The 57,352-nt window shown below is 65.3% G+C and carries 51 protein-coding genes and 1 tRNA gene (2 of these 52 only partly in view); 23 read left to right on the top strand and 29 right to left on the bottom strand.

Features of this window, described 5'->3' with window-relative positions; all coding sequences use genetic code 11:
- Positions 1–1,014 carry the 3' portion of a phosphoenolpyruvate carboxylase gene (ppc, locus tag HHL15_RS13615; protein ID WP_169146333.1) on the top strand. The gene continues 1,749 nt to the left of window position 1, outside the view, so only the last 1,014 of its 2,763 coding nucleotides appear in the window; its start codon lies beyond the left edge, outside the window; it ends in the stop codon at positions 1,012–1,014.
- 91 nt (positions 1,015–1,105) lie between these two features.
- A complete protein-coding gene (ppk2, locus tag HHL15_RS13620) occupies positions 1,106–2,044 on the top strand; it encodes a polyphosphate kinase 2 (RefSeq protein WP_169146334.1) in 939 nt (312 codons plus the stop codon).
- 18 nt (positions 2,045–2,062) lie between these two features.
- Here ppk2 and HHL15_RS13625 read toward each other — a convergent pair whose 3' ends face one another.
- The 3 genes from HHL15_RS13625 to HHL15_RS13635 all read right to left on the bottom strand — a co-directional run bounded on the left by HHL15_RS13625 (position 2,063) and on the right by HHL15_RS13635 (position 6,154).
- The gene (locus HHL15_RS13625; RefSeq protein WP_235943398.1) at positions 2,063–4,210 is read right to left on the bottom strand and encodes a YgiQ family radical SAM protein; all 2,148 of its coding nucleotides are present in this window, start codon (positions 4,208–4,210) and stop codon (positions 2,063–2,065) included.
- 154 nt (positions 4,211–4,364) lie between these two features.
- Positions 4,365–5,141: a LytR/AlgR family response regulator transcription factor gene (locus tag HHL15_RS13630; RefSeq protein WP_169146336.1), complete on the bottom strand. Its 777-nt coding sequence runs from the start codon at positions 5,139–5,141 to the stop codon at positions 4,365–4,367.
- Complete coding sequence (locus HHL15_RS13635; RefSeq protein ID WP_169146337.1) at positions 5,138–6,154, bottom strand: sensor histidine kinase; 1,017 nt, start codon at positions 6,152–6,154, stop codon at positions 5,138–5,140. The genes HHL15_RS13630 and HHL15_RS13635 overlap by 4 nt, the downstream gene beginning before the upstream one ends.
- 89 nt (positions 6,155–6,243) lie before the next feature.
- Between HHL15_RS13635 and argH the strand changes: the two genes are divergently transcribed.
- The 6 genes from argH (at position 6,244) to HHL15_RS13665 (ending at position 12,185) form a co-directional block, all read left to right on the top strand.
- Entirely contained in the window at positions 6,244–7,704 is a 1,461-nt protein-coding gene (gene argH / locus HHL15_RS13640; protein ID WP_169146338.1) for an argininosuccinate lyase, read from the top strand.
- 11 nt (positions 7,705–7,715) lie between these two features.
- On the top strand, positions 7,716–8,996 hold the full coding sequence (locus tag HHL15_RS13645) for a serine/threonine-protein kinase (protein WP_206198757.1): 1,281 nt from the start codon (positions 7,716–7,718) through the stop codon (positions 8,994–8,996).
- 246 nt (positions 8,997–9,242) lie between these two features.
- The gene (locus HHL15_RS13650) at positions 9,243–9,809 is read left to right on the top strand and encodes a hypothetical protein (RefSeq protein WP_169146339.1); all 567 of its coding nucleotides are present in this window, start codon (positions 9,243–9,245) and stop codon (positions 9,807–9,809) included.
- 15 nt (positions 9,810–9,824) lie between these two features.
- A complete protein-coding gene (locus tag HHL15_RS13655; protein ID WP_169146340.1) occupies positions 9,825–10,157 on the top strand; it encodes a hypothetical protein in 333 nt (110 codons plus the stop codon).
- Positions 10,144–11,058 carry an HprK-related kinase A gene (locus tag HHL15_RS13660; RefSeq protein WP_169146341.1) on the top strand — a complete coding sequence of 305 codons (915 nt, stop codon included), beginning with the start codon at positions 10,144–10,146 and terminating at the stop codon, positions 11,056–11,058. Before HHL15_RS13655 ends, HHL15_RS13660 begins: the two co-directional genes overlap by 14 nt.
- Positions 11,058–12,185 (top strand): nucleotidyltransferase domain-containing protein, encoded by a 1,128-nt coding sequence (locus tag HHL15_RS13665; protein WP_169146342.1) that lies wholly within the window; start codon positions 11,058–11,060, stop codon positions 12,183–12,185. The genes HHL15_RS13660 and HHL15_RS13665 overlap by 1 nt, the downstream gene beginning before the upstream one ends.
- Positions 12,186–12,212: 27 nt before the next feature.
- Here HHL15_RS13665 and grxD read toward each other — a convergent pair whose 3' ends face one another.
- The 5 genes from grxD to HHL15_RS13690 all read right to left on the bottom strand — a co-directional run bounded on the left by grxD (position 12,213) and on the right by HHL15_RS13690 (position 16,723).
- The gene (grxD, locus tag HHL15_RS13670; protein ID WP_169146343.1) at positions 12,213–12,530 is read right to left on the bottom strand and encodes a Grx4 family monothiol glutaredoxin; all 318 of its coding nucleotides are present in this window, start codon (positions 12,528–12,530) and stop codon (positions 12,213–12,215) included.
- 63 nt (positions 12,531–12,593) lie between these two features.
- Complete coding sequence (gene prmC, locus HHL15_RS13675; protein WP_169146344.1) at positions 12,594–13,421, bottom strand: peptide chain release factor N(5)-glutamine methyltransferase; 828 nt, start codon at positions 13,419–13,421, stop codon at positions 12,594–12,596.
- A gap of 1 nt (position 13,422) precedes the next feature.
- Entirely contained in the window at positions 13,423–14,508 is a 1,086-nt protein-coding gene (gene prfA, locus HHL15_RS13680) for a peptide chain release factor 1 (RefSeq protein ID WP_169146345.1), read from the bottom strand.
- Between the two features lie 48 nt (positions 14,509–14,556).
- Positions 14,557–15,810, bottom strand: a complete 1,254-nt coding sequence (gene hemA, locus HHL15_RS13685; protein ID WP_169146346.1) for a glutamyl-tRNA reductase — start codon at positions 15,808–15,810, stop codon at positions 14,557–14,559.
- A 94-nt stretch (positions 15,811–15,904) separates the two neighbouring features.
- On the bottom strand, positions 15,905–16,723 hold the full coding sequence (locus HHL15_RS13690; RefSeq protein WP_235943391.1) for an FCD domain-containing protein: 819 nt from the start codon (positions 16,721–16,723) through the stop codon (positions 15,905–15,907).
- 263 nt (positions 16,724–16,986) lie between these two features.
- Between HHL15_RS13690 and HHL15_RS13695 the strand changes: the two genes are divergently transcribed.
- The 7 genes from HHL15_RS13695 (at position 16,987) to HHL15_RS13725 (ending at position 26,814) form a co-directional block, all read left to right on the top strand.
- Positions 16,987–17,811 (top strand): (Fe-S)-binding protein, encoded by an 825-nt coding sequence (locus HHL15_RS13695; RefSeq protein WP_169146347.1) that lies wholly within the window; start codon positions 16,987–16,989, stop codon positions 17,809–17,811.
- Positions 17,808–18,482 carry a LutC/YkgG family protein gene (locus HHL15_RS13700; protein ID WP_169146348.1) on the top strand — a complete coding sequence of 225 codons (675 nt, stop codon included), beginning with the start codon at positions 17,808–17,810 and terminating at the stop codon, positions 18,480–18,482. The genes HHL15_RS13695 and HHL15_RS13700 overlap by 4 nt, the downstream gene beginning before the upstream one ends.
- A complete protein-coding gene (locus HHL15_RS13705; protein ID WP_408065728.1) occupies positions 18,479–19,930 on the top strand; it encodes a LutB/LldF family L-lactate oxidation iron-sulfur protein in 1,452 nt (483 codons plus the stop codon). Before HHL15_RS13700 ends, HHL15_RS13705 begins: the two co-directional genes overlap by 4 nt.
- 98 nt (positions 19,931–20,028) lie before the next feature.
- The gene (locus HHL15_RS13710; RefSeq protein ID WP_169146349.1) at positions 20,029–22,809 is read left to right on the top strand and encodes an FAD-binding and (Fe-S)-binding domain-containing protein; all 2,781 of its coding nucleotides are present in this window, start codon (positions 20,029–20,031) and stop codon (positions 22,807–22,809) included.
- A 120-nt stretch (positions 22,810–22,929) separates the two neighbouring features.
- Entirely contained in the window at positions 22,930–24,576 is a 1,647-nt protein-coding gene (lldP, locus tag HHL15_RS13715) for an L-lactate permease (RefSeq protein ID WP_169146350.1), read from the top strand.
- A gap of 203 nt (positions 24,577–24,779) precedes the next feature.
- Complete coding sequence (locus HHL15_RS13720; RefSeq protein ID WP_169146351.1) at positions 24,780–26,117, top strand: sensor domain-containing protein; 1,338 nt, start codon at positions 24,780–24,782, stop codon at positions 26,115–26,117.
- 100 nt (positions 26,118–26,217) lie between these two features.
- Positions 26,218–26,814: an IPTL-CTERM sorting domain-containing protein gene (locus HHL15_RS13725; protein ID WP_169146352.1), complete on the top strand. Its 597-nt coding sequence runs from the start codon at positions 26,218–26,220 to the stop codon at positions 26,812–26,814.
- Between the two features lie 122 nt (positions 26,815–26,936).
- On the opposite strand, the gene HHL15_RS13730 is transcribed toward HHL15_RS13725, so the two are convergent.
- Positions 26,937–28,772, bottom strand: a complete 1,836-nt coding sequence (locus HHL15_RS13730) for a sensor domain-containing diguanylate cyclase (RefSeq protein ID WP_169146353.1) — start codon at positions 28,770–28,772, stop codon at positions 26,937–26,939.
- A gap of 131 nt (positions 28,773–28,903) precedes the next feature.
- Between HHL15_RS13730 and HHL15_RS13735 the strand changes: the two genes are divergently transcribed.
- Positions 28,904–30,232, top strand: a complete 1,329-nt coding sequence (locus tag HHL15_RS13735) for a voltage-gated chloride channel family protein (protein WP_169146354.1) — start codon at positions 28,904–28,906, stop codon at positions 30,230–30,232.
- Between the two features lie 21 nt (positions 30,233–30,253).
- Here HHL15_RS13735 and HHL15_RS13740 read toward each other — a convergent pair whose 3' ends face one another.
- The 8 genes from HHL15_RS13740 to HHL15_RS13775 all read right to left on the bottom strand — a co-directional run bounded on the left by HHL15_RS13740 (position 30,254) and on the right by HHL15_RS13775 (position 35,861).
- A complete protein-coding gene (locus HHL15_RS13740) occupies positions 30,254–30,868 on the bottom strand; it encodes a DUF1294 domain-containing protein (RefSeq protein WP_169146355.1) in 615 nt (204 codons plus the stop codon).
- Between the two features lie 129 nt (positions 30,869–30,997).
- A complete protein-coding gene (locus HHL15_RS13745) occupies positions 30,998–31,162 on the bottom strand; it encodes a hypothetical protein (protein WP_169146356.1) in 165 nt (54 codons plus the stop codon).
- 731 nt (positions 31,163–31,893) lie between these two features.
- Positions 31,894–32,430, bottom strand: a complete 537-nt coding sequence (locus tag HHL15_RS26540; RefSeq protein ID WP_169146357.1) for an REP-associated tyrosine transposase — start codon at positions 32,428–32,430, stop codon at positions 31,894–31,896.
- 45 nt (positions 32,431–32,475) lie between these two features.
- Positions 32,476–33,117: a hypothetical protein gene (locus HHL15_RS13755; RefSeq protein WP_169146358.1), complete on the bottom strand. Its 642-nt coding sequence runs from the start codon at positions 33,115–33,117 to the stop codon at positions 32,476–32,478.
- A gap of 415 nt (positions 33,118–33,532) precedes the next feature.
- Positions 33,533–33,811 carry a CPCC family cysteine-rich protein gene (locus tag HHL15_RS13760; RefSeq protein ID WP_169146359.1) on the bottom strand — a complete coding sequence of 93 codons (279 nt, stop codon included), beginning with the start codon at positions 33,809–33,811 and terminating at the stop codon, positions 33,533–33,535.
- A 230-nt stretch (positions 33,812–34,041) separates the two neighbouring features.
- Complete coding sequence (locus HHL15_RS13765; RefSeq protein ID WP_169146360.1) at positions 34,042–34,506, bottom strand: DUF805 domain-containing protein; 465 nt, start codon at positions 34,504–34,506, stop codon at positions 34,042–34,044.
- A gap of 110 nt (positions 34,507–34,616) precedes the next feature.
- Complete coding sequence (locus tag HHL15_RS13770) at positions 34,617–35,198, bottom strand: cold shock domain-containing protein (RefSeq protein WP_169146361.1); 582 nt, start codon at positions 35,196–35,198, stop codon at positions 34,617–34,619.
- A 276-nt stretch (positions 35,199–35,474) separates the two neighbouring features.
- Positions 35,475–35,861, bottom strand: coding sequence for a hypothetical protein (locus tag HHL15_RS13775; protein WP_169146362.1), 387 nt, complete (start codon positions 35,859–35,861; stop codon positions 35,475–35,477).
- Between the two features lie 498 nt (positions 35,862–36,359).
- Here HHL15_RS13775 and HHL15_RS13780 point away from each other — a divergent pair, with 498 nt between their 5' ends.
- Positions 36,360–37,136: a ferredoxin--NADP reductase gene (locus tag HHL15_RS13780; RefSeq protein ID WP_169146363.1), complete on the top strand. Its 777-nt coding sequence runs from the start codon at positions 36,360–36,362 to the stop codon at positions 37,134–37,136.
- 107 nt (positions 37,137–37,243) lie between these two features.
- Here the strand turns inward: HHL15_RS13780 and HHL15_RS13785 are convergent, their stop codons facing one another.
- Genes HHL15_RS13785 through eat form a run of 4 tightly spaced genes read right to left on the bottom strand, consistent with a single transcriptional unit; the run spans position 37,244 to position 41,803 of the window.
- A complete protein-coding gene (locus HHL15_RS13785; RefSeq protein ID WP_169146364.1) occupies positions 37,244–38,104 on the bottom strand; it encodes a TorF family putative porin in 861 nt (286 codons plus the stop codon).
- A 45-nt stretch (positions 38,105–38,149) separates the two neighbouring features.
- Entirely contained in the window at positions 38,150–38,956 is an 807-nt protein-coding gene (eutC, locus tag HHL15_RS13790; RefSeq protein ID WP_169146365.1) for an ethanolamine ammonia-lyase subunit EutC, read from the bottom strand.
- A gap of 15 nt (positions 38,957–38,971) precedes the next feature.
- Positions 38,972–40,354 (bottom strand): ethanolamine ammonia-lyase subunit EutB, encoded by a 1,383-nt coding sequence (locus tag HHL15_RS13795; RefSeq protein WP_169146366.1) that lies wholly within the window; start codon positions 40,352–40,354, stop codon positions 38,972–38,974.
- 60 nt (positions 40,355–40,414) lie between these two features.
- Positions 40,415–41,803, bottom strand: coding sequence for an ethanolamine permease (eat, locus tag HHL15_RS13800; protein WP_206198758.1), 1,389 nt, complete (start codon positions 41,801–41,803; stop codon positions 40,415–40,417).
- Between the two features lie 292 nt (positions 41,804–42,095).
- Here eat and HHL15_RS13805 point away from each other — a divergent pair, with 292 nt between their 5' ends.
- On the top strand, positions 42,096–43,070 hold the full coding sequence (locus HHL15_RS13805; protein WP_169146368.1) for a helix-turn-helix domain-containing protein: 975 nt from the start codon (positions 42,096–42,098) through the stop codon (positions 43,068–43,070).
- Positions 43,071–43,208: 138 nt separating this feature from the next.
- Positions 43,209–43,889, top strand: a complete 681-nt coding sequence (gene ribA, locus HHL15_RS13810; protein WP_169146369.1) for a GTP cyclohydrolase II — start codon at positions 43,209–43,211, stop codon at positions 43,887–43,889.
- On the opposite strand, the gene gcvA is transcribed toward ribA, so the two are convergent.
- Positions 43,876–44,844: a transcriptional regulator GcvA gene (gene gcvA / locus HHL15_RS13815; RefSeq protein ID WP_169146370.1), complete on the bottom strand. Its 969-nt coding sequence runs from the start codon at positions 44,842–44,844 to the stop codon at positions 43,876–43,878. The genes ribA and gcvA overlap by 14 nt on opposite strands.
- A 174-nt stretch (positions 44,845–45,018) precedes the next feature.
- On the opposite strand from gcvA, the gene HHL15_RS13820 reads away from it, so the two are divergent.
- Positions 45,019–45,171 carry a hypothetical protein gene (locus HHL15_RS13820; RefSeq protein ID WP_169146371.1) on the top strand — a complete coding sequence of 51 codons (153 nt, stop codon included), beginning with the start codon at positions 45,019–45,021 and terminating at the stop codon, positions 45,169–45,171.
- A 65-nt stretch (positions 45,172–45,236) separates the two neighbouring features.
- Here the strand turns inward: HHL15_RS13820 and HHL15_RS13825 are convergent, their stop codons facing one another.
- Positions 45,237–45,923, bottom strand: coding sequence for a hypothetical protein (locus tag HHL15_RS13825; protein ID WP_235943392.1), 687 nt, complete (start codon positions 45,921–45,923; stop codon positions 45,237–45,239).
- A gap of 433 nt (positions 45,924–46,356) precedes the next feature.
- Here HHL15_RS13825 and HHL15_RS13830 point away from each other — a divergent pair, with 433 nt between their 5' ends.
- Both HHL15_RS13830 and HHL15_RS13835 read left to right on the top strand, forming a co-directional pair.
- The gene (locus HHL15_RS13830) at positions 46,357–46,797 is read left to right on the top strand and encodes a hypothetical protein (RefSeq protein ID WP_169146372.1); all 441 of its coding nucleotides are present in this window, start codon (positions 46,357–46,359) and stop codon (positions 46,795–46,797) included.
- A complete protein-coding gene (locus HHL15_RS13835) occupies positions 46,794–47,339 on the top strand; it encodes a hypothetical protein (protein ID WP_169146373.1) in 546 nt (181 codons plus the stop codon). Before HHL15_RS13830 ends, HHL15_RS13835 begins: the two co-directional genes overlap by 4 nt.
- Positions 47,340–48,560: 1,221 nt before the next feature.
- On the opposite strand, the gene HHL15_RS13840 is transcribed toward HHL15_RS13835, so the two are convergent.
- From HHL15_RS13840 to acs, 6 genes are all read right to left on the bottom strand, one after another.
- Positions 48,561–48,636: transfer RNA gene (locus HHL15_RS13840), tRNA-Phe, on the bottom strand.
- A 95-nt stretch (positions 48,637–48,731) separates the two neighbouring features.
- Entirely contained in the window at positions 48,732–50,231 is a 1,500-nt protein-coding gene (locus HHL15_RS13845; protein ID WP_169146374.1) for a sensor histidine kinase, read from the bottom strand.
- Positions 50,218–50,892 (bottom strand): response regulator transcription factor, encoded by a 675-nt coding sequence (locus HHL15_RS13850; protein WP_169146375.1) that lies wholly within the window; start codon positions 50,890–50,892, stop codon positions 50,218–50,220. Before HHL15_RS13850 ends, HHL15_RS13845 begins: the two co-directional genes overlap by 14 nt.
- Before the next feature lie 413 nt (positions 50,893–51,305).
- On the bottom strand, positions 51,306–53,051 hold the full coding sequence (locus tag HHL15_RS13855; RefSeq protein ID WP_169146376.1) for a cation acetate symporter: 1,746 nt from the start codon (positions 53,049–53,051) through the stop codon (positions 51,306–51,308).
- Complete coding sequence (locus tag HHL15_RS13860; protein WP_169146377.1) at positions 53,051–53,359, bottom strand: DUF485 domain-containing protein; 309 nt, start codon at positions 53,357–53,359, stop codon at positions 53,051–53,053. The genes HHL15_RS13855 and HHL15_RS13860 overlap by 1 nt, the downstream gene beginning before the upstream one ends.
- Before the next feature lie 374 nt (positions 53,360–53,733).
- Entirely contained in the window at positions 53,734–55,695 is a 1,962-nt protein-coding gene (gene acs / locus HHL15_RS13865) for an acetate--CoA ligase (RefSeq protein WP_169146378.1), read from the bottom strand.
- 357 nt (positions 55,696–56,052) lie between these two features.
- Here acs and mshL point away from each other — a divergent pair, with 357 nt between their 5' ends.
- A protein-coding gene (mshL, locus tag HHL15_RS13870) for a pilus (MSHA type) biogenesis protein MshL (protein ID WP_169146379.1) crosses the window boundary here: on the top strand, positions 56,053–57,352 show its 5' portion. 545 nt of this gene lie beyond the right edge of the window; only the first 1,300 of its 1,845 coding nucleotides appear in the window; the start codon lies at positions 56,053–56,055; its stop codon lies off the right edge, out of view.

Genomic DNA, 57,352 nt, shown 5'->3' on the forward strand with positions numbered 1-57,352 from the left:
GGCGGCTTTCTCACCTCCGGCTGGGAGCTCTACAAGGCCGAGATCGGCCTGGTGGACAGCTTCGCCCGCCACGGCGTGCGCCTGCGCCTGTTCCATGGCCGTGGCGGCTCCGTCGGCCGTGGCGGCGGCCCCAGCTACCAGGCCATCCTGGCCCAGCCGGGCGGCGCGGTGCAGGGCCAGATCCGCCTGACCGAGCAGGGCGAGGTGATCGCCTCCAAGTACGCCAACCCCGAGGTCGGCCGGCGCAACCTGGAGGTGCTGGCCTCCGCCACCCTCGAGGCCACCCTCTTCGCCCCCCGCGACCCGGCTCCCCGGCCCGAATACCTCGAGGCCATGGACGAGCTCTCGGATGCGGCCTTCAAGGCCTACCGCAATCTGGTCTACGAGACCGACGGCTTCGAGCGCTATTTCTGGGAGTCCACCGTGATCTCGGAAATCGCCGCGCTGAACATCGGCAGCCGCCCGGCCTCGCGCAAGAAGTCCACCGCCATCGAAGACCTGCGCGCCATTCCCTGGGTCTTCAGCTGGGCCCAGTGCCGCCTCATGCTGCCGGGCTGGTACGGCTTCGGCAGCGCGGTGAAGGGCTACCTGGACACGCACGGCGACGCCGGCCTGGCCCGCCTGCAGGCGATGCACAAGGAATGGTCCTTCTTTGCCACCCTGCTCTCCAACATGGACATGGTGCTGGCCAAGAGCGACATCGCCATCGCCAGCCGCTATGCAGAGCTGGTCAAGGACACGGCCCTGCGCCAGGCCATCTTCCCGCGGATCGAACAGGAGCACGAAGACACCGTCGGCATGCTCCTGGCGATCACCGGCCAGGAGGCCCTGCTCGACGCAAACCCGCTGCTCAAGCGCTCCATCCACAACCGCTTCCCCTACCTGGACCCGCTCAACCACGTGCAGGTGGAGCTGCTCCACCGCTACCGCGAAGGCCACCAGGACGAGCGCGTGCGGCGCGGCATCCTGCTGTCGATCAACGGCGTCGCCGCGGGGCTGCGCAACAGCGGCTGAGCCCGCTCCCCGGTCGACCAGGCGTAACACAGCCGGCGCAGGCTCGCCCCTGCGACCGGCTTTTTTACGCCCATCCCCGACCGGAGACCCCATGGATCAACAGGAAATCGGCGACCTGCATCGTCGCCTGGAACGCGAACTCCTCGACAGCTACGACGAGGAACTGGAACTCGAGCTGGACGACCGCCGCTTCGACGAGATCGGCGCCGGCGAGGTCCACCCACCCACGGACGCGGAGAAGGCCCAGCGCCAGCGCTATTTCAAGGAGTTGCTGCGCCTGCAGGGCGAGCTGGTGAAGCTGCAGGACTGGGTGGCCACGACGAAACACCGGGTGGTGATCCTCTTCGAAGGCCGCGACGCGGCCGGCAAGGGCGGCGTGATCAAGCGCATCACCCAGCGCCTCAACCCGCGGGTGTGCCGCGTGGTGGCCTTGCCCGCCCCCAACGACCGGGAGCGCACCCAGTGGTATTTCCAGCGCTACGTGCCACACCTGCCGGCGGCCGGCGAGATGGTGCTGTTCGACCGCAGCTGGTACAACCGGGCCGGTGTGGAGCGGGTCATGGGCTTCTGCTCGGACGACGACTACGAGGAGTTCTTCCGCTCGGTGCCTGAATTCGAACGCATGCTGGTGCGCTCGGGCATCCAGCTGATCAAGTACTGGTTCTCGATCACCGATGACGAGCAGCACTTCCGCTTCCTGTCACGCATCCATGACCCGCTCAAGCAGTGGAAGCTCAGCCCGATGGACCTGGAATCCCGCGCCCGCTGGGAGAAATACACCGAGGCCAAGGAGATCATGCTGGAGCGCACCCACATCCCCGAAGCCCCGTGGTGGATCGTCCAGGCCGACGACAAGAAGGCCGCCCGCCTCAACTGCATCCACCACCTGCTCGGCGAGATGCCCTACGAGGAAGTCCAGCGCCCGCTGGTGGACCTGCCGGAGCGGGTCCGCCACCCGGACTACGTGCGCCACGAAGTACCGCCGGAGATGTTCGTGCCGGACTACTTCCGCCTGCCGGACGGAAGCTGAAGCCCGCGGGCCGAGGCTTCAGCCTTTGCCGCGGGCCTTACCGGCAGCCGGCGTCCGGGGAGTACCCGGGCGCGCGGCGGGCGGGGCACGCCGGGCGCCGACGGGGCTGGCGAACTTGCCCCCCGTCTTGAGGGAGCGGCCCGTCGTGTGATCCTTGCCGGTCGTGCTCCGCTCGAGGATCACCGGCTGGTCGCGCGGCACGAGGTGCCGGGGCTGGGCACCGATCAGGTCGGCCCGGCCCATGGCCCGCAAGGCTTCGCGGATCAGCGGCCAGCCCTCCGGGTCGTGGTAGCGCAGCAAGGCCTTGTGCAGGCGGCGCTGGCGACCGGACTTCGGGGTATCCACCGCCTCCGAATCGGCCGAGACCTTGCGCAGGGGGTTCTTGCCCGAGTGGTACATGGTGGTGGCCATGGCCATCGGCGTCGGCAGGAAGGTCTGTACCTGGTCGAGACGGAAATTGCCGGCCTTCAGCCACAGGGCCAGGTTAACCATGTCTTCGTCGGTGGTGCCCGGGTGGGCGGCGATGAAGTAGGGGATCAGGTGCTGCTTCTTGCCGGCCTCCTTCGAGAAGCGTTCGAACATCTCCTTGAAGCGGTCATAGGTACCGATGCCCGGCTTCATCATCTTGTTGAGCGGCCCCTCCTCGGTATGCTCCGGGGCGATCTTGAGCAGGCCGCCCACGTGGTGGGTGACCAGCTCCTTCACGTATTCGGGCGAACGCACGGCCAGGTCGTAGCGCAGGCCGGAACCGATCAGCACCTTCTTGACCCCGGGGATCGCCCGGGCCTTGCGGTACAGGCTGATCAGGGGGCCGTGGTCGGTGCCCAGGTTTTCGCAGATGCCCGGAAACACACAGGACAGGCGCCGGCACGAGGACTCGATCTGAGGGTCCTTGCAGGCCATCCGGTACATGTTGGCGGTGGGCCCGCCCAGGTCGGAGATGGTGCCGGTGAAGCCCGGCGTCTTGTCGCGGATCTCCTCGATCTCCTTGAGGATGGACTGCTCCGAGCGGCTCTGGATGATGCGCCCCTCGTGCTCGGTGATCGAGCAGAAGGTGCAGCCGCCAAAGCAGCCCCGCATGATGTTGATCGAGAAACGGATCATGTCCCAGGCCGGGATCCGCGCCTCGCCGTAGGCCGGGTGCGGACGCCGGGCATAGGGCTGGCCGAAGACCCAGTCCATCTCCTCGGTGGTGAGGGGAATGGGCGGCGGGTTGAGCCACACGTCGCGGCAGCCGGGGCCCACCCCGTGGGCCTGGACCATGGCCCGGGCGTTGCCGGGGTTGGACTCCAGGTGGAAGGTGCGCGAGGCATGGGCGTACATCACCTTGTCGTCCTTCACCACCTCGTAGGCCGGCAGGCGGATCACCTGGTGGGCGCGGGCGGCCTTGCGGGCGGCGACGCGCTCGGCGGCGGGAATGATGCGGATGGGCTGGGCCGACGGCGGAGCCTGCGGGGCCGCTGGAGCCGCCCCGACAGGCTCCATGGCGTAGGGGTCGGGGTGGGGCTCGACGGGCCCGGGGCGATCGATGGCCACGGAGTCGACCTCCACATAGCCCTCCGGCCGCCAGCCGGGCTTGACCATGAAGGCCGTGCCGCGCAGATCACGGATGGCCTCGATGGGCTCGCCGGCGGCCAGGCGGTGGGCCAGGGCCAGCACCGCCCGCTCGCCGGAACCGAAGACCAGCAGGTCGGCCTTGGAGTCGGGCAGCACCGAGCGGCGCACCTTCTCGGACCAGTGGTCGTAGTGGGCGATGCGGCGCAGGCTGGCCTCGATGCTGCCGACCACGATATTGGCGTCGGGAAAGGCCTCGCGGGCACGCTGGGCGTACACCACCACGGCCCGGTCGGGGCGCCTGTCGGGCAGGGCATCGGGCGTGTAGGCGTCGTCCGAACGCGGTTTACGGTCGGCGGTGTAGCGGTTGATCATCGAGTCCATGTTCCCGGCCGTGATGCCGTAGAACAGGCGCGGCTTGCCGAGCGCCCGGAAGGCATCGGCAGACTGCCAGTCGGGCTGGCTGATGATGCCGACCCGGAAGCCCTGGGCCTCGAGAGTGCGGCCGATCAGGGCCATGCCGAAACTGGGGTGGTCGATGTAGGCATCGCCGGTGACGACGATGATGTCGCAGACGTCCCAGCCAAGGGCATCCATCTCCGCCCGGGACATGGGCAGGAAAGGCGCCCGCTTCAGGTCGGGACGATAGCGGGGGTAAGAGAGCAAAGAGGGGGCGGTGCCGGGGTTTTCCATGGGTCGCAATTCTACGGGAGCAGACCTTGGAACACCCGCAAAACCCGACGTTCCCTGCGCGGCAAACGGGCGCTCAGACGCCCAGCGCGTCCTTCACCTGGGGCCACTGGCGGCGGCTCACCGGCAGCTGTTCGGCCAGCCCTTCCAGCAACACCACCCAGTGGGCCTCGCCGTCCTCGCCGGTGGTGGCGCGGGCCACGCCCTTCACGCGGCGGGGCGCGATGAGGCAATTGCGGTGGATGCGCAGGAACTGGCCGGGAAACTCCTCCTCCAGCTGCACCAGGGATTCGTCGAGCAGGTATTCGCGGTCGCGGGTACGCGCCACCACGTATTTCTGCTCGGCCTTCAGGAACAACACGTCGGCCACCGGCACCAGCAGGATGCGCCCGCGCTCGCTCACGCTGAAATGGCTGCGCACCGACGGTGCGATGCGGCGCAGGATCTCGTCGGCCGGTGGGCGCAGGCGCCGCGCCTTGGCCAGCGCCTCGGCCAGCCGCACGGCGCGGACCGGCTTGAGCAGGTAATCCACCGCCGCCAACTCGAAGGCCCGCACCGCGTATTCGTCGTAGGCGGTGGTGAAGATCACCGCCGGCGCCGGATCGAGGCGGGCGACGTGGCGGGCCAGCTCGATGCCGTCCATGGCAGGCATGCGGATGTCGGTGAGGATCAGGTCCACCCCGCCGCCGCCGAGCATCGACAAGGCCTCGATGCCGTTGGCGGCCAGCCCCACCACCCGGTTGGGCTGCTCTGCGGCGACATCCCCGAGCACGTCGCGCAGACGCTCACGCGCTGGGGCCTCATCGTCGACCACCAGCACGGCCAGCGGCGCCGGGAGCGGGCTGTCAGTCATGGCCGGCTCCGGAAGGGCAGGCGGATCCGCACGCGGTAGACACCGGCTTCCTGCCAGGTGTCGAGGGAGGCCTCAAGGTCGAAGAACAGCATCAGTCGCTCGCGAATATTGTCCAGGGCCATGCGATTGCCGGCATGGTGGCGCGCCGGATCCTGCAGGGGATTCGAGATCCCGATGTGCACCTCCGGACCGTGCCGGGCGATGGTAATCGAAACCGTGCCCGGCTCGGCGCCGGGCTCGATGCCGTGATAAACCGCATTCTCGACCAGCGGCTGCAGCAGCAGGGGCGGCACCCGCGTCGCCTCGGCCTCCGCGTCCCTCGACCACTGCACTTGCAGGCGCTCGCCCAGGCGCAGGCGCTCGAGGCTGAGATAGCGCTCGCACAGCGCGATCTCCTCGCTGAGCGGAACCAGCTCCCGGTTGTCCTGCATCAGGGCACGGAACAGGTCGGCCAGCTCTTCGAGCGCCTCCTCCGCCCGCCGCGGATTGGTGCGCAGCACGCCCAGCACGCCATTGAGGCTGTTGAACAGGAAATGCGGCCGGATCCGCGCGGTCAGGGCCAGCAGGCGCGCCTCGGCCAGGGCCGGCGCGTGGGCGGCGCTGCGCTGCTGGAAATAGGCCAGCACGCAAAGCGCCACCACCAGCGACCACAGCACCGGCCACATCACATCACCGCCCAGCGGCGCCATCAGTCCATGCACCAGGGAGGTCATGCCCACCACCAGCAGCACCGTCGCAGCCTGCCCTGCCACCGGTGCCAGCCGACTCAGCAGCGGCGCCGCCAGGAACAGCACGGCGACGCACAGGATGAGCGGAAACTCGACCCGCAGCGCCATGTCGAGGATTTCCCCGCCGAGGCGGGACAGCTCTCCGTTGCGCACCAGCACTGCCGCCATGGCGAGGGCATTGACCAGCACCACCACGCGCAGCACCACCCCAAGATTGCGGAAGTCGGGAAGCGGAGGCCGATGCGCCCCACGGCCGGCGCGCGGCAGGTTTTGATTTATACTCATGGGTCACAATCAGGGCCAAAACCTTGAATCCACGGGTTTCTCCCCGGGGCAAGACAGCCCCCTTACACAGCTGAGAGCACCACCGAATTATGGCAGATCAATCCGCGCCGCAGGACGGCACCGCCAAGGCCTGGTCCGGCCGTTTCTCCGAGCCCGTGTCCGACCTGGTCAAGCGCTACACCGCCAGCGTCTTCTTCGACAACCGCATGGCCGGGCAGGACATCCGCGGCTCCCTGGCTCACGCAAAGATGCTGGCCCGGCAAGGCATCATCGCCCCCCAGGACCTGGCCGACATCGAACGCGGGATGAGCCAGATCGTCGGCGAGATCGAGCGTGGCGAGTTCAACTGGAACCTCGACGACGAAGACGTCCACCTGAACATCGAGAAGCGCCTGACCGCCCTGGTGGGCGACGCCGGCAAGCGCCTGCACACCGGCCGCAGCCGCAATGACCAGGTGGCCACCGACATCCGCCTCTGGCTGCGCGACGCCATCGACAGCATCCTCGGCCTGATCCGCGAATTCCAGCTGGCCGTGCTCGACCTGGCCGAACACCACGCCACTACCCCGCTGCCCGGCTTCACCCACCTGCAGGTGGCCCAGCCGGTGACTTTCGGCCATCACCTGATGGCCTACTACGAGATGACCCGCCGCGACGCCGAGCGTTTCGCCGACTGCCGCAAGCGCGTCAACCGCCTGCCGCTGGGCTCGGCGGCCCTGGCCGGCACCACCTTCCCGATCGACCGGGAATACGTGGCCGAGCTGCTGGGCTTCGAGGAGGTCTGCTTCAACTCCCTGGACGCCGTGTCCGACCGCGATTTCGCCATCGAATTCTGCGCCGCCGTGTCCCTGCTGATGACCCACCTGTCGCGCCTGTCTGAAGAGCTCATCCTGTGGATGAGCCCGCGCGTCGGCTTCATCGACCTGGCCGACCGCTTCTGCACCGGCAGTTCGATCATGCCCCAGAAGAAGAACCCGGACGTGCCCGAGCTCGTCCGCGGCAAGACCGGCCGGGCCAACGGCAACCTGGTCTCCCTGCTGACCCTCATGAAAGGCCAGCCGCTGGCCTACAACAAGGACAACCAGGAAGACAAGGAACCCCTCTTCGACTCCGCCGACACCGCCATCGACACCCTGCGCATCTATGCCGACATGATGGGCAGCCGCGTCGACGCCGCCACCGGCGAGAAGGTCTTCAACGTCCGCGTCAAGCGCGACGCCATGCAGGCAGCCCTGACCCAGGGCTACGCCACCGCCACCGACCTCGCCGACTACCTGGTCAAGAAGGGCCTGCCCTTCCGCGACGCCCACGAGGCCGTTGCCCTGGCCGTGCGTGCCGCCGACGCCAAGGGCTGCGACCTGCCCCAGATCGCCCTCGACGAGCTCAAGGCCGCCATGGCCCATGTGGCCGGCGCCGTCGAACGTCTGGACGAGGACGTGTTCCAAGTACTGACAGTCGATGGCTCCCTCGCCGCCCGCGACCACATCGGTGGTACGGCCCCCAACCAGGTCCGGGCAGCCATCGCCCGGGCCCGCAGCCGCATCGCCTGAAAGGTCGCACCATGGACAGGATAGGCAAGTACGAGATCCGCCAAAAGCTGGGCGAAGGCGCCACCAGCGAGGTCTTTCTCGGCTTCGATCCGTTCTCCCAGCGGGAGGTCGCCATCAAGCGTCTCCACGCCGACCTGCTGCGTGGCAGCACCCGGGCGGCCCTGTATCACCACCTGCTGCTCAACGAGGCCTCCCTGGCCGGCAAGCTGCAGCATCCGCATATCGCACAGATCCACGACGCCGTCATCGGCGACACGGACGCCTACGTGGTGATGGAGTACGTGCCCGGGGGCACCCTTGAGCCCTACACGCACCCGGACCGGCTGCTGAGCTTCGAGCACTTGGTCGAGATCGTCTTCAAGTGCACCCGGGCCCTCGACTACGCCTACCTGCACGGCGTCACCCACCGGGACATCAAGCCGGCCAACATCCTGCTCACCTCACCCGGCGGGCAGGACATCAAGATCTCCGACTTCGGCGCGGCGCTGTTCACTGCCAGCGAAACCACCCAGCTGGCCGGGCTCGGCTCACCGGCCTACATGTCCCCCGAGCAGGTCCGGGAGATGCCTCTCGACCACCGCACCGACATCTACTCCCTGGGCGTGGTGATGTACCAACTGCTGACCGGACGACTGCCCTTCGAGGCCAGCTCCAACGTCAACATGATCTACCAGATCGCCCACCACACGGCCCCGCCCCCGTCCAGCCTGCGCCCCGAGATTCCACCCGAGCTCGACGCCATCGTGCTCAAGGCCATGCACCGGGAGCCCTCCCAGCGCTTTGCCACATGGATGGAGTTTTCGCACGACCTGGCCCAGGCCTACCGCAACCGCAACCTGCTCGCCACCGGTTCCGAGCCGCCAGACAGCGCGAAGTTCGAGCGCCTGCGCGGCTTCCGCTTCTTCCGCGAATTCAGCGACATCGAGATCTGGGAGATCGTCCGCTTCGCTGAATGGCGCCTCATCCAGCCGGGCACGGTGGTCATGAAAGAAGGCGAGCCGGGCAATTATTTCTGCTTCGTGGTGGACGGAGAGCTGCGCATCGTCAAGAACGGGCACCTGCTCAACGTGCTCTCCGCTGGCGACTGTTTTGGCGAAATGGCCCTCTTTGCCGCCGGACGCGGCGCGCGCACGGCATCCGTCGAAGCCCTGCAGGAAACCCGCATCCTCACCATCCGCGCACCGGCACTGCTGCGCGCATCCAGTCTGTGCCAGATGCACTTCTACAAGGGCTTCCTCGAAGTCCTGTCGACGCGTCTGTCACTTGCCAACAGCCGCATCGCCAATGTCTGACCGGCCCAAACTGCCGATGATCTGTCGGATTATTTGACACGAAGCCCAGCCCCTCCGCCCCCTCTCTAAAAAAGGGGGCATTTAGTTTTTTACTTTCAATGGCTTACAATAATTCGCAAAAAGGAACATTATTTGCTTATAGGTAAGTAACCATAAAGCGGACCTCCGTCACAGACGTGCCACGAGGCCCCGCCTATACTGCAAATTCACGGCGCCAGTCATGGCATCAGTTCAACGAGGATCAGCATGAAGCCGGAACACTCTCAAGAATCTGTCGCGCCCCTTGGCAGCGACACAGGCACGATGCCGAAAGAAAGCCGTCGCCGACTCATCCAGGGCGGCCTTGCTGGCGCTCCTCTTCTGATGGCCCTGACCAGCGTTCCGGCCTTGGCCGCCGAATGCAAGCAGCCATCCGGCTTCTCTGCTTCGGGCAATTTCAGCCAGAACGGCACCACGGCCTGCTCGCCCAAGATGAACGGCGTGAAGTTCTGGCAGGACTTCTGCACGGCCACTCCGGCACCAACCACGCACCCGGTTGACACCAAGACCTTCTCCGGCGTTTTTGCGGCGACCACGGGCGTGACGGCCACCTTCCGCAACATCCTGATGACGTCCGGAACCCCCATCCAGAAAAAGATCGTCGCAGCCTGGCTCAGCGCCAACGCAGGCAGCTCCCTGTTCACCGCAAGCACGGCCGTCAAGATGTGGAACGACGGGATCGTCGGGGGAGCCTTCCATCCGAGCGCAACCATGCCCAGCGTGACCTGGAACGCCGCCCAGGTCGAGCTGTACCTGGACTACGTACTGGCCTGATCACCGTAGCGAGTCTTGCTTTCGAACGACCATCACTACCGCGCCTGCGATGCCCTGTTTCACGGGCTTGCCGAGGTACGCTGGAAAGAAGTTGACGAAGGCTGGGTTCGTTACGACCCTGCCGCCGGTCAGACCTTCCTGATTGCTCCAATAACCCGCTTTGTTCTTGACCAGCTGGCGCATCCAGGGCGCCATCTAAGCTTCAGCCAGCTCCTCGCCTGCGTCCTGCAGGAAGAACCAGACGCCGATCCGGATGACTGCCGGCAACTCGTGGAGTTTGCCATCGAGGCCTTGATCGGGGCCCGCCTGATCCTCTCCGAGCCGAGACCCAGCCTTGCGAATCCGTGACCTGTCACCCGCCGAGTTCCGCCAGCGGCTAACGGGGGACGGTATCCGCCTTGCAGCCGGCCCCTTCCATTGCCGGCTGCAAAGTGGCATTCCCGATATTGCCCACGAGCTAGCCCGCCTTTACGCCCATCACACGCTGGTCGGCAGCCAGGACTTCACGGATTTCCATGTCTCCGTGCAACCTGGCCGGGGGCTGCGTCGGTGGCTCGCCCCCCAGGCCCGCTTCGTGGTCGATGCCGTCGAGCCCTTCACGCCCCTCCCCCGCAACCAGGCGCTGCCAATGCTGGAGTGGGGGCTGAACTGGTGCATCACCGCCTACAGCCATCACATTCTCGTCATCCACGCCGCTTCAGTGGCCCGGGATGGACGCGCAGCAATCCTGCCGGCCCCGCCGGGCTCGGGCAAGAGCACCCTGTGCGCCGCCCTGGTCAACCGCGGCTGGCGACTGCTGTCCGACGAGCTGACCCTGATCCGCCTCGACACAGGGCAGATCATGGGCCTCGCCCGACCGGTCAATCTCAAGAATGCCTCGATCGACATCATCCGCGCGTATGCGCCGGATGCATTCCTGACCCGCCCCGTCCTCGACACCACCAAAGGCACGGTGGCCCTGATGGCACCCAGCCAGACCAGCGTGGAAGCCGTCGACGAATGGGCCGACCCGGCCTGGATGATTCTGCCCCGCTACCGGGCTGGCGCCGAGGCCGAACTCAGCCCGATGGGAAGCGGCACGGCCTTCCTGCAGCTTGCCGACAACGCGATGAACTACCACGTCATGGGTTCGCGCGGCTTCGACACGGTGGGGCGACTCGTCGACCGTTGCCGCAACTACCGCTTCGAATACAGCCGGCTCGACGACGCCATTGCCGTTTTCGACCGCCTCGCCAGCGGCGCTGCCTGATGAACCTGCTCCTCAATACCTACCGCCGCCCCGGCTCGATAGGCCTGCTGGACGCCGGCCAGTGGGATCTGCTGGTACGCCAGGCCCGCCATGCCAATCTGCTTGGGCGCCTCTTCCTGCGCCTGCAGGCCGCCGGTGTCGAAGACAGGATTCCCGAGCGTCCCCACAACCACCTGCTCTCCGGCGCGGTGATGGCGGGCGAGCAGCGCCACGCGATCCGTCGCGAAGCCCGCTACCTGCAAGAAGCGCTCGAGCCTGCCGGCATCCCGGTGATCCTCCTCAAGGGCGCGGCCTATGTGGCTGCCGAGCTGCCCGCCGCCCAGGGCCGGCTCTTCTCGGACGTGGACATCCTGCTGCCCAGGGCCCGCCTCGCCGACGCCGAATCCGCACTGCAGCTCAAGGGCTGGGTGAGCACCGCCACCGACGCCTATGACCAGCGCTACTACCGCCAGTGGATGCACGAGCTCCCTGCAATGCGCCACGTCTTTCGCGGTTCAGCCCTGGATGTGCATCACACCATCCTGCCGCCGACCTCCCGGCTCAAACCCGATGCCAGCCTGCTCATGGATGCCAGCGTCGAGCTGGGCAAGGACCTGCCGGGCATTCGCACCCTATCCCTGCCCGATCTCATCCTGCACAGCGCCTGCCACCTCTTCCACGAGGGCGAGCCCAACAACCTGCTGCGCGACCTGACCGATCTGGACCTGCTGCTGCGCCATCTCGCCCGGGACGATGCGGCTTGGGACGAACTGCTCGAACGTGCCGGACTTCTACAGCTGGACGCCCCCCTGCGCCTCGCATTGCGCTACTGCCACAGCCTGCTCGAAACCCCCTTGCCGAGCCACGTGCAGACCCGCACGGGCTGCCTCCTCGGCGGCGACTGGGTTCAACGCCTGCGCGACGCCATGTACGCCCGCGTGCTGCGCCCTCAACACCCCAGCACTGCCGACGCACTGACGCCCCTCGCCCGCCGGGCTCTGTACATCCGCGCCCACTGGCTGCGCATGCCGCCCCAGCTGCTTGCCTATCACCTGGCCCACAAGGCCATCTTCCCCGCCAGGCAGGACACCCACCCCCTGTCCACCGAGAAGATCGAGCTTGCGACAGGCGAAAAAAAAGCGGCCTGAGCCGCTTTTTTTGGACCAACCACCTCTTCAGGCCTGGACTTCGTCGAGCAGCTTCTTCAGCTCGCCCGAGTCGAACATCTCTTTCATGATGTCCGAACCACCGATGAACTCACCCTTCACGTAGAGCTGGGGAATGGTCGGCCAGTTTGCGTATTCCTTGATGCCCTGGCGGATGTCTTCGTTCATCAGCACATCCACGGCCAGGTAGCTTTGCACGCCACAGGCCTTGAGGATCTGGGAGGCCATGGAAGAGAAACCGCAGCGGGGCATGGCCGGGGAACCCTTCATGTAGAGCACGACCGGGTTGGTGGTGACTTGTTCTTGAATGACTTTCTGGACGTCCATCGTGGTCTCGCTAAATAGTTGAGCAATTCAGTCGGGAAAGAATAGGCCTGCAGACGCAGCCCGTCAAGGGCGTCGCCCGAAGCCGATCCGCTCGATGCCGGCCAGGTCCCGCGCCGAGGCCACATCGAGAAAGCCCCGGGCCAGCAGCAGATCCCGCACTGCAGCACCCTGGTCGTAGCCATGCTCCATGAGCAGCCAGCCACCGGAGTTCAGGTAAGCAGGGGCCTCGGCGGCAATCCTGGCCAGGTCGTCGAGCCCTGCAGGGCCGGAGGCCAGCGCCCCCGGCGGTTCGAAGCGCACGTCGCCCTCTTCAAGGTGAGGATCACCCGCGGCAATGTAGGGCGGATTGCTGACGATCAGGTCGAACACCTCTCCCTGCAGCGCGGCAAACCAGTCGCTCTCGAGGCAGCGGAGCCGTGCCCCGAGGCGCTGCGCATTGGCAGCAGCCACCGCCAGCGCCGCCGGCGAGATATCCACCGCGGTGACCTGGGCCGCAGGCAACTCCAGCGCCAGGCTCACCGCCAGGGCGCCGCTGCCGGTCCCCAGGTCGAGGATCCGCAAGGCGGCATCCTTCACCACCCGGGCCAGCACCGTATCGACGATCAGCTCGGTCTCCGGACGGGGGATCAGCACTGCCGGCGACACCCGGAAGCTGCGGCCATAGAATTCCCGTTCACCCAGCAGATAGGCCACCGGCTCACCCTGCTCCCGGCGCACCAGCATGTCCACAAAACGCAGCGCCAGCCCGGGTTCGAGGCCACGCTCCGGGTAGGCGGCGATCTGGGCGGTGGATGCGCCAGTCAGGGCCCCGAGCAACAAACGCGTCTCGGCGGCGGGAATGCGTCCGCGGGCCAGCGTCAGGGCGGCACCGAGCGTGTCCGGCAACTTCAAGTCAGTTGCCCTCTTCGGCCAGGGCAGCCAGCAGTTCGGCCTGGTGCTCGGCGGTCAGGGCGGCCAGCACCTCGTCCAGGTCGCCCTGCATGATCGCGTCCAGCTTGTAGAGGGTCAGGTTGATGCGGTGGTCGGTGAGCCGCCCCTGGGGGAAGTTGTAGGTGCGGATCCGCTCCGAGCGGTCGCCGCTGCCCACCAGGCTCTTGCGGGTGGCGGCCTCGCGGGCCTGCTGCTCGCGCACCTGGATGTCCTTGATCCGCGCCGCCAGCACGCGCAGGGCCGAGGCCTTGTTCTGGTGCTGGGAGCGCCCGTCCTGGCATTCCGCGACAATGCCGGTGGGCAGGTGGGTGATGCGCACCGCCGAGTCGGTCTTGTTGATGTGCTGACCACCGGCGCCGGAGGCGCGGAAGGTGTCGATGCGCAGATCGGCCGGGTTGAGCTCCACGTCGCCCACCTCGTCCGCCTCGGGCATCACCGCCACGGTACAGGCCGAGGTATGGATGCGCCCCTGGGTTTCGGTGGCCGGCACCCGCTGGACCCTGTGCCCACCAGACTCGAACTTGAGGCGCGAGTAGGCGCCGTTGCCGGCGATGCGAATGATCACCTCCTTGAACCCCCCCAGCTCCGAATCGCTGGCCGAGATGGTCTCCACCTGCCAGCGCTGGCGTTCCGCGTAGCGGGTGTACATGCGCAGCAGGTCGCCGGCGAACAGGGCGGCCTCGTCGCCGCCGGTGCCGGCCCGGATTTCCAGGAAGAGATTGCGCTCGTCGTTGGGATCACGGGGCAGCAAGGCCTTCTGCAGATCATCCTCGATACGCGCCTGGGCCTCGCGGGCAGCCTCCAGTTCGGCCGCCGCCAGCTCCTTCATCTCGGGGTCGGCCAGCAGCTCGCGGGCGCTGGCCTCGTCTTCGACAGCCCGGCAGAAATCCCGGTACAGACCGACCACCGGCGTGATCTCCGCATGTTCGCGGGTCAGCTTGCGGTAGTTGTCCATATCGGCGGCCGCCTCGCTGGTGGCCAGCAGGCGGTCCAGCTCCTGCAGACGGTCAGCAAGGTTCTCGAGCTTGTCGCGGATACGCTGTTTCATGGGAATACCCGCCCGCCGGAGCAGGCATGAACGACCCGGCCGTGAGGCTCAGTGGTCCTTGGAAAGATTGAAGAGACGCTGGACCAGGCCGGCGCAGTCGCCCCGGTGATCACCGTCTGCGTCGTTGAGAAAGCGGGTCGGGCCGTGCATGAACTTGTTGGTGAGGCCGTGGCTGAGCGCCTCCAGCACCTTCAGCGGATCCTCGCCCCGGGCCAGCAGGCGCTGGGCCCGCTCAAGTTCGGCCAGGCGAAGCTGGTCGGCATGCTCGCGCAGGGCCCGGATGGTCGGCACCGTGCCGCGGCTGTCCAGCCAGTGCAGGAAGCCATCGACCCGGTTGTCGATGATGCCTTCCGCCTCCACCACCGCCGCCTGACGGGATTCGAGACCGGAGTCCACCACCTGGGCCAGGTCATCCACGGTATACAGAAAGACGTCGTCCAGCCCGGCCACCTCCGCCTCGATGTCGCGGGGCACGGCCAGATCCACCATCACGATGGGACGCCGGCGGCGGGCCTTGAGGGCGCGCTCCACCGTCCCCAGCCCGATCACCGGCAAGGGGCTGCCGGTGCAGGAGACCACGATGTCATAGCCCGGCAGGGCCTCGCCCACCTGGTCGAGGCGCAGCACATCGCCACCGAAGCGTGCGGCCAGGGCTTCGGCCCGGGACAGCGTACGGTTGGCAATCGAAATGCGCTTCGGCTTTGCACCGCCGAAGTGGGCGGCGCACAGTTCGATCATCTCGCCGGCGCCCACGAACAGCACCCGCTGATCGCTGACCCGCTCGAAGATCCGCTCCGACAGATGCACCGCCGCCGCCGCCATCGACACGATGTTGGCACCGATGGCAGTGGTCGAACGCACCTCCTTGGCCACCGAGAAGGTGCGCTGGAAGAGCTTGTGCATGGTGGCGCCGAGGGTGCCGGCCTCCTCCGCCTGGCGCACCGCGTCCTTCATCTGGCCGAGGATCTGCGGCTCGCCGAGGACCATCGAATCCAGCCCGCTGGCCACCCGGAACACATGGCGCACCGCATCCCGCTGGGGCAGGGTGTACAGGTAGGGAGAGAGCTCCGGCAGGGCCAGCCGGTGGTACTCGGCAAACCAGTCGGCCGCGTGCTGGGGCTGCTGGGTGGCGAAATAAAGCTCGGTCCGGTTGCAGGTGGACAGGATGGCAGCTTCCTTGACCGGCTTCTCCTTCACGAAGTCGGCCAGGGCCTGCACCAGACTCTCCGGACGAAAAGCCACGCGCTCGCGGATGGCGAGCGGCGCAGTATGGTGATTCAGTCCGAGAGCAAAGAGCTGCATGGGTCAGGCCAGGCAGGGGCGGAATTTTTCAGCCGGCGATTATATCACCCGGTCTTTTTCCTGCATGACCGGGGAAAAGCGCAGGCCCGTCCCCTCAGCCCACCTCCACGCCATCGGCCTTGGCTACGGCAGGCCGGGACAGCCGGCGGGCCACTTCGGCGCGGCTCTCGCGCTCCTCGTGCAGAGCACGCGCCACCATGCTCTCGGACACAAAACCGATGTGGCGGAGCACGGCCGCACGGGCCGCCTCGGGGTCACGCTTGCGCAGCGCATCCCAGATCGCCCGGTGCTGACCACGCAGCTCCTGCCAGTCGTCTTCCTGGCGGCGCAGGTGCTTGAGGTTACGGTCGATGTGGTCGTGGATGACACGGAACAGACTGGCCGTGAGGTGCCCGAACATCACGTTGTGGGCCGCCTCGGCAATGGCCTGGTGGAAGGCCAGATCCGCCGCAACCTGCTCTTCGGAACCGGACGGCCCCTGGGCGAACAGACTTTCGAGACGCTCGAAGGCCTCGCCGATGCGCTGGATGTCGGCGTCGGTGGCACGCCGAGCCGCCAGCCCGGCCGCCTCGCACTCGAGCATGCCGCGAAATTCGAGCAGATCGTCCTGGATGTCCGGGTGCTGGCGCAGCATCTCCTGCCAGTGATCGGTGAAGCCCGCATCGAGGCGGTCGGTGACATAGGTTCCGCCCCCCTGGCGACTCTGCAGCAAGCCCTTGGAGACCAGCTTCTGGATCGCCTCACGCAGCGACGGGCGCGATACGCCCAGCTCGGCGGCCAGCTCGCGTTCGGGCTGCAGACGATCACCGGGCTTCAGGGCGCCATCCAGGATGCGCCGCTCGAGCTCGCGAGCGATGGTGTCGGAGAGTCGCTGGACAGCCAGCTTGCCACTTGCCATGGTGATGAGAGACAAAATTGGTAAGACCAAAATTCTAGGCCAGAGCACAGATCCGGACAATACACCCAACACCCAAAAACATGGGGGAAACCCTTATAACCCCAAAAAATCAACCCTTTGAATCATCTACAAGATTGACTTGGCTGATGACTGAGCGTAAATTTTCGACATGCACGGCAAATTGGTCTTACCAATTTACCGAATGATTGGACCACATAACCGGAAGCCGCCCCCGAAGAACACCTTCTTCGACCACGGCAAGACGGGAGAGGAGACCCATGAGCAGCCCAAGCCACGGCGCGAACACCCCGCGCACCTACCCGTCCCGCCCCCAGGCGGTGTACTTCTATGGCACCTGCCTGGTGGACATGTTCGTCCCCGAGGCCGGCATGGACGCCATCACCCTCCTGGAACGCGAAGGCATCCGCGTCATCTTCCCGGACAACCAGACCTGCTGCGGCCAGCCGGCCTTCACCAGCGGCTTTCCGGACGAAGCGCGCCGGGTGGTCGAAGCGCAACTCGACCTGTTCCCCGGCAACCACCCCATCGTGGTGCCCTCCGGCTCCTGCGCCGGCATGATCCGCTGGCACTGGGAAAAGGTCTGCGCCGGCGACCCAGCCCTCAAGGCCCGCGCCGAAGCGATCTCCGCCCGCACCTATGAGCTCGCCGAATTCCTGCTCCATGTGCTCGGCTTCAACCGCAAGGACGAAGGCCCCGCCACCACCGTCACCCTGCACACCTCGTGCTCGGCGCGCCGCGAGATGGGCACCCACCTTGTGGGCCGCGAGCTGTTGGCCCGCCTCGGCAACGTCACGCTGGCCCACCACGATCACGAATCGGAATGCTGCGGCTTCGGCGGCACCTTCTCCCTCAAGCATCCCGACGTCTCCACCGCCATGGTCAGCGACAAGGTCGCCTCGCTGAAGGCAACGGGCGCCAGCCAGCTGGTCACCGCCGACTGCGGCTGCATGCTCAACATCACCCAGCGCGCCGCCCGTGAAGACCAGGACGCCGGCCGGGCCTGCGCCTCCCTGCCCGGCGAGCACCTCGCCACCTTCCTGCTCCGGCGCACCGGCGGCAGCCCCTGCGGAGATCAGAAATGAGCGCCCGCGAACGCATCCTGGCCAAGCTGCGGAAGGCCCAGCCTGAACTGCCGCAGCACCTGCCCAGCCTCGACGCCCACTACGCCCCCCGCGTCCGTGGCGAATCGCGGCAGGAGCGCCTGGCGCGCTTCCGCACCGGCATCGAGGGCTTCCATGCCGACGTGCACATCAGCACCGCCGGCAACTGGCCCCAGGTGCTGGCCACCCTGTGCGCCGAAAAGAACATCCAGACCCTGATGTACGGCGCCGCCACACCGGCCGCCGCGCAGCTTGAAGCAACGGCCTTCGGCGGCACCACCCTGCGGCCCTGGGCCGGCCAGTTCGAGGATCTCAAGGCCGACCTGTTCCACCGCGTGGATGCCGGCTTCACCCTGGCCCGTGGCGCCATCGCCGAAACCGGCTCGCTGATCCTGTGGCCGTCGGGCGACGAACCACGCACCCTGTCGCTGATCCCGCCGATCCACTTCGTGCTGCTCGACGCGGCCACCGTCCACCCCACCTTCTACGATGCCCTGGTCAACGAGAACTGGGCTGCCGGCCTGCCCACCAACGCCTTGCTGATCTCCGGCCCGTCCAAGACCGCCGACATCCAGCAGACCCTGGCCTACGGCGCCCACGGCCCCAAGGAACTGATCGTCATCGTCATTAACGTGGAAGGAGGCACTGTATGAGCAGCCCCGCCCAGCAGAGCGCCGGCAAGCCCGTCGCCTTCGTCTCAGCGCAGGCCCTGCGCGCGCGCATGCACGATGCGGTGAACGACCCTCACCTGCGCCAGAGCTTCCGCGGTGCCATGGACTTCCTGATGGCCAAGCGCGCCGCCCAGTTTCCCGACCAGGGCGAACTGGACTCTCTGCGCAGCCTGTCCGAATCGATCCGCCAGTACAGCCTGTCGAAGCTGCCCGACCTGCTCGAGCAGCTCGAAGCCAACCTGACCCGCAATGGCGTGCAGGTGCACTGGGCCGAAACCCCCGAAGAAGCCAACGCCATCATGCTGGGCATCGCCCAGCGCCACGCGGCCAGGCTGATCGTCAAGGGCAAGTCGATGGTCAGTGAGGAGATCGAGTTCAACCACGCCATGGAAGCCGCCGGCGTCGGGGCCCTCGAGTCGGACATGGGCGAGTACATCGTCCAGCTCGCCGGCGAAAAGCCCTCCCACATCATCATGCCGGCGATCCACCAGACCAAGCAGCAGATCGCCAAACTGTTCGCCGAGCACATCCCCGGCGTGGATTACACCGACAACGTGGATGCCCTCATCCAGATCGGCCGCCGGGTACTGCGCGAAAAGTTCGAAGTCGCCGACATCGGCCTCTCCGGCGTCAATTTCGCGGTGGCCGAAACCGGCACCCTGTGCCTCGTCGAGAACGAAGGCAACGGCCGCATGTGCACCACCGTACCCAAGGTGCACATCGCCATCACCGGCATCGAGAAAGTGGTCGAGAAGCTGGAGCACGTCGCCCCGCTGTTCTCCATCCTCACCCGCTCGGCCACCGGTCAGGCCGTGTCCACCTACTTCAACATGATCTCCGGCCCGCGCCGGGGCGAAGACAAGGACGGCCCGGAAGAGGTGCACCTCGTCCTCCTCGACAACGGCCGCAGCCAGGCCTATGCCGACGAGCAATTGCGCAAGACGCTGCAGTGCATCCGCTGCGGCGCCTGCATGAACCACTGCCCGGTCTACACCCGGATCGGCGGCCATGCCTACGGGACCACCTACCCCGGCCCCATCGGCAAGATCATCTCGCCCCACATGATGGGGCTCGAACAGACCCACCTGCTGCCCACCGCCTCCAGCCTGTGCGGTGCCTGCGGCGAAGTCTGCCCGGTGAAGATCCCCATCCCCGAGCTGCTGATCCGCCTGCGCGGCGAAGCCAACAGCGCCCCCCACGCCAATCCGGCGATGGTCGGCCAGGGCGCCGCCTACGATCCCAAGATCAGCCTGTTGTGGAAGCTGTGGGCACGCCTGTATGCCCGCCCCGCCACCTACCGGGCCTTCACCTGGCTGGCGACCCGCTTCCGGGCCCTGACCCCGACGCAGCAAAGCGGCTGGACCGCTGCCCGCACGCCGCTCAAGCCCGCCTCGCGAAGGTTGAGAGACATGGTCAAGGACCGACGCTAGCGCCAATCAGGCGCTGTATTCAGGCGCCGAGGGCGGCTGAAGCCGCCCCTACATCACCCCCAAGAGTTCAACCCTAATCCCTGACGGGAGGACCCGCCATGTCCGCTCTCATCGACGCCCTGCGCCAAAGGCTCTCCGCCGAGCGCGTCATCACCGACGAACTTCGCCGCCTTGCCTACGGCACCGACGGCAGCTTCTACCGGCTCATCCCCGAAGTGGTGGCCGTGGTCAACGACGAAGCCGAAGTGCGCGACGTGGTGGACATTGCCCGCCGCAACGAGCGCCCCGTCACCTTCCGCGCCGCCGGCACCAGCTTGTGCGGCCAGGCGGTGACCGACGGAGTCCTGGTGCTGCTGGGCGAGGGCCTGGCCACCTGCCGCATCAGCAGTGACGGCCTCAGCGTGGCAGTGGGCCCGGCCATCATCGGCGCCGAGGTCAATCGCCGCCTGGCCCCCCTGGGCCGCAAGATCGGCCCCGATCCGGCCTCGATCAACGCCGCCAAGATCGGCGGCATGGCCGCCAACAACAGCTCGGGCATGTGTTGCGGCACCGCCCAGAACAGCTACAACACCCTGGCCTCGATCCGCGTCATCCTCGCCGACGGCACCCTGCTCGACACCGGCGACGCCGCCAGCGTGGCCGCCTTCCGCAGCAGCCACGCGGCCCTGCTCGCCCACCTCGGCAGCCTGGCCGCGCAGGTGCGCGCCGACGCCGCCCTGGCCAACCGGATCCGCAGCAAATACAAGATCAAGAACACCACCGGCTACAGCCTCAACGCCCTGGTGGACTTTGCCGACCCGGTGGACATCCTCGCCCACCTCATGATCGGCTCGGAAGGCACCCTCGGCTTCATCGCCGGCGTCACCTACAACACCGTCCCCGAATACGCCCACAAGGCCAGCGCCCTGGCCTTCTTCCCCGACATGGAGACCGCCTGCCGCGCCGTGGCCGGCCTCAAGTCCCGCCCGGTGGATGCGGTGGAGCTGCTCGACCGCGCCTCCCTGCGCTGCGTCGCCGACAAGCCGGGCATGCCCGCCCTGCTCAAGACCCTGCCCGACGGCGTCACCGCCCTGCTCATCGAGACCCGCGCCCCCGGCGCCACCGAGTTGCAGGTCCGCATCGCCTCCGTGCTCGAAGAGCTGCACGCCTACCCGCTCATCGAAGCCCCCGCTTTCACCACCGACCCGGCCGAGATCGAGCGCCTGTGGAACGTGCGCAAGGGCACCTTCCCCGCCGTCGGCGCCGTGCGCAAGCCCGGCACCACGGTGATCATCGAGGACGTGGCCGTCGCCGTGCCCGACCTGGCCGCCGCCTGCCTCGACCTTCAGCACCTTTTCGCCAAGCACGGCTACCACGAGGCCATCATCTTCGGCCACGCCCTGGAGGGGAACGTCCACTTCGTGTTCACCCAGGACTTCGGCATCGAATCCGAGGTGGCCCGCTACGCCGCCTTCATGGATGACCTCTGCGCGGTGCTGGTGGCCAAGTACGACGCCTCCCTCAAGGCCGAGCACGGCACCGGCCGCAACATGGCCCCCTTTGTCGAACTCGAATGGGGCGCCCAGGCCTACGCCCTGATGAAGGAGATCAAAGCCCTGTTCGACCCGGAAGGCCTGCTCAACCCCGGCGTCATCATCAATGACGACCCCCAGGCCCACCTCAAGCACCTCAAGCCCATGCCTGCCGCCGGCCAGCTCTACGCCCCGGTGGACCGCTGCATCGAATGCGGCTTCTGCGAGCCCCAGTGCCCGTCCCACGGCCTCACCCTGTCGCCGCGCCAGCGCATCGTCGGCTGGCGCGAACTGTCCCGCCGCCAGGCTGCCGGCGAAGCCCCCGGCCAGCTCGGCGAGGACTACCTCTACATGGGCCTCGACACCTGCGCCACCTGCGGCCTGTGCTCCACGGCCTGCCCGGTGGGCATCGAGACCGGCGCCCTGACCCGTGCCGTGCGCGGTGAAAAGCTCTCCAGCGTGGCCCGCAGCCTCGGCCAGGTGGCCGCCAACCACTTCGGCGCCACCCAGGCCCTGGCCCGCACCGCCATCAAGGCCGGCCACCTCGCCGAAGCCATCGTCGGCACCAAGGCCTTGTCGCGCCTCACCGGCGGCGCCTGGAAGGCCCACATGCCGACGCCCCAGCCGCCGGGCCGCGCCTCGCGCAGCAGCGGCGACAAGATCGTGTACTTCCCCACCTGCGCCGGCCGCATGTTCGGCGCCGACACCCCCGAACACGCCCTCTCGGCCACCGTCATCCGCGTGCTGGAGCGGGCCGGCTACGCGCCCATCGTGCCCGACAACGTCAACAGCCTGTGCTGCGGCCAGTCCTTCGCCAGCAAAGGCCTCGAAGCCGACGCCGACCGCAAGTCCGCCGAACTGGAAGCCGCCCTGCTCAAGGCCAGCAACAACGGCGAGTACCCCGTGGTGCTCGACGCCAGCGCCTGCTCCCTGCGCATGAAGACCTTCCTGGCCCAGCGCCTCAAGGTGTACGACCTGGTGGAGTTTGCCCACGACGCCCTGCTGCCGCGCCTGATGCTGCACAAGAAGGCCGACCCGGTGCTGGTGCACCTCAACTGCTCGGCCCGCCGCATGGGCTTCGAAAGCAAACTCCGGCAGCTCGCCAGCGCCTGCGCCGACCAGGTGGTGCTGCCCGCCGAGGTGAAGTGCTGCGGCTTCGGCGGCGACCGCGGCTTCGTGGTGCCCGAACTCAACGCCCACGCCCTGCGCAAGCTCCACGCCGACGTGCCGGCCGGCTGCTGCGGCGGCTACTCCAGCAACCAGACCTGCGAAATCGGCCTCACCAACGCCACCGGCCTGCCCTACCGCTCCATCGTCCATCTGCTCGACGAATGCAGCGCCGAAGCCACCCGCCTGGCCACCTGCTGACTGAACACCCTTGCAACCCAATAAAAGCAGCAACACAAGCCGTACCGACGACACCCGTAGCCAACCTTCGTAGCAATAGCCAAAGCCATACCCACCGCATTCACCAAGGAGGAAACACGAATGCAACCCTGGATGCAGATTTACGACCCGCTGGGCAACCTCTGGTTGTCCTCGCTGGTCGCCGCACTACCCATCATCTTCTTCTTCGTCGCGCTCGCCGTACTGCGCCTGAAGGGACACGTGGCCGGCACCATCACCGTGGCCATCTCCTTGGCCGTGGCCATCTTCTTCTACAAGATGCCGGTGCAGATGGCCCTGGCTTCGGCCGGCTACGGCTTCCTGTATGGTCTGTGGCCCATCGCCTGGATCATCATCGCGGCGGTGTTCCTCTACAAGATCACCGTCAAGACCGGCCAGTTCGACATCATCCGCGCCTCGGTCGTCTCCATCACCGATGACCAGCGCCTGCAGATGCTGCTCGTCGGCTTCTCCTTCGGCGCCTTCCTGGAAGGTGCGGCGGGCTTCGGCGCCCCGGTGGCGATCACCGCCGCCCTGCTGGTGGGCCTGGGCTTCAACCCGCTCTACGCCGCCGGCCTGTGCCTCATCGCCAACACCGCCCCGGTGGCCTTCGGCGCCATGGGCATCCCCATCATCGTGGGTGGCCAGGTGACCGGCATCGACCCCTTCAAGATCGGCCAGATGGCCGGCCGCCAGCTCCCGCTGCTGTCGGTGATCGTGCCCTTCTGGCTGGTCGCCATGATGGACGGCTGGCGCGGCATCAAGGAAACCTGGCCCGCCATCCTGGTCGCCGGCCTGAGCTTTGCCGTGACCCAGTTCTTCACCGCCAACTACATCGGACCGGAACTGCCGGACATCACCTCCGCGCTGGTCAGCCTGATCTGCCTCACCCTCTTCCTGAAGAACTGGAAACCCAAGCGCATCTTCCGCTTCGACAACCAGCACCACGCCGAACTGGGCGAAGACAGCCACCACAGCTTCGGCCAGATCGCCAAGGCCTGGTCGCCCTTCGTCATCCTGACCATCATGGTCACCATCTGGAGCCTCAAGCCCTTCAAGGCCCTGTTCGCCAAGGACGGCCCCCTGTACTCGCTGGTGTTCCAGTTCCCGGTGCCGATGCTCGACAAGCTGGTCATCAAGATGGAGCCGATCGTCGCCAAGGCCACGCCCTACGCCGCGGTGTACAAGCTGGACATCCTCTCCGCCACCGGCACCGCCATCTTCCTGGCGGCCATCATCAGCATGCTCGTGCTGGGCATGCGCAGCAGCGACGCCGCCAAGGCCCTGAAGGAGACCGTGGTCGAGCTGAAGCGCCCGATCTACTCCATCGGCATGGTGCTGGCCTTCGCCTTCGTGGCCAACTACTCCGGCCTGTCCGCCACCCTGGCCCTGCTGCTGGCCGGTACCGGCGCGTTGTTCCCCTTCTTCAGCCCCTTCCTGGGCTGGCTGGGTGTGTTCCTCACCGGCTCGGACACATCGTCCAACGCCCTGTTCTGCTCCCTGCAGGCCACCACCGCCCACCAGGTCGGCGTGTCCGACACCCTGCTGGTGGCGGCCAACACCACCGGCGGCGTGACCGGCAAGATGATCTCGCCGCAGTCCATCGCCGTGGCCTGCGCCGCCGTGGGCCTGGTTGGCAAGGAGTCGGACCTGTTCCGTTTCACCGTCAAGCACAGCCTGATGTTCGCCACCATGGTCGGCATCATCACCACCCTGCAGGCTTATGTGTTCACCTGGATGATCCCCTGATCACCAGACCTTTCTCTTCAGTATGGGGGTGATGCGTCCCCTGGGAGCCTTGACGGCGGCCGCACAAGCGGTCGCCGTTTTTTTATTGGCGGGCTTTCACATCCTGCAGCTTGCGGCAAGCACCATCCATCGGCGATGCTACACACGGGCCCCCGCCCCTGCCCCAACCACACGCTGCCGATAAGGTCTGACACCTCCTGCGCATGGACCAGCCCCTGCAAGACCGCCTCCCCAACTATGTGGACCTCCTGCTCGACGCGGTCTTTCTCGTCGATGCCGCAGGCCACATCATCTATGTCAACCGCGCCTGCGAGCGCATCTTCGGGTACACCCAGCGCGAGATGACCGGCCAGCTGATGGTGAGCTTCCTGCACCCCGAAGACCTGGTCCGAACCCACGAGGAATCCCTGCAGGTCATGGCCGGCTTTCCCCGGGTGGGTTTCGAGAACCGCTACATCCACAAGCACGGCCACATCGTCAACATCATGTGGTCGGCGCGCTGGTCCGAAGCCGACCAGCTACGCATCGGCGTGGCCCGCGACGTCACCGGGCAGAAGCTGGCCGAGGCCCTGCAGGCCGCCACCTACGCCGTGTCCGAAGCCGCCCACAGCGCCAAGGACCTGGACAGCCTGTTCTCCCTGATCCACGCCATCATCGCCCGCTGCGTACCGCTGGCCGGCCTGGCCGTGGCCACCTGCATGCACCACCCCGACCGGCTCGAGTTTCCCTATCAGCGCAACGACGATGGCGACAACGGCGACGACCTGCTCCTCCATGAAGCCACCGCCCGCAAGCTGTGCGAAGAAGTCCTGCACAGTGGCCAACCCCTGCAGCTCACCCACGACGCGCTGGCCGCGCCCTCCGGCGTCGATGCCGCCGCCAAGGGCGCCAGCGCCTGGCTCATCCTCCCCCTCGTCGCCCAGCACGAAACCATCGGCGTGCTGATCCTCAAGGCCCGCCCCGGCGCCCGCTATTCGGACAAGGACAGGGAGCTCCTGCACTTCGTATCGGCCCAGGTCGCCACTGCCATCGAACGGGGCCGGCTCAAGGCCAGGCTGCTGCGCGCCGCCCAGTACGACGACCTCACCAATCTGCCCAACCGCCGCCTCTTCCACGACCGCCTGAGCACCGCCCTGGCCCGCAGCAAGCGCCGGCAGCACCCGATGGCCCTGCTCTACATCGACATCGACGACTTCAAGCACGTCAACGACACCCTCGGGCACAGTGCCGGCGACCGCCTGCTGCAGCACATCGCACGCAGCCTCGAAGGCTGCGTGCGCAAGGCCGACACCGTCGCCCGCCTGGGCGGCGATGAATTCGTGATCATTCTGGAAGACATTCACGGCCCCCACGACGCCCTCGCCGTGATCGAAAAGATTCGCAGTGCCCTGCACGCCGCCTGCGTCATCGACGGCACCACGCTGCACACCGCCGCCAGCATCGGCCTGGCCCTCTACCCCGAACACGGAAGCGAGGCCGAAGAACTGCTCAGGCACTCCGACAGCCGGATGTACCACGAGAAGACCGGCCCGGCCCCCTGACCGACCCGTACTTTCATCACATAAGCTAGTCCAATAATGTTGGAAATTGTTTCTTACCTGATATTCTGTGAACAAATTCACTACATACAGGGAACAAAAAATGCGTGTCGCGATCGGTGGCGTCCTCTTTGCAAGCGCTCTTGGCATGGCCTCTGCCGCCAACGCAGCGGTCACTGTCACAGGGACTTTTGACGGAACCGAAGCCACCATGAATGGTCGGCTCTTCCGCGACGGGACTGCCTCGACCTGTTCTCCCACCAAAGCCTACCCCGGGATCAGCGGCGCAGGCAGCGCCCGCGCCTACCGCACCGACACCGTCTACAACAACGGCCCCGCCCAGTGCGTGACCGTCGCTTTCGATGTGGGCACCTGCGGCACCAACGTTCACCTCGTCGCCTACGCCGGCAGCTTCAACCCTGCCGACCTGTCGCAGAACTTCATCGGCGACGTGGGCAGTTCGTCATCCCAGTCCTTCAGCTTCACGGCCCCCGCCGACAGCGCCATCGTCATCATGGCCCAGGACAACAACGGCGTGGCCGCTCGCTGCACCTACAGCTTCACCTCGACAGAACTGTTCCCGACTCCGGTGCTGTCCCCGACGGCCATTCCGACCCTGTCCCAATGGGGCATGATCATCATGTCCGCCATGCTTGGCCTGGCCGCCTTTGGCGCAATCCGCCGCAACGACCGCTCCTGAACGAATCCCCACGGCCGGGCTGGGCCCGCGCCCATCCATCGCGCGGCTTGCCCGGAAGCGGCAACACAAAGGGGGCGATCATCGCCCCCTTTGTCCATCCATCCCCTGCCCCCCAGCCCACCTCACTGCGGCGCCATCACCACCCGGTTGCGGCCTTGCTCCTTGGCTTCGTACAAGGCTTCATCGGCCAGGCGGATCAGCCGCTCGGCCACCTTGTTGCTGTCCGGCACCAGCACCGCCACACCGAAGCTCGCCGTCACCACGCCGCAGGGCGACCCGGCGTGGGGGATCTCCAGCTGCTCGACGCCGGCGCGCAGCCGCTCGGCCAGCACCGCCATCCCCGCCGCGTCCGACGACGCCGCGATCACCGCGAATTCCTCGCCGCCGTAGCGCGCGCACAGATCCCCCGGGCGATGCACGCCGGCCTCCAGCACCGCCGCCACCCGGCGCAGGCAATCGTCGCCGGCCAGGTGCCCGTAGTAGTCGTTGTACTGCTTGAAGTGATCCACATCGATCATGATCAGCGCCAGCGGCCGGCGCGCCCGGCAGGCCCGCGACAGTTCGCCCTGCAGCGCCTCGTCGAAGCAGCGCCGGTTGGCCAGCCCGGTCAGGCCGTCGGTATCCGAACGGCGCGCCAGCTCCAGGTTGGCCTCTTCGAGTTCGGCGGTGCGCGCCGCCACCTCGTGCTCCAGGTTCGCCGTGTGATAGCGCACCCCGTCCGCCATCAGGTGCAGGGCGCGCGACAAGGCTTCCACCTCGGCGATCGCGCTGGCGCCGGGCGCCACCTCGCGCCACTCGCCATGCCCCAGGCGGGCGGCCCAGGCGCCCAGCGCTTCGAGCGGGCGCGCCACCCGGCGGCTCACCACCAGGGCCACCGCCACGCTCAGGACCAGGATCGCCGCGCTGAACAGCGCCGTGTTGAAGAGCAGGCTGCGCGACGGCGCGTCCACCCGGCTCTGCGGCAGCACCACGCCTATCGTCAGCGTCGGCCCGTCGGGCAGCGGATAGGCCCACCAGTCGAGCAGGTAGGTCTGCCCGGCCACATCCCGGAAGGCCCTCCCCTTGAGCTGGTCCGCTTCCTTCACCACCCGGCTGGCGGCACTGATCAGCGGGTTGGGGCTCTCGGTTGCGCGGATGCGGCGGGTCTGATCGGCCTGCAGCTCATACAGCGGCTCCAGCGTGGAAGCCGCCAGCAGGTCTCCCGCCTCATCCATCAGGAAGGCCGTGCCGCCCAGGTCGCGGGTGATCCCGGCGAGCAGCTCGCTCAACTGAGTCAGGGCCACGTCGGCCGTCACCACGCCGATAAAACGGCCCGCCGCATCATGCAGGGGCGACGCCATCCCGATCCCCATCGCATCGTAGGCACCCTTGGGGTCATTGATCGCGTAACGGTAGGCCGGATACCAGCGCAGGCTGTCGCGCCCCATCGCCGCCTTGAACCACGGCCGGGTGCGCGCATCGAAGTGCGGATTGCCCCAGGCGATGAACTCGCCGCGCCGGTCGTCGGCGCTCACCCGGTACAAGCCCATCTGCCGGCCATCCACCTGCGTCGCCTGCAACAGGCGCAGAGCCCGGTCCTCGCCCTGCACCGGGCGGCTGGCCGAGAAGTATTCGCCCTCCGCCGTGCCCACCGACAGGAAGGTCAGCAAAGGCTGCTGGCGCAGCTGCAGCAGGAAGTTGCGCTGCATGCCCTCGCTGTCCGCCGGGTTCAGCACGCCGGCCCGGAACTGCTCGGCATTGAAGCGCACCACCCGCTGCGGCACATCGAAGAACTGCAGCACCTTGTCGTACACTCGCGCGCTCACCTCGCTCGCCAGCTGCTCCTGGAACTGCACGGCCGAACGCTGCGCGGTGAGGTAGTAGAACCACGCCTGCACCGCCACCATCGGCACCACCACCAACAGGAGCGCCAACACCAGGAGGCGTTGCAGGGTGATCGGGCGGGAACGGGAAAACATGGAAGCAGCTCGGGTCGCAAAGTCGTCCCGAAGGTAACACGATGGCGCAGCGGCAAAAACCAACAAAGGCGCACTTCCGGCCCGCGCAGCGCTTACATTTCAGGTTTGCCCCACACCGCAACTGAACACGCATGAAACCCTCGAAGCGCCCCGAACAGATCGACCTGCTGCCCTACCTGGGCAAGTGGATCCTGCTGGCCACCGCGGTTGCGGCCCTGGCGGGCTCGGCATCGGCCTTCTTCCTCATCGCCCTGGAGTGGGCCACCGACACCCGCAACGCCCATCGCGGACTGATCTGGCTGCTGCCGCTGGCCGGCTTCGTGGTGGGCTGGCTCTACCTCCGGTTTGGCCAACAGGTCGAAGCCGGCAACAACCTGCTCATCGACGAAATCCACGACCCCAGGAAGATCGTGCCCCTGCGCATGGCGCCACTGGTCCTGGGCGGCACGCTCATCTCCCACCTCTTCGGCGCCTCGGTCGGGCGGGAAGGCACGGCCGTGCAGATGGGCGGCGCGCTGGCCGACCAGCTCACCCGCCTCTTCAAGCTCAAGCATGAAGACCGCCGCATCATCCTGATGGCCGGCATCAGCGCGGGCTTCTCGTCGGTCTTCGGCACGCCGCTGGCCGGCGCAGTGTGGGCGCTGGAGGTGCTGGCCATCGGCCGCCTGCGCTACGACGCGCTGCTGGCCTGCACCGTCGCCGCCATCGTCGCCGACCAGGTGTGCGCTCTATGGGGCGTGCACCACACCCACTACCTCATCCCCCAGATCCCTCACCTCAGCGCCTGGGGCTTCTGTGCCATGGTGCTGGCCGGCATGGCCTTCGGCCTGGCCGGCAAGCTCTTTGCCGACGCCACCCACCTGCTCGGCGGCTGGGTGAAGAAGACCATCGCCTACGCGCCCCTGCGCCCCCTGCTGGGCGGCGCCATCCTGGCCGCGATCATCATGTATGGCAACACCGACCGCTACATCGGCCTCGGCATCCCGGTCATCCTAGAAGCCTTCGACAAGCCGCTGCCCGCCTACGACTTCCTCGGCAAGATGGCCTTCACGGTGTTCTCCCTCGGCGTCGGCTTCAAGGGCGGCGAAGTGACCCCGCTGTTCTACATCGGAGCCACCCTGGGCAACGCCCTCGCCCCCATCCTGCACATGCCCTTCCCCCTGCTCGCCGGCATCGGCTTCGTGGCGGTGTTTGCAGGCGCCGCCAACACGCCCATCGCCTGCACACTGATGGCCATGGAGCTGTTCGGCGCCGAGGTCGGCGTCTATGCCGGCATCGCCTGTGTCGTCAGCTACCTGTTCTCCGGGCACACCGGCATCTACCGCTCACAGCGCGTCGGCCAGGCCAAGCACAGCCCCGCCCCGGAAGGCATCAAGCTGGGCGAGCTGCCCGCCTACCGCAAACAACTCAAGGCCCAGGCCGCACAGGAAAACCGCAGCCCCGACGAAGCGGACAAATAGCCGCCCGGCCAGCCGCCGCCGTCACCCCCCACGCCAGCCCCGCAGCGCCCAGGACAACGCCACGAAGCCGGCAACATTCCCCAGCACCGACAACCAGAAGCGGGCCCGGAACGACGCCTTGCTCGACTTGTGACGCAACAACTGCTGCGCCACGATCGCCCCCGGCCAGCCCCCCAGCAAGCCGAGCCTCAGCAAGGTACTCTCCCGCACCCGCCGCCGCCCCTCCACCTGCGCCGCCGACTTGTCCTGGCCATACACCACGAAGCACACCAGGCTCATCAGCCCATACCAGCCCATCACCCAGGCCGGCAGCTTGAAGAAATGGGCCACCACCGCAGCCCCCACGAAGAATGCCGGGATCGCAAACAACGTCGCCGTCCCCCAGCGCACCGGGCTGCCGGACGGCGAAGGCCCGGCACGCCGCCGCGCCTTCAACAGCTCGACCCGCTTCGCCCGCTTCTTGCCCTCCGCGCTCAACTCCACCTCGAAACTCAAGGCCACCCCCACCTCCGGCCGCGCCGCGCGCGCCGGAAAGGCCTTGATATGCACAAAAACCTCCTGGCCGCCGTGCACAGGCTCGATAAAGCCAAAGCCACGGTCGTCGTTCCAGGTCTTGAGGATGCCTTCTTGGCGCATGGGGGTATGTGGAGCGGTTGAGGGGGTATTGGAAGACATTACAAAAAAGGGAGGGTCATGCTCCGGCATCGCAGCACGGGCGGGCGTGGCTTCATCGACTCACCCCCCGCCTTGCGCGCTTCAGGTCTTTCAAGCGTATTTGAAACTCAGATAAACCGCCCCGACAATCATCGCCACAAACAGCAAGCCCACAACGGTTCTGACAACACGCACCCACGCGTGACGCTTCGCCGCCTTCTCGGTCGCCACATCAAGGCTCGCCTCAATGGCGAGTTCAGTGATTTCATCGATCATCGTGTATTCCCCAACCCGTAGGTCGGGTTAGCGCAGCGTAACCCGACACCCCGCACCCAAACCTACTCATGCCCCACGCCTTCAAAACCCATTGCCCCGCGGCCCCAATCCGTCACGATGGTGAAAAAGGCACCGCCAAAAGCAATCGCGCGTCGATATTGCATGGGGAGATGTCGGGTTACGCTGCGCTAACCCGACCTACCGGGACTGACCCATGATGATCAATGGGAGTGATGACCACATGGCCTTGGAGGATTGGATGCGGGCACTACCGTGACAGCCCCCCGCAATCGCCTGGGCTTGGCAGACTCTCCAAAGCTCAGATCCACCAACAAGCTCTCACGGTCGAACCGGGCTGAACCCACCGCCTCTCGCACGCGCACACCACAGTGCCAGAGTTCCGCGCCAGGCCCGAAATTCGCCAGACTCTCCACGGGCCCCTTCAGCAGATAGGTCGTCTGCGTCTCATACACAGTGAAATCAAAAGGGATGTGCAGGTTACCCGTCCACCACGTACTCTCGCGCAACTCTATGGACATCACGGAAGGTGAGTCCGCGTGAAGGTATGCCGTTCCCTCCAGACCACCGCCCGACCAGAAGAAGCACGCGCTCAAGGGCAGGCACAGCAAAACGACAATGACACCTTGCACACCACGCATCACACTCTCCTCTCAGTCGCCAGCCCCGTAGGTCGGGTTAGCGCAGCGTAACCCGACACCCCGCACCCAAACCTACTCATGCCCCACGCCTTCAAAACCCATTGCCCCGCGGCCCCAATCTGACGCATACACTCCCGCCTCCACATAACGGCCGAAGCTGGAATAGGCCCATTCCAGCGGCGACAAGGCCAGGCCGTGCTTGACCGGGTTGTAATGAACGTAATCGACGTGCCGGGCAAAGTCGGCTTCGTCGCGTAGCTGATGTTCCCAATATCGATGCTGCCACAGGGCTTGCTCGCCCTTCTTCAGCCGCGCAGCGTCGGGCGCGCGCCGGAGTGTTTCCGGGCAATGTTTGGTGAATCCGGTCTTCATCAGGCGCCAGCGGGTAGAGAAGTCTGTATCGCCAGGCGGCAAGGTCCAGATGCAGTGAAGATGATCGGGCATGACGACGATGGCATCAACATGGAACGGACGTGACTGGCGGACGGACCGGAAGGCATCGCGCAAGGCATCGACAGCTTCATCCGAAGCCAGCACAGGACGCCGCCGATCCGTCACGACGGTGAAGAAGAAGCTGCCGCCGGGAACGATCGCGCGTCGATATTGCATGGGGAGGGTGTCGGGTTACGCTGCGCTAACCCGACCTACTTGGGCTCAAAAACTGACCAAAAATCGAGCCGGAGAGTAATTCCTGTTTTCGATAACAATCTCATCCCCACTTTCTATAACAGCCCCTTCTAGATGCCCCAGCAAGGTCGTACAGCACGGATCAACATGCAACTCAAAACTCTTCGTTGTTCCTAGGGCCGCACTGTTAAGCGTCACTAGGATCGAAACATTCTCCTTCACCGTCGTATTAATAACTGCAACATTTCCTGGCCCAAGAACAGCCTTGCGAAATGAAACTGTAATTGGAAGACTAGGCTTTTTCTCGACCTTCTCCTGCAACCTCGCATTGCGCGCCTCGACAGCTTCCTTTTCAGCCTTCACCGTCTCAACCTCGGCCTTCAACCTTTCAGATTCAACCTGCGCAGCCGCTGCTTGCACCTTAATCCGCTCGGTTTCAGCCTGCATTGCGCTGGTTTGAGCCCGAAGCTCTGCGAGCTTGGCTGCAGTCTCATCGGCGTTGACATGCTGATCACATCCACCAACCACCGTTACACAAAGAAGAACACACAGAACAAACCGCACGGCCCACCTCATCAAATGTGATTCACAAAACAAACACCATTGTCGATCAAGCACCAACTTTAAATCATCGCAAGCATGAGAGGAGCACAGAAAACGCTTCTTCATCACAGAATGAGCAAGTAATCATTGGGAAGCTCTTTTGAGAAACACACTAATTCAAAAATCTAGCCTCATCATCTTGACCGGATCTTCAACACCAAAAGGCAGAAGCTTAAACTAGAAAATCCAATTTATTCAATCAAGCTCTGCGACTCTTACACGCTTTTGATCTCAGCGCTCCTCGACAAGATGACGAATTTGCTCACGAAGGCTTTTTTCATCCTTAACGGCAGCCCCGTAGGTCGGGTTAGCGCAGCGTAACCCGACACCCCGCACTTAAACCTACTCATGCCCCACGCCTTCAAACCCCATTCCATCGCGCCCCCAATCCGTCACGACGGTGAAGAAGCTGCTGCCGCCGGGAGCGATGGCGCGTCGATATTGCATGGGGAGGTGTCGGGTTACGCTGCGCTAACCCGACCTACCGGGAGCAGATGGCGCGTGCCGCATAACGGTAGTTCTCGCGCGCAGGGACGGCAGCGACATTTGCTTTGAATTTGGCTGCACAAGCACCAAACATAAGGAAATTCTTTCGGCCGTCATGAAGCGTGAGGCCATGATTTGCGCAGGAGGCCTCATCAGGCTCCGAAACGCCAAAAGCGTCCTGCTCCCAGAAGCAGACAGGACAGATTTCATAGTCGTTGCCTTTCGGGATAGTGAAGTAATCACAGCAGTCGCATTGAGCAAGAGATTCGGACATGACGGGTTCCAACGTAAAGTGGATGTCAATTTTGCAGAGACTCTCGGGTTCGTGACGGATAACTTAATGGCGTTGATTGGTGCAGTACATTGCTTCCAAATTAGATTGTCGGACACTGCCAGTCCGCGTCCGGTACTAGATATTTCGCCAAATCCTGGAGGCGCTCCAAAAGTGCCAATGGCACCATGCGACTGCTTTCGGGTGACTTGACCACTGGCCGCCTCCGCCCCCTACCCGCCCCGCCCCTCAAACCTCTCCCCTTCCTCATTCCCCCTGCACGCCAGCCAATAAAACAACGGAATCAAGCCGATCACCGTCAGCGACAGCAATTGCCACCAGCCGCTTCTCCCGGTGTCATGCAGGCGTCGCGTCGCCGCAGCCAGGGAGGGTAGAAGAATTGCGAGGTTGATGAGGTTGGAGAGCTTGCCGGAGCGGTCGATGAGTTGGGCGCCCCAGATAAGCAGCCAGCAGAACAAAGCAAACCACCAGTATTCCGGCCGCCCTGCCCGTCCCTTGAAGTCCGCGTATTTGGATAGACAAGTCTTGATGGACTGGCCGAAGGTCATTGGTTCGGCGGCGTTCAGCGGAATGAGGCCGGGCTGCAGCGTTGTGCCGGCGGCCTGGAGGCTTGCGCCGCAGTGGGTGCAGAACTTTGCGTTATCGGGGGTTTGCTTGCCGCATTCGGGACAAAACATGTTTTCTTCCTGCCCCGTGTTGTGGTGCCAGGCAGCAAGCGGGGTCGTGTTGCCTGGGGGATGACATGCAGCGCGGTTTGTGGCGGCGCCTTGGTGACGGATTCAGGCGCTCACCCGCACCATTGTCTTTCGCAGGGCACGCCGTCGTTATTCCCATCCATCTTCACCCCCGGGCAATTCCTCAGGAACCACGTGGCCTCTGCGCAGGAGGTCATCTGCGTGCAATGGATGCGGCCGTCGCATTTGTAGGCCGGGGTGGCGGGGGCGTCGATGCGCGGGGTGCTGACGGGCCGGACAGGCGCCGCGTTGTCTTCCGCGGGGCTGACGAGGCTGTGCCCGGCCGTGGCGTGGCGGGTGTAGTAGGTGTAGGCGGCGTAGGCCAGGAGGCCGAAGACGATGAGCAGGATGAGCTGGCTGAAGAAGCCGCGGCTGCGCTTTTCGGGGTGGCGGGGGGAGGCCGGGTGGGGGTGGCTGCGTGGTGGCCGGTCGGGGCGTTGGAGGGCGTGGGCGCGCTTGGTGCCGTCTTCGCCGGTGATGATCTCGAAGCTGAGGCGTTCGCCCTGGACGGGGCGGCTGCCGTCGAGGGGGAAGGCGGAGATGTGCACAAAGACGTCGGGGCCGCCGTTGGTGGGGGCGATGAAACCGAAGCCGCGTTGGTCGTTCCAGCGGGCGAGGATGCCGTCGATGCGCATGTTGGGAGGCGGGCCGGGTTCCGGCGCTTGGCCGGGAGGAGTTTGGGGCTGAATATGTTTCAAGATGTTGGCCCAATCTTGGCACAGGGTTTGATGGGGGCTCTATGCACTGAGTCACTCGATGATGTTGCGCTATGCGATAGTGGTATGGGCAGATCAGGGGGTTGGAGGTGCCTGCCTGTGCAGGGGATGGGTGGGCCGATTGACGAGGCGGGCGGTCGAAGCCGCCTCCGTCGGGCCCTGTGGAGCCCGGCGAGGCCGAGGCGGAGCTTGCGATCAGGTGGTGGGTTCCGGGGGCGGTGCGACCGCCTTCGGGATGCGGACGGCGGCCTTGCGTTCGGATTTTTTCTTGAGGCCGAGGGCGGCCAGTTGGTCTGAATCGGGGCCGTAGAGGGCCTTGACCTGGTTCTTTACGCCGAGGATGGCGTCGTGGAAGGCCCACTGGGCTGCAATGGCGGCATCGCGAGCCGCGGCATGAGCATGCTGGGCGTGGAGTTCGGCCTCCTGGGTGGCCAGCAGGCGTTCATGCAGGTTGGTGACGTTGGGAAGGCTGAAGTCGGGGCTGAAGGGCTGGTAGTCGGGCATGACCTTGAGGGCCAGGTAGGCCTCGATGTCGGCCTGGGCGACCGCTCCGGGGAGCCAGCTGTTGCGGGTATTTGCCATGTATCCTCCGGCGCGCATTGTGGTTGATGGGATGAGGCGCGCCAGGGAATCCTACATGCCAATGTCTTTTATCCTCAATATGGCGAAATGCAAACAAGTGCTTCCATTCGATGTGGACGCCGCCAGGTTTCATGTTGCGGGCGCCATGAAGCACCTGGCGGTGTCTACATTGAATGCAGGCGCCGCTGGGAAGCATGTAGACCGGTCTACATTGAATGCAGAGACCGATATGTTCGATGCAGTGCTGTCTACATTCGATGTAGACAGCACTGGGAAGCATGTTGACCCGTCTACATTCAATGTTGCCCCGTCCACATCGAATGTAGACGGGGCAACATTGAATGTAGACGTCACCATGAAGCATGTAGACGGCGATGGACAATCCCCAGCCGCCGCCCCGCCTCATCGCTCACAGTTATAAGGTTATGAGTAATATCTGCTGCAGATTCAAGGCGCAATGGCGGATAATCACCGGCTTTCCGTTTGCAGCTCTTCGCCATGGCCGCGTATATCACCGAAAAAGTTCTGAGCGTTCACCACTGGAACGACACCCTGTTCTCCTTCACCACCACCCGCGACCGCTCGATCCGCTTCGAGAACGGCCAGTTCGTGATGATCGGCCTGGAGGTTGAAGGCAGGCCGCTGGTACGGGCGTACTCGATCGCCAGCGCGAACTACGAGGAGAACCTGGAGTTCTTCAGCATCAAGGTGCAGAACGGCCCGCTGACGTCGCGCCTGCAGCATCTGCAGCCGGGTGACGACCTGCTGGTGTCGCGCAAGCCCACCGGCACGCTGCTGCTGTCCGACCTGCTGCCGGGCAAGCACCTGTACCTGTTCTCCACCGGCACCGGCATGGCCGCCTTCATGAGCGTGATCCGTGACCTGGATGTGTACGAGCGCTTCGAGAAGGTGATCCTGGTGCATGGCGTGCGCCAGGTGAGCGAGCTGGCCTACCACGACTACATCACCAAGGAACTGCCCCACCACGAATACCTGGGCGAGGCCATTTCCGAGAAGCTGATCTACTACCCCACCGTGACCCGCGAGCCTTTCCGCAACCAGGGCCGCCTGACCGACCTGGTGGAGAGCGGCAAGCTGTTCGAGGACATCGGCCTGCCTCCGCTGGACCCGGCGGTCGACCGCGCCATGATCTGCGGCAGCGCGCCGATGCTGAAGGACAGCCGGGCGATGCTGGATGCACGCGGTTTCCGCATGTCGAAGCGCATCGGCGATCCGGCCGACTACGTGATCGAACACGCCTTCATCGAGAAGTAAGCCACGCGCCTTGCGGCGCGAAGCAAACGGGGGTGCTGCCTGGGCAGCACCCCCGTTGTGCTTTCCGGCACCCCGGAGGGGCAGTGGTGCCCCTCCGGGGTGCATGGTCAGAAGGCCTTGGCGATGCTCACGAAGAACTTTTCCTTGGCGATGTCGTGCTTGGAGGTGCCGTCGCTGAGGCTGTAGTAGCTGTCGTAGGCCTTGGGCTCGCTGCTGGCCGAGAAGAAGGCGCCGGCGCTCCAGCCGTCGGGCAGGGCGCGGGTCACGCCGACCTTGTAGTAGGAGATGTTGAGCCCGGTGGTGTTGGAGATGTACTGACGGCCGATCTGGCCGCTGAGGTTCCAGCCCTCGGCCACGTCGTAGGCGGCATTCAGCTCGAAGAAGTGCGAGCCGCGGGTGCTGCCGGTGACGCCGGCGGAGGAATCGCCGAAGAAGCCGCCGTTGGTGGGGGAGTTGTTGGTGCTCCAGCCGAAGTATTCGGTGAGCTGGCGGCCCGTCTTGAAGGTGAGCCATTCATAGCTCACCGCCAGGTAGGCCTCGAGGGTGTTGAGGCTGTTGGAGCGGTTGTAGCCGGCAAACACCGAGTCGGTCCAGTTGCCGCCCGGGTAGGTGTAGTAGATGAGGCCGGCGTCGTAGCCCACGGTGTCGGCGATCTTGCCGCGATAGCCGCCGTAGAAGTCCATCTCCACCGCGGCGCCGGGCAGCCAGTGGTCGGCCACATTCGAGGCGAAGAAGCCGGCGTAGGCACCCGAGGTGTGCACGGCCTCGACGCTGAACTGCAGGGCGGGCTTGCCCCAGGTCTGGGTCTGACCGCGGAAGATGTAGTCGCTGACAAGGCTCAGGCTGACGGGCACGGTCCACTCGGGGGTCTCGTCGGCGGCCAGTGCGGGCGTGGCGGCAGCCAGGCTGGCACAAGCGAGACAGACGGCGGTGGAGGCGCGCAGGCGGCGCAGGGGGGTGTGAAGCATGAACATCTCCTGGGAAGTAACAACAAGCTCGAAACAGTTAATAAGCTAAAGGCGTGCCAGGCTGGAATGCAGCCCGGACGGGGCAGGCAGGGGGGCGGCAGTATCGCTGTCATCCTTGAGATCGACACCAGTGCGCCCCAACTTGAGTGCACCAGCGATCAGGAAGGCCAGCTTGCGGGCGGCGTCCTGGTAGCCGAGGCCCTCCGGGCGCACATTGGAGATGCAGTTGCGCTGGGCATCGGTGAGGCCGGGCCGGGGGCCGGCGGTGAGGTAGAGGCCGAGGCTGTCGGGCGATGAGAGGCCCGGGCGCTCGCCGATCATCATCACCACCTGTTCGGCACCGAGCAGGTGGCCGATCTCGTCGCCCAGGGCGACGCGGGCCTGGCTGGCGACGATCACGGGCTGGCTGCGCAGGTCGGGGAAGTAAGGCAGCAGGGCTTGCAGCATGTGCAGGCCGTGGCTGTCGGTGGCCAGGGACGACAAACCATCGGCCAGCACCAGGGCCAGACGGGGCCTGGGCGCCCACAGGGTCGGTGCATCCTCGCGCAGCAGGCGGGTGCTCTCCGGCGCGAGGCTGCGGCCCCAGTCGGGGCGGCGCAGATACACGCTGCGGTCGGCCGCCTGACTGTGCACGGCCAGGGAGGCGAAGCCGGCGTTCTCCAGGTCGGCCTGCAGGGCGGCCACGTCCAGGGCCTGATGCACGGCGTCGCGGGCCTGGGCGTGGGCGGTGCCAAAGCGCAGCACTTCGCGGGTGGGCAGGCTGGCGCCGCTGCGCCCCAGGGCGATGCGGGCGCGGGTCAGGGCTTGCAGGCGCTGCCAGGGGTCGGCGGTGACGATGGCGGGTTTGCTCATGTTGCGCCCCTCCCCCTACAGGCTGCCGGCCAGGGCCAGCAGGGGCTGGGCCTCGCTCTGCGGCAGCAAGTTGCCGCCAAAGTCGGCAATGTTCATGCGCTCCAGCCAGTCTTCGAATTCGGGGGCGCGGCGGCGGTCGAGCACGCGGCGCAGGTAGAGGGCGTCGTGGAAGGAGGTGCTCTGGTAGTTGAGCATGATGTCGTCTGCACCGGGCACGCCGATGATGAAGTTGATGCCGGCTACGCCGAGCAGGGTGAGCAGGGTGTCCATGTCGTCCTGGTCGGCTTCGGCATGGTTGGTGTAGCAGATGTCGCAGCCCATCGGCAGGCCGAGGAGCTTGCCGCAGAAGTGGTCCTCGAGGCCGGCGCGGATGATCTGCTTGCCGTCGTAGAGGTATTCCGGGCCGATGAAGCCGACCACGGTGTTCACCAGCAGAGGTTTGTAGCGCCGCGCCAGGCCATAGGCGCGGGCCTCCAGGGTCTGCTGGTCGGCGCCATGGTGGGCATTGGCCGACAGGGCGCTGCCCTGCCCCGTCTCGAAGTACATGACGTTGTCGCCCAGCGTGCCGCGGCCCAGCTCCAGGGCCGCGATGTTGGCTTCGTCGAGCAGGTCGGCAGAGACGCCGAAGCTGCGGTTCACCGCCTCGGTGCCGCCGATGGACTGGAACACCAGGTCCACCGGCGCGCCCTTCTCGATGGCGCGCACGGTGTTGGTGACGTGGGTGAGCACGCAGCTCTGGGTGGGCACCTCGTACTGCTCGCGGAAATCGTCGATCAGGTGCAGCAGGGTGGTGATGGCGGGCAGGCTGTCGGTGGCCGGGTTGATACCGATCACTGCATCGCCCGCGCCGTAGAGCAGGCCGTCGAGCATGGAGGCGGCAATGCCCCGCGCGTCGTCGGTGGGGTGGTTGGGCTGCAGGCGCACGGCCAGCCGCCCGGGCAGGCCGAGGGTGTTGCGGAAGCGGGTGATCACGCTGCACTTGGCGGCCACCAGGATGAGGTCCTGGTTGCGCATCAGCTTGCTCACCGCGGCTGCCATCTCGGGGGTGATGCCGGGGGCCAGGGCGCTGAGGGTGGGGCCGTCGGCCAGGTCGGAGAGCAGCCAGTCGCGGAATTCGCCCACGCTCAGGCCCGCCACCGGCGCAAAGGCCGCCGGGACGTGGCTGTCGAGGATGAGTCGCGTGACTTCGTCATGTTCATAGGGCACCACGGCTTCTTGCAAAAAGCGCGCCAGCGGTATGTCGGCCAGCACACAGCGGGCGGCCATGCGCTCCTCTTCCGAGGCCGCCGCCACCCCGGCCAGCATGTCGCCGGAACGGGCCGGGCTGGCCTTGGCAAGCACCGTCTTCAGGTCGGGGAAGACGTAGCGCCGGAGTCCGAGGGTGCAGGCGTAGTTCATGGGGGAGATCCTTGGGGATGGGGGTGGGACAGGGGCGGCAGATACCGCCCCTGCGCGGGGTCAGCCTTCCGCTTCGGCCAGCCCGGCGAAAGGCAGCGCTTCACGCTGCTTGTGGGTGAGCTGGAAGTAGCCGTAGCCGACCAGCAGGATGAGCACGAAGAGGCCTGCCAGGAGCGGGTTGAACCACGCCACGGTGCCCAGGCAGATGAGAGCGCCGGCCAGGGCGATGGCGGGAAACACAGGGTAGAACGGGGCCTTGTAGGGCCGCGCCAGGCGGGGTTCGGCGGCGCGCAGCTTGAACAGGGCTGCCATCGACAAGGCATACATCAGCAGCGCGCCGAACACCGACATGGTGACGATGTTGGCGGTGAGGCTCTGCCCGCCGAAGGACAGCCATTCGTCGCTGAAGATGGCCGCGATGCCCACCGCGCCGCCGCCCAGGATGGCCCGGTGGGGCGTCTTGAAGCGCGGGTGGATCTTGCCAAACCAGCCCGGCAGGTAGCCGGAGCGGGCCTGGGCGTAAATCTGGCGGGAGTAACCCAGGATGATGCCGTGGAAGGACGCCACCAGGCCGAACAGGCCCAGCCACACCAGCATGTGCAGCCAGCCGCTGGATTCGCCGACCATGGTCTTCATGGCCTGGGGCAGCGGGTCGTTGATGTTGGCGAGCTTGGTCCAGTCGCCCACGCCGCCGGCAAACACCATCACGCCCACGGCCAGCACCACCAGGGTGAGGATGCCGCCGGTGTAGGCGATGGGGATGGAGCGCTTGGGGTCCTTGGCCTCTTCGGCGGCCATGGCGACGCCTTCGATGGCCAGGAAGAACCAGATCGCAAACGGGATGGCCGCGAAGATGCCGGGGATGGCCGCCAACGAGAAGCTGTCGGCACCGCTCCAGCCGCCCTTGGTGAAGTTGGCCAGGGAGAAGCCCGGCGCCACCACGCCCATGAACACCAGCAGCTCGAAGATGGCCAGCAGCGTGACGAAGAGCTCGAAGGTGGCGGCAATCGTCACCCCGACGATGTTGAGGCCCATGAAGACGATGTAGGCCCCCACCGCGGCGAGCTTGGGGTCGAGCGCCGGGTATTGCACATTGAGGTAGGCGCCGATCGCCAGGGCGATGGCCGGCGGCGCGAAGACGAATTCGATGAGGGTGGCCATGCCCGCCAGGTAGCCGCCGGTGGGGCCGAAGGCGTGGTAGCTGTAGGCGAAAGGCCCGCCGGCGTGGGGGATGCTGGCGGTGAGTTCGGTGAAGCTGAAGATGAAGGTGCCGTACATCACGGCCACCATGATGGTGGTGACGAGGAAGCCGAGAGTGCCGGCGGAGGCCCAGCCGAAGCTCCAGCCAAAGTACTCGCCCGAGATGACCAGGCCGACGGCGATGCCCCACAACTGCCAGGTGCCCAGGCTGGCCGAAAGGCCGTGCGGGGCTTGATTGGATGCGCTCATGATTGACTCCGGGAGGTTTGATGACTGCATCGTGGCTCACCGGAAGGGGGTGCATCTAGCAAGATTCGGCACGCCGATAGCAGGATTCGGCACCGCCGCGCAAACGTGCCGAAAGCTGCCATGCGGCCTGCACCAGGCCTGTGCCCGAGCCTTGTGCAACGCACCAAGACAGATCATTTTCGCCACTGGGTAATACCGGGCGGCGGGCTTGAAGCACGCACCGGCGCGCACATCCTTCCAACGGTACGGCGCTTGCTTCGCAGGCAGGATGATCCCCTTGCAGGACGCCACCATGAGCGCCACCCTCCTCTCTCCGCCCGCCCCGCCCCGGCCGCTGCGGCGCGTGACCCGGGCCCGGGACGCCGACGAGCAGGCGCACAACCTGTCCCAGTGGGACCAGCGTTATGACCAGCTCTCGCCGGGGCACTTCGAGGGTTCGGTGACGGAGTTGTGGCTGCCCAGGAGCCAGGTCTTCGTCGAGACGGCCAACCGCCAGCTGCGCCAGACCTGCGCGGCGTGGCCCCGCTCGGTGTGGTTCGGCATTCCGGCGGCGCGGGACGGCATGATGTCCTTGGGGGGCAAGCCCTTGTCGTCGCGGGCAGTGTGCATCCGGGACGGGGGCGCGGAGTTCGACCTGCTCACCGCACCGGACTTCAACCTGTTCGGCATCGTGGTGGACCGGCTGGCCTTTGCCGAGCATGTGGACCGCCACGCCCACCGGGATCTGGACCGCCTGCTGCAACAGGGCGACGTGCTCAACCTGGAGCCGGCACGCAAGAACGCCCTGTGCGCAGCGCTCACCGCCATCCTGGCCGACGCCGAAGGGCCCGACGCCGCCGGCAGCTCGGCCGACGCGCTGCAGCTGCGCATCTTCGATGCGCTGGCCGACATGCTGATGGGCCCGGACACCGCGCCCGGCCACGTCAGCCGCAGCCGCCTGGCCCACCAGCAGACGGTGGAGCGGGTGCGCCAGTATGTGCTGCAGCACCCCGACCAGCCGCCCTCCATCCCCGAGCTGTGCGAGCGCCTGCACCTGAGCCGGCGCGCCCTGCAGAACTGTTTCGAGGATGTGGCCGGCATGCCGCCGCTGAGCTACATGCGCAGCCTGCGCCTCAACGAGGTACGCCGCGAGCTCAAGCACAACCGCGGCCGGCGCCCCATCTCGAGCATCGCCTACGACTGGGGCTTCACCCACATGAGCCAGTTCGCGCGGGACTACCGGCGCATGTTCGGGGTGCTGCCTTCAGAGTCCGTCCGCGAGGTGTAAGCCGCCGGCGCCACCGCTGCCGGGGAGCAACATGCTAGGATTGCCGTCGATGGGGCTTGATCGCCCCTTTATCCGACACCCGTCTGCCCTGCCGGCCTGCCCGGTTTGCAGCAGCCCGACGCAACAGAAGATCCGAACATGTCCGCATCACCCGAGCCAACCCGTCATTCGGAATGGCTGGCCTATACCGACCTGCCGACCACGCATGGTGTGTTTGCCATGCACATCTTTCGCACCACCCTGCCCGACCCCACCCAGGGCTTCCAGGAACATGTGGCCCTCGTGCATGGCCAGGTCGAGGGCGTCGCCGGCCTGCCGGTGCGCGTGCACTCCGAGTGCCTGACCGGTGAAGTCTTCGGCTCCCTCAAGTGCGACTGCCGTGACCAGCTCGATCTGGCCCTGTCGGAGATCGTGCGCCGTGGCGCCGGCATCGTGCTCTACCTGCGCCAGGAAGGCCGCGGCATCGGCCTGACCAACAAGGTGCGGGCCTATCATCTGCAGTCCCGCGGGCATGACACGGTGGATGCCAACCGCCTCCTCGGCCTGCCCGACGATGCCCGGTCGTATGAGATGGTCCCCGAGATGCTCGCCCACTTCAAGGTGCCGAGCATCCAGCTGATGACCAACAACCCCGACAAGCTGGCCAAGCTCACCGCCCTGGGCGTGAAGGTCGACGGCTGCCTGCCGGTCATCACCCAGCCCAACACGCACTCCATCGGCTATATCAAGACCAAGCGCCAGCGCATGGGGCATTCGCTGCCCGACCATGGTGACAAGGCGCCACTCGCCAGCGTGGGCGCCAGGCTCAGCGAAGACTAGGCAGCGGCGGCCGAGCCTCCGCAGCGCCGGCCTCAGCCAGCAGCCAGGCCCGGAAATCCCTTATCAAGGGTCGATCGGCCAGGGCCTCGGGCACCACCAGGCTATACACGTAGCGCGATGGCATTACGGTGGCAAAGGGCATCACCAGCCGGCCGGCGCTGACGTCGGCCTCGACCAGCGGCCATAGCGCCAGCGCCATGCCCTGCCCGCCCAAGGCGGCTTCAAGCACCAGCACGGCGCTGGAGAAGCGCGGCCCCCGGCTGGCATCCACCTCGGCCACACCGGCCAGCCGGAACCATTCAGCCCAGCTTGGCCGCACGGCCTCATCGGGAATCGATTCGTCGTGGATGAGAACGTGCTGGCCCAGATCGGCCGCGGTGACGAGTGGCGCGCTTCGTGACAGCAGCCCGGGGCTGCACACCAGCACGTATTCGGGTGCCAGCAGCAGGTCGCGGCAGAAGCCCGGGTAATCCACCATGCCGAAGCGCACGGCCACTGCGCTGCCGGCGTCGCGCGGATCGGTCAGCAGCGTCTCCGGCCCGCGTCCCAGACCGTCGATGTTGCCCACGTCGTCGGCCAGGCGCAGCTCCACCTCCGGATGCAGGGCACCAAAGCGCGACAGGCGCGGCACCAGCCAGCGCAGGGCAAAGGAGGGCGGCGCATGCACGGTGAGCGGCCCGGCCGGACGTAGCTGTGCAACGCCCACGGCCGCCGCCAGGCAATCCAGGCCTTCGCGCAGCTTGGGCAACATGGCCTGCCCCTGCTCGGACAATTCAAGCGCCCGCGGCAGGCGATGGAACAGCGGCACGCCGAGATAGCTTTCGAGGGCCTTGATCTGCTGACTCACCGCGGCAGGTGTGACGAAGAGCTCGTCGGCCGCTTTCTTGAAGCTCAGATGACGCGCCGCCGCCTCGAAGGCTCGCAGCGCGGGGAGCGGCGGCAAACGGTAGCTCATGATGGCTTCGATTAAGTAAAGCTTAATCGTAGCATCAGAAAACCTAGCTTGCTGCAGCGCAACATCAAACCTAGAGTGACATCAGGCGCACAGCAAGGTCCGGTGTCAGGCAACCCCTCCCCTCTGCCTGATACCGAACCGCGCCATCCCGGCAACACGCACAAGGAGAACAAGATGAACCTCGACCACCTCCGCAGACTCTTCAGCCGCTCGCTCGACGAACGGGTCACCGAAGAACGTCGCACCCTCGTCGGCCATGTCTCCGACGCTTTCGAATACGACTGTGAGTCCTACTTCAAGGAAGTCTTCGCCGGCCAGGTCTTGTAAGCAGCGACCGGCACCTGCCAGCCCATGAAAAAACCAGCCTGCGACGGCTGGTTTTTTTGTGGACTTCAGTCACCTTCCGAAAAGCGGAAGTCGCTTTCGATCCACGCCCTGGCCGCTGCCGCGGTGAGCCGGAAATCTGCGGCCACCTTCTGCCGGGCAGCTGACTCGCCCGACTCGTCAAAAGCCTCCAGCAGGGCGTGGGGGTCGTACTCGTCGGGCACGATGTCCAGCGTCACCTCCCATTGGGCGTCGCCCGCCCGTACCGTCACCTGCTTGTGCAGATGCGCCTGACGCTGCGCCGTCTGGCGCTGCAGGACAGCCGACGCCTGCCTGAGCAGCGCGCTGAACGCCGACGCCCCGAGCGGCTCGGGGCTGTCGCCGGCCATGCGCCAGGGCTGCACCAGGGCGGGTTCGGATTCGCCATCGCGGCGCATCTCGACGGCCCAGCCTTCGGCGTCATCCGACTTGATGACACGCGCGCTCCAGCCGTCTTCGCCCCACTGCCGCGCGTCCCGAACGCCTGCAACAGCCTCGGGGACGACCGGGGCCGGCGCGGGAACAATGATGGGCAGCCTGCATTCGATCAAGGCTGGGGCGTCCGGCGATTCATCTGCGCCCATCAGGGCCAGCTGCGACGGGATGAGCGCACCGGCAGGCAGGGACGACAACGTGCGCCTGCGTGCCTGAGGCACCCGGCCCGCCATTGCGAAGGATCCGTCGAGCGGAAAGTTGAAACTCATCTGGTTGTTCATCTGCGCATTGCCCGCTTGATTCAGCACGCCGCAAACTGTACAAAAATACACTAATTAGTTCAAGTCAACCGCGCGCTCTTACCCGGCCCGCCCATCCACGTCCGGCAACGCAACGTCCGACGCAAGCGGGAGGCGGCCGCTGCTTTCTCGACGCCTTGCAGATCACCGCCACCCGAAGCCCAACCATCGGTCCGGGACAGGCCGCGCCTTCGACATCGGAGTCTGTGGAAGCGGTCATGCCGGAGGCAGGACACGACGAATGAAGACAAGCGTAAGGAACGCCACGGAGAGGATCTATTTGTCATAGAACGTTAAATATACCTTATCGATATCATGGCAACCACCAGGCGGCCGGGCCACCTGAAAGACAACGATATAATCAATTGTCGTATCCCATTGAATTTATCAACTACACACTTATTACCTGAAAGCCATGAACAAACTGGTCAAGCTTCTCCTCCTGCTGTGCATCACAGCCGCCATCACAAGCGGCTGCGCCGTCAATCGCGCCACGGCCCACATCGATCCGGCCACCAACCTCTCTGCACTGAAGACCCTGCACGTCAGGAAATTCGCCGACGACAATGCCAATACCGAGACCCTGATCGCAGACCGACTGCGCGCCCAGGGCGTCAAGGTCACGGCGGACCCGCAGACGCCCCCGGCCGGGGTCGATGGCGTCGTCACCTACGTCGAAAAGTGGATGTGGGACATCACGATGTACATGCTTGAACTCACCGTCGTGATCCGGGATCCGCAGAGCGACTTCCCCCTCGCCACCGGCAACTCCTACCACACCTCGCTGACCCGCAAGTCGCCCAAGGAAATGGTCGATGAGGTCATTGGCAACATCTACAAGGAGCAAAACAAATGATCCGTCAGAACCATATTTGCAAACACGTCGCGGCCCCGGCGGCGGCCCTGGCCCTGTTGCTGGCAGGCTGCGCGTCGCCGGCAAACCGCCAGGCGATGATTCCGCAGGTGCTCGGCCCCCTTCAGACCCATCCCTATAGCGTGCGCGTACAAAGTAGTGGGGGCAGCGATACCGGCGCGCTGGACAGCAGCAACATCTCGGATGCCGACTTGAAGTCAGCCATCGAGGAGGCGGTGGTCAGCAACAAGGTGTTCAAGAGCGTCGTCCAAGGCAAAGACGGCGACTATGAGCTCTCCGTCCGCGTGACCAGTCTGAGCAAACCAATCATCGGCTTTTCGTTCACGGTGGATATGGAGGCGGCCTGGTCCCTGCTCAAGGTTTCCGACCGCTCCGTGGTCATGCGCAAGTCCATCAAGAGCTCTGGCACCGCAACAGCCGGTGATTCCCTGGTTGGCGTCACCCGGCTTCGCCTTGCAGTCGAGGCCTCCGCCCGCGACAACATCAGCCAGGGCCTGCAGGCCGTCTCCGCACTGAAGCTCTGAGGTGGGAACTGCCGCCTGCCGGCGGAGCGCCATACGGGCGCACAAAAGAAAAACCCGAGGGCCTGTGGGCCGCTCGGGTTAAATCCACACCAATGGAGGAGAGGGTGGAGGAGACGGATCAAGAATACACCCTCCTCGTTGTGCGGCGCAACAATTCGCGTGTATCAAGCTGTGACGGAGATCACAAACACTGAACCCGGCCGCGCAACCACCTCGAAGGTGCATTTACCCTGCGCCGCGCGCCATGGCGACGCCTTGAGCATGGCGCGCCAGGCCTCCTTTCACATCAGGGCAGTGAGCAGCTCCCTCCGCGGGCTGGATGGCGAAGCCCCCTACCATCAAGAAAGCACATCCCATCCAGATGACCCGAAGCGGTCAGTCATGCAGCGGATCGCCGCCCCACAGCATCGAAGCGTCTCCCCCTCACGCCTCGCCTAAGGGGCCACCCAAGCCGGGGTATGTTCCAAAATACTATAAACAGGGACGAGGGACGGGCAATGAAACTCAAGAGGTTCAGTGAAACGACCCGATGGCTGCCAATAGGCGTATCGATTTTCGCTGGAATGTCGAACTACAGCCTCGCGCATGGGGCCACGACCATATTCTCGTACTCCGGCCCTGCCACGCCGATCCCAGACGGTATCGATCTCTCGGGCTCCCTTCCAGGTGCAGAGGTTGGGACGCCGATTACCGTATCGGGTCTCACCCCGGCCTGATCGGCAAGATAACCCTGAGCATAGACGGGACGGCGTGCTCGGCCACAGGGGCTGCACCACCGTCGGCATCGATCATACTTTTGTGAATGACTTGCGGATCAAGCTACGCTCACCAACCAGCACCGGGGTCGTGGTAATCCAACACTCACGGAAGTGGCAACAATCTCTGCCAAGTCGTGCTGGATGACGCTGCGGCCACATCCATCCAGACCGCGGTTACGGCCCCGGCACCTTTCACCGGAACGTGGGCCCCCAATGCACCGCGGTCGGCCTTTGCCGGGCAAAGCGCAACGGCATCTGGACCTTGCTGGCGTTCGGGAGCATCGTACTGATGCATCGCTGTCACTAGCCAAGAAAAGCAAGATGCTCAGCCAGGAAGCCCACCCCACGGTGGACTTTTCTATTGCCCGCGACGAGCCCTGGTGAGCCCCAATTCCGTGGAGGTCCCGCCCGCGTGAACGCAAAAACGCCGACCACATGGATCGGCGTTTTTACTTAAATATCTTGGTGGCCAGTCGCGGAATCGAACCACGGACACGCGGATTTTCAATCCGCTGCTCTACCAACTGAGCTAACTGGCCTAAGAGAGAGCGCATTATAGGAGCCATTCCCGTCTTCGTCAAGAGGAATCTGAGCTTTCTCACAATTACGCGAGCTCGATCACCATTCAGGACGCTCAAGCGGGCGGAAACTGCTCCCGTACGGCAGCAGGCAGCGGAGCATCTGTATCGTCAGCCGTTCCACGGCTACGAGGAAACACAACCTGTGCGATGGTGCCCTTCCCAGAGGGGTTGGGGATGAGGCTGACTTTTGCGCGGTGCAGTTCGGCAATCTCGCGGACGATGGGAAGGCCGAGACCGGAGCCGCTTTCGGTGCTCCCCAGGACGCGGTAAAAGCGCTCGAAGACACGTTCCCTGTCGGAGTCCGGCACGCCGATCCCGGTGTCCTCCACCTCAACGATGGCACGCTCGGTGGCGATGGTTCGCACGGTGACGCAGCCGCCTTCGGGGGTGTACTTGATGGCGTTGTCGATGAGGTTCTTGAGCAGTTCGCCAAGCAGGACGGGGTTGCCATCGATGACTAGGGGAGCCTCGGTGGTTTCCAGGCCGAAGTCGATGTTCTTCTGGCGGGCACGCGGCACGAAATCGCTGAGCATGGTGCGAAGCAGGCTTTCCAGGTCGACACGCTCGACCGCGTAGATCTTCTCGTAGCTGGCTTCCGCGCGGGCCAGTGACAGCAGCTGATTGATGAGGTGCCCCGCGCGCTCGGCGCTTTGCGAGATATGCACCAGTGAGCGGTGCACCTGTGTCGGGTCTGTTTCCATCAGGGCAAGGTCGGTCTGCATGCGCAGGCCGGTGAGGGGGGTGCGCATCTGGTGGGCCGCATCCGCAATGAAACGCTGTTGCGCCTGCAGGTTTTCCTCAAGGCGCGCCATCATCTCGTTGAAGGCGATGATCAGTGGCCGCACCTCTTCGGGCACACCGGAGACCGAGATCGGCGACAGGTCGGACGGGCGCCGCCGACGGATCAGGCGCTGCAGGTTATTGAGGGGTGCGATGCCGCGCGAGAGGCCCATCCAGACCAGGATGACGGCAATCGGAATGATTGCGAACTGGGGCAGCAGCACCCCCGTGACGACACGGGATGCGAGGGTGCTGCGCTTGTTGCGGGTTTCAGCGACCTGGAGCAGCACCAACTTGCCCGGCTGACTGTCGATGGGCTGCAGAAACTGGTAAGCGACACGGACCTCCTCGCCGGCGATGCTCTCATCGCGGAACATGACCAGGTCGGGCACCACGCTGTCGGGCGAAGCGATGGGAGGGATGTCCTTGTCACCGGCCAGGAGCTCGCCCTTGAAGCCGATGACCTGATAGTAGACCGTGTCATCCTCGTCCGCGCGCAGGATCAGCCTGGCCGGAGCAGGAAAATTGACGCGGGCCTGCCCTCCCTCCAGCTTGACCAGCCGAGCGATGGCCCGCACGTTGACGGCGAGCGCCTGGTCGTAGGGCTGGTTGGCAATGCTGTTGGCGACGTTGTGGGTGACGATGATGGAGATGGGCCACAGAAAAAGCAGCGGCGCCAGCATCCAGTCGAGGATTTCCCCGAACAGCGAGTTGAAGGCCTTGCCGTCCCCCTCACCCTCATCTGCCGCCTTGCGCCACCTAGGCGACCACATCAGGCTTTTCCAGGCAGTATCCCAGCCCTCTCACCGTCACGATCTGCACGCCACTCTGTTCTAGCTTCTTGCGCAGACGATGGACATAGACCTCGATGGCGTTGTTGGAGACTTCCTCACCCCAGCCACACAGGTGGTCCACCAGTTGCTCCTTGCTCACCAGGCGGCCCGCGCGCAGGAGCAGGACCTCGAGCAGCCCGATCTCACGGGCGGAGAGTTCGATCACCTGGCCATCGATCTTGGCCACGCGATCGGCCTGGTCATAGACGAGGCGCGCATATTCGATGCAGCGGGCCTGCCCCGTACCGCGCCGGGTCAGGGCACGCACACGGGCTTCAAGTTCAGGGAGGGCAAAGGGCTTGGTGAGATAGTCATCCGCACCGGCATCCAACCCCCGCACCCGGTCTTCAACGCCATCCTGGGCAGTGAGTATGAGTACCGGCAAGGCGCACTTGCGCGCCCTCAGGCGACGCAGGACCTCGATGCCGGAGAGCTTGGGCAAACCCAGATCAAGGATGAGCAGATCGAAAGTCTGGCTCATCAGGGCCGCATCCGCACCGGCGCCGTTGGGAACATGATCGACGGCATATCCGGCTTTTTTGAGGGCACGGCACAGGCCGTCCGCGATGATCGGGTCATCTTCAGCCAACAGGATCCGCATGGCGTCCTTCGCAGGGGCAGGAGTGTAAGTTTGAAGTAAGCGGACTGGAGCACATTAGGCCCGCTGTTCTCCTTTTACTCGGTCTTGGGGGCACGTCTGCTGCGCAAGCGGCGACAACGCCTCGGGGGCTGGCCCGCCCGACGGGCCAACCCCCGCCGTCTTTTTTTGTCGCTCAACAAGTCCCGACATCCTCACCCTGACGCGCGCTGGCGCTGGTCGGGGCATTGTTACATCCCAAGACAAATCCGCCTGAGTCTAGCACAGGGCAGTAGGCCCAATGGCAGCAGGGCTTTCACGCCGCCTGCTTCCCCGGATAACGCCCGCACAACAAACAAAACCCCGGCTGCCTTTCGGCGAGCCGGGGTTTTTCACCTGCACCCGCCCGGTCACGCCAGGCAGGGGAAGGACAGGACTTAGTGGCCGGAAGCGCCCGAAGCACCAATGCCGGTCTCGGAGCGGATCAACTGCGCCGCGAAGTCGGCACGCTCCTGCTCGGCGTTCTTGCTGCGGTCGAGCACCGAGAAGAGCCAGATCCCGACAAAACCGATGGTCATCGAGAACAGGCAGGGCGAGGTGTAGGGGAACCAGGCGGAGCCCTTCGGATTGCCAAGGGTGGCTTCCCAGACAGACGGGGAGACCACGGTCAGCGCCACGGAAGAGATCAGACCCAGGAAGCCACCAATCACCGCACCCTTGGTGGTGCAGTCCTTCCACAGCACGCTCATGAAGAGCACCGGGAAGTTGGCGGACGCGGCGATGGCAAAGGCCAGGGACACCATGAAGGCGATGTTCTGCTTTTCGAAGGCGATACCCAGAACCACGGCAACGATGCCCAGCACAATGGTGGTGATGCGGGAGACGCGCAGCTCGGAAGCAGAGTCGGCATTGCCCTTCTTGAACACCGTGGCGTACAGGTCATGGGACACAGCCGATGCGCCGGACAGGGTCAGACCGGCAACCACGGCCAGGATGGTGGCAAAGGCAACCGCGGAGATGAAGCCGAGGAAGATGTTGCCGCCAACCGCATTGGCCAGGTGAATGGCCGCCATGTTGCCGCCGCCCTTCAGGGTGCCCTTGGCATCCAGGAAGGTCGGATCGGTCAGCACGAAGCAGATGGCGCCGAAGCCGATGATGAAGGTCAGGATGTAGAAGTAGCCGATCCAGACGGTCGCCCAGCCCACGGACTTGCGTGCTTCCTTGGCATCCGGCACCGTGAAGAAGCGCATCAGGATGTGGGGCAGACCAGCGGTACCGAACATCAGGGCCATGCCGAAGGAGATGGCAGAGATCGGATCCTTCACGAAGGTACCCGGACCCATGATGGAATCGCCCTTCTTGGCAGCGGCGACGGCCACATCGATACCCTTGGCGGCCGCTTCCTCGATCAGCTTGGCATCCTTGGCAGCCAGGGCAGTCTTGATCTCGACGGCCTTGGCAAACATGGCTTCAGGGCTGAAACCGAACTTCACCAGCACCATAAAGGCCATGAAGGACGCGCCAGCCAGCAGCAGCACGGCCTTGATGATCTGCACCCAGGTGGTGGCGGTCATGCCACCGAAGAGCACGTACACCATCATCAGGGCACCCACGATCACCACGGCCATCCAGTATTCCAGGCCGAAGAGCAGCTTGATCAACTGGCCGGCACCGACCATCTGGGCGATGAGGTAGAAGGCCACCACGACCAGCGTGCCGGACGCCGCAAAGGCGCGGATCGGGGTCTGCTGGAAGCGATAGCCGGCCACGTCGGCAAAGGTGAACTTGCCGAGGTTGCGCAGACGCTCCGCCATCAGGAAGGTGATGATGGGCCAACCCACCAGGAAGCCGATGGAGAAGATCAGGCCATCGTAGCCGTTGGCCATCACCGCAGCGGAAATACCCAGGAAGGACGCAGCGGACATGTAGTCGCCGGCGATCGCCAGACCGTTCTGGAAGCCGGTGATACCGCCGCCTGCCGTGTAGAAGTCAGCCGCCGACTTGGTCTTGGAGGCCGCCCACTTGGTGATGAACATCGTGCCGGCAACGAAGATGCCGAACATGGCGATGGCAGTCCAGTTGGTGGCCTGCTTTTCGGCAATCCCCAGGTCGGCACCGGCCGCCAGCACGGCACCGGATGCAAGGAGTGCCAGCAGGCCGGCAACGAGTTTGGAAGAGCGCATCACTTGGTGGCCTCCTTGATGACTTGTTCCTTCAGCGCATCAAATTCGGTGTTGGCGCGGCGGATGTAGATACCGGTGATGATGACGGTGAACAGGATCACGCCGACACCGATGGGGATCCCCACGGACGTCACGCCAGCCCCCATTTTCTGGGCCAGGAACTCCTTGTTGAACGCAATCAGCACGATATAGCCGTAATAAACGACAAGCATCAGGATTGTCATCATCCAGCCATAGCTATTGCGCTTAGAGACCAGCTCCTGGTATTTCGGATTTGCCCGGATGCGGTCGCCGAGGTCGTCTTTCATATCTCTCCTCCTCTTCGAATTAACCTGTGGGGAGCCAAAAGGACTCCTCTAGGGGTGATTGAAAGTTACAGAGCAACGCTTACGTCGACCTTACGCAGGCAAAAACTACCAAAAACCTTGATCTGCGCGGGTTTTCGCCAACAAGTACATTACCGGAACAACATGCAGGATATGCTGCATGGCACAAAAAAGTAGACGAAAAAAAGGCGCGATGAACGCGCCTTTTTCTCCCCCTCTACCCCCGGCCATACGGCGCCGGGTTCCTCCCCTGTTATTCCTTTGTCTCAACCGGCATTGATTTTTATATTTCCGGCAATTCGGGGGAATTGCCGGCCGCCGGTTTGCCCGGTCGCGGACCGGGACGGTGAGTTTGATTAGCCCTTCAGCTGGTCCAGGATGGCCGGGTTTTCCAGCGTGGAGGTGTCCTGGGTGATTTCCTCGCCCTTGGCCAGCTGACGGAGCAGGCGGCGCATGATCTTGCCGGAACGGGTCTTCGGCAGGTTTTCACCGAAACGGATGTCCTTGGGCTTGGCGATCGGGCCGATTTCCTGGCCGACCCAGTTCTGCAGTTCCTTGAGCACCTTGGCCGCCTCGTCGCCGGTCGGACGGGCACCCTTGAGCACCACGAAGGCCACGATGGCTTCGCCGGTCAGATCGTCCGGACGGCCAACCACGGCAGCCTCGGCCACCTTCTCGTGGGCCACCAGGGCGGATTCGATTTCCATCGTGCCCATGCGGTGACCGGAGACGTTCAGCACGTCATCGATACGACCGGTGATGGTGAAGTAGCCTGTGTCCTTGTCGCGGATCGCGCCGTCGCCCGCCAGGTACAGCTTGCCCTGGAAGTCGGCCGGGTAGTAGGACTTCACGAAACGCTCCGGATCGCCCCAGATGTTGCGGATCATGGACGGCCACGGACGCTTCACGACCAGGATGCCGCCCTGGCCCCAGGGCACTTCGGTGCCGGTTTCGTCGACCACGGCGGCCTGGATGCCCGGGAAGGGCAGCGTGCAGGAGCCGGGGATCAGCGGGGTGGCACCGGGCAGCGGGGTGATCATGTGGCCGCCGGTCTCGGTCTGCCAGAAGGTATCCACGATCGGGCAGCGGCCGCCACCGATGTTCTCGTGGTACCACTCCCAGGCCGCCGGGTTGATCGGCTCGCCCACGGAACCCAGGAGACGCAGCGAAGTGAGGTCGTACTGCTTCGGATGCACGGCCGGGGTGTTGTCCGCGGCCTTGATCAGGGAACGGATGGCGGTCGGCGCGGTGTAGAAGATGCTGACCTTGTGGTCCTGGATCATCTTCCAGAAGCGGCCGGCGTCCGGATAGGTCGGAACGCCTTCGAAGACGATCTCGGTCGCACCGCAGGCCAGGGGGCCGTAGGTGATGTAGGTGTGACCCGTGACCCAACCGATGTCGGCGGTACACCAGAAGACATCGTCCGGCTTGATGTCGAAGGTGTATTGCATGGTCAGGATGGCGTGCAGCAGGTAGCCACCGGTGGAGTGCTGGACGCCCTTCGGCTTGCCGGTGGAACCCGAAGTGTAGAGCAGGAACAGCGGGTGTTCGGCTTCGACCCACTCGGGTTCGCAGACATCGGACATCTGGGCGACGATTTCATCGGCCCAGATGTCGCGACCGGCAACCATGGCGGTCTCGGCGCCGGTGCGCTTGACGACCAGCACGCTGGTGATGGTGGGGCAGCCGCTGGCCAGCGCTTCGTCAGCGATGGACTTGAGCGGGAGCGCCTTGCCACCACGGTTCTGGCCGTCGGAGGTGATCAGCAGCACTGCGCCGGCATCGTTGATGCGGTCGGCCAGCGACTGGGCGGAGAAGCCACCGAAGACGATGGAGTGAGTCGCACCGATGCGGGCGCAGGCCTGCATGGCAACGACGCCCTCGATGGACATCGGCAGGTAGATGACGACGCGGTCACCCTTCTTGACGCCTTGCGCCTTGAGGGCGTTGGCAAACTTGGAGACGCGGGTCAGCAGGTCGGAGTAGGTGACCTTGGCGATGTCGCCCTTGTCGCCTTCAAAGATCAATGCAACCTTGTCGCCCAGGCCCTTTTGGACCTGCCGATCCAGGCAGTTGTAGGACACGTTGAGCTTGCCATCGGCAAACCACTTGAAGAACGGCGCATTGCTTTCATCCAGGACCTGGGTGAAAGGCGTCTGCCAGTCGATCAGCTCCTTGGCGCGCTTGCCCCAGAAACCCTCGTAGTCCTTATCGGCTTCGGCAACCAGCGCCTTGTACGCTTCCATGCCCGACACGGCCGCGTTCTTCACCACCTCTTCGGACGGATAGTAGAACTTCTGGGTGGTTTCGCTCGTCATTTTTTCACCTCTCCTCGTGTTATGAGTGTGCAACGTGGGTAGCTCTGAAACCTGTTCTGGGCGGGGAAGCCTGGCCGCTTGTGCCTGTTTTTCTTGTTGCTTGCTGTGGATGCACGCGCCGTTTCTGATTTTTCTTGGAGTACCGGGCCCTGGGTCCGAGCGGCATTAGAAGCGATCAATCTTACACATGACTTACACCTGCCGAGTTTGGTCCGGCATGGCCACGCCCTCCCCGGCGACCAGCCCCTCCGGCCCGGTGCGGAATGTGTCTGACGGTCAACTAATGGAACTACAGCTTTACAGGCCTCATTATTCCAATAGAATTAATCCAAATGACATCCAAGAACCCGCTCCCCAATGCACATTCCAAACCGGTTCCTGCTGCCTGCAAGCCTGTTGCTGGGTGCCTGTGCATCCCCGCCCGACTTCCCCCCGGGCTCCGGCCATCTCGGCCCCCTGGTGCCTGACCGCCCCATGACGGCGCAGGCTCCGGCATCCCCCCGGCCGCCACCCACGCCGCCCAGCCAGGCACCGGGCTCCGCTTTGCCGCTCGAGACCTATTCTGTCGTCGTCACCGGCGTCCGGCTCCAGGACCTGCTCTTCGCCCTCGCGCGGGACGCCCACCTGAACGTGGACATTCACCCAGGCATCACCGGCAGCGTCACACTCAACGCGATCGACCAGACCCTGCCGCAGATCCTGGCCCGCATTGCCCGTCAGGCGGATGTGCGCTTCGAGTTCGATGGCCCCACGCTACGGGTGATGCCCGACACCCCCTTCCTGCGCATCTACCGGCTCGACTACGTCAACCTGAGCCGCCAGATGTCGGGCACCGTCGCCACCAACACCCAGATCGCCACCAGCGGCGCAGGCAGTGTTGCGGCGGGGCAATCCGCCAGCGCCAATCCGATCGGTGGCGGCAACATCTCGGCAACCCGCATCGAAAACACCTCCCGCAACCAGTTCTGGGACTCCGTCGAAAAGAACCTCAAGGATCTGCTGCGGGAGACGGACAAGATTCTGCCCGAAGGCTCCAGCGAAACCCTCATCGAGAACTCGGGATCCAGCGTCACGACAGGATCTGCCGTGCCTGCCGCACCAACCCAGCCGCCACCGGCCCGGGGGCGCAGCACGACGCCCCGCAGCACGGCCCAGGGTGGCCCGTCCGCAGCCCAGAGCACCACCACCACGCTGGTCCAGCAATCCACCTTTCGCGAAGCCGCCGCCGTGATCGCCAACCGCGAGACCGGAGTCCTGACGGTCCGCGCCACCGGACGCCAGCACGGGAAGGTGGAGGAATTCCTGGAGCAGGTCACGCAGGCGGCCCGCCGGCAAGTCCTGATCGAGGCCACCATCGTCGAGGTCGCCCTGGGAGACACCTACCGGCAAGGCATCGACTGGAGCCGGGTACTGGCCGGAGGCACCCGCTTCGGGCTGACCGGCCCGGGCCTGGGCAGCACGGCCGGCAGCGGCACCACGCCATTCAGCATCGCCTACCAGAGCCGCGACGGGATTGACTCCACGGTGAAGCTGCTGGAGAGCTTCGGCACGGTCAAGGTGCTCTCCAGCCCCAAGCTCTCGGTGCTCAACAACCAGACCGCCGCGATCAAGGTCGTCGAGGAATACGTCTATTTCACGGTCAAGGCCGACACATCCC

Source organism: Zoogloea dura (assembly GCF_012927165.1).
Lineage (GTDB): Bacteria > Pseudomonadota > Gammaproteobacteria > Burkholderiales > Rhodocyclaceae > Zoogloea > Zoogloea dura.

Bases quoted from the DNA above. Each gene is read 5' to 3' on its own strand.
- ppk2 (WP_169146334.1), top strand. From the start codon at position 1,106: ATGGATCAACAGGAAATCGGCGACCTGCATCGTCGCCTGGAACGCGAA.
- HHL15_RS13755 (WP_169146358.1), bottom strand. From the start codon at position 33,117: ATGAAGAAGCGTTTTCTGTGCTCCTCTCATGCTTGCGATGATTTAAAG.
- ribA (WP_169146369.1), top strand. From the start codon at position 43,209: ATGTCCGCATCACCCGAGCCAACCCGTCATTCGGAATGGCTGGCCTAT.
- HHL15_RS13820 (WP_169146371.1), top strand. From the start codon at position 45,019: ATGAACCTCGACCACCTCCGCAGACTCTTCAGCCGCTCGCTCGACGAA.
- HHL15_RS13855 (WP_169146376.1), bottom strand. From the start codon at position 53,051: ATGCGCTCTTCCAAACTCGTTGCCGGCCTGCTGGCACTCCTTGCATCC.
- HHL15_RS13625 (WP_235943398.1), bottom strand. From the start codon at position 4,210: ATGTCCCGGGCGGAGATGGATGCCCTTGGCTGGGACGTCTGCGACATC.
- HHL15_RS13775 (WP_169146362.1), bottom strand. From the start codon at position 35,861: ATGGCAAATACCCGCAACAGCTGGCTCCCCGGAGCGGTCGCCCAGGCC.
- HHL15_RS13705 (WP_408065728.1), top strand. From the start codon at position 18,479: ATGAGCAGCCCCGCCCAGCAGAGCGCCGGCAAGCCCGTCGCCTTCGTC.
- HHL15_RS13635 (WP_169146337.1), bottom strand. From the start codon at position 6,154: ATGAGTATAAATCAAAACCTGCCGCGCGCCGGCCGTGGGGCGCATCGG.
- HHL15_RS13850 (WP_169146375.1), bottom strand. From the start codon at position 50,892: ATGCGGATCCTGTTGGCTGAAGATGACCCGATCATCGCGGACGGCCTG.
- HHL15_RS13795 (WP_169146366.1), bottom strand. From the start codon at position 40,354: ATGAACTACGCCTGCACCCTCGGACTCCGGCGCTACGTCTTCCCCGAC.
- eutC (WP_169146365.1), bottom strand. From the start codon at position 38,956: ATGAGCAAACCCGCCATCGTCACCGCCGACCCCTGGCAGCGCCTGCAA.
- HHL15_RS13665 (WP_169146342.1), top strand. From the start codon at position 11,058: ATGAACCTGCTCCTCAATACCTACCGCCGCCCCGGCTCGATAGGCCTG.
- lldP (WP_169146350.1), top strand. From the start codon at position 22,930: ATGCAACCCTGGATGCAGATTTACGACCCGCTGGGCAACCTCTGGTTG.
- HHL15_RS26540 (WP_169146357.1), bottom strand. From the start codon at position 32,430: ATGCAATATCGACGCGCGATCGTTCCCGGCGGCAGCTTCTTCTTCACC.
- eat (WP_206198758.1), bottom strand. From the start codon at position 41,803: ATGAGCGCATCCAATCAAGCCCCGCACGGCCTTTCGGCCAGCCTGGGC.
- prfA (WP_169146345.1), bottom strand. From the start codon at position 14,508: ATGAAACAGCGTATCCGCGACAAGCTCGAGAACCTTGCTGACCGTCTG.
- hemA (WP_169146346.1), bottom strand. From the start codon at position 15,810: ATGCAGCTCTTTGCTCTCGGACTGAATCACCATACTGCGCCGCTCGCC.
- HHL15_RS13725 (WP_169146352.1), top strand. From the start codon at position 26,218: ATGCGTGTCGCGATCGGTGGCGTCCTCTTTGCAAGCGCTCTTGGCATG.
- HHL15_RS13830 (WP_169146372.1), top strand. From the start codon at position 46,357: ATGAACAAACTGGTCAAGCTTCTCCTCCTGCTGTGCATCACAGCCGCC.
- HHL15_RS13720 (WP_169146351.1), top strand. From the start codon at position 24,780: ATGGACCAGCCCCTGCAAGACCGCCTCCCCAACTATGTGGACCTCCTG.
- HHL15_RS13780 (WP_169146363.1), top strand. From the start codon at position 36,360: ATGGCCGCGTATATCACCGAAAAAGTTCTGAGCGTTCACCACTGGAAC.
- gcvA (WP_169146370.1), bottom strand. From the start codon at position 44,844: ATGAGCTACCGTTTGCCGCCGCTCCCCGCGCTGCGAGCCTTCGAGGCG.
- HHL15_RS13785 (WP_169146364.1), bottom strand. From the start codon at position 38,104: ATGCTTCACACCCCCCTGCGCCGCCTGCGCGCCTCCACCGCCGTCTGT.
- HHL15_RS13760 (WP_169146359.1), bottom strand. From the start codon at position 33,811: ATGTCCGAATCTCTTGCTCAATGCGACTGCTGTGATTACTTCACTATC.
- HHL15_RS13845 (WP_169146374.1), bottom strand. From the start codon at position 50,231: ATGTGGTCGCCTAGGTGGCGCAAGGCGGCAGATGAGGGTGAGGGGGAC.
- grxD (WP_169146343.1), bottom strand. From the start codon at position 12,530: ATGGACGTCCAGAAAGTCATTCAAGAACAAGTCACCACCAACCCGGTC.
- acs (WP_169146378.1), bottom strand. From the start codon at position 55,695: ATGACGAGCGAAACCACCCAGAAGTTCTACTATCCGTCCGAAGAGGTG.
- HHL15_RS13740 (WP_169146355.1), bottom strand. From the start codon at position 30,868: ATGCGCCAAGAAGGCATCCTCAAGACCTGGAACGACGACCGTGGCTTT.
- HHL15_RS13825 (WP_235943392.1), bottom strand. From the start codon at position 45,923: ATGAACAACCAGATGAGTTTCAACTTTCCGCTCGACGGATCCTTCGCA.
- HHL15_RS13645 (WP_206198757.1), top strand. From the start codon at position 7,716: ATGGACAGGATAGGCAAGTACGAGATCCGCCAAAAGCTGGGCGAAGGC.
- HHL15_RS13835 (WP_169146373.1), top strand. From the start codon at position 46,794: ATGATCCGTCAGAACCATATTTGCAAACACGTCGCGGCCCCGGCGGCG.
- HHL15_RS13860 (WP_169146377.1), bottom strand. From the start codon at position 53,359: ATGAAAGACGACCTCGGCGACCGCATCCGGGCAAATCCGAAATACCAG.
- HHL15_RS13745 (WP_169146356.1), bottom strand. From the start codon at position 31,162: ATGATCGATGAAATCACTGAACTCGCCATTGAGGCGAGCCTTGATGTG.
- HHL15_RS13710 (WP_169146349.1), top strand. From the start codon at position 20,029: ATGTCCGCTCTCATCGACGCCCTGCGCCAAAGGCTCTCCGCCGAGCGC.
- HHL15_RS13630 (WP_169146336.1), bottom strand. From the start codon at position 5,141: ATGACTGACAGCCCGCTCCCGGCGCCGCTGGCCGTGCTGGTGGTCGAC.
- HHL15_RS13695 (WP_169146347.1), top strand. From the start codon at position 16,987: ATGAGCAGCCCAAGCCACGGCGCGAACACCCCGCGCACCTACCCGTCC.
- HHL15_RS13770 (WP_169146361.1), bottom strand. From the start codon at position 35,198: ATGCGCATCGACGGCATCCTCGCCCGCTGGAACGACCAACGCGGCTTC.
- HHL15_RS13700 (WP_169146348.1), top strand. From the start codon at position 17,808: ATGAGCGCCCGCGAACGCATCCTGGCCAAGCTGCGGAAGGCCCAGCCT.
- HHL15_RS13765 (WP_169146360.1), bottom strand. From the start codon at position 34,506: ATGTTTTGTCCCGAATGCGGCAAGCAAACCCCCGATAACGCAAAGTTC.
- HHL15_RS13805 (WP_169146368.1), top strand. From the start codon at position 42,096: ATGAGCGCCACCCTCCTCTCTCCGCCCGCCCCGCCCCGGCCGCTGCGG.
- HHL15_RS13730 (WP_169146353.1), bottom strand. From the start codon at position 28,772: ATGTTTTCCCGTTCCCGCCCGATCACCCTGCAACGCCTCCTGGTGTTG.
- HHL15_RS13735 (WP_169146354.1), top strand. From the start codon at position 28,904: ATGAAACCCTCGAAGCGCCCCGAACAGATCGACCTGCTGCCCTACCTG.
- HHL15_RS13650 (WP_169146339.1), top strand. From the start codon at position 9,243: ATGAAGCCGGAACACTCTCAAGAATCTGTCGCGCCCCTTGGCAGCGAC.
- argH (WP_169146338.1), top strand. From the start codon at position 6,244: ATGGCAGATCAATCCGCGCCGCAGGACGGCACCGCCAAGGCCTGGTCC.